The following is a 53876-nucleotide window of genomic DNA, read 5'->3' on the forward strand; positions in this document are numbered from 1 at the left end:
CGAGCCGTCGAAGCGCATGCGACGAAGTCGCGAGTCTCGACGGCTCGGACGCGAGACACCAGGGGGCCGCGAACCCGCCGCGCCGCAGGCGCGGCCAAAGACAGAGCCCACGGCGCGCCGCAGGCGTGCCAAATTCAACACAGGTACCGTACGGCCGTGACTTCTGTGGAACCCCCCGAGCACGTGCGCGCCACGTTCGGACTGCGCGAAGTGACCCCGGTTTCGCTGGGAGACTGGGATGGCGGCTGGCGGCTCGGCGACGTGGTGCTGAGCCCGATCGCCGATCACGCCAGGGCGGCGTGGTCGGCGAAGGTCCGTGAAACCCTGAAGGTGGACGGTCTACGCCTGGCTCGCCCCGTGCGCGCCACCGACGGCCGCTACGTGGTATCCGGTTGGCGCGCGGATACCTATCTGGAGGGTGTGCCCGAGCCACGCTATGACGAGGTCGTCTCGGTATCGCTGCGGCTACACAAGGCCACGGCGCAGTTGGAACGACCACGGTTCTTGGTCCAGCCGCCGGTCGCACCCTGGGTCGATGTCGATGTTTTCGTCGCCGCCGATCGTGCCGCTTGGGAGGCGGTGCCGCTGCGAAGCCTGCGCGCCGGTGGCATCACTCCGGCAACTTCTCCCGACGGCCTGCGCAGCATGGAACTGATCGGCCAACTGGCTACCCTGCGCAAGCCGGTCCAAACCCCTGCGCAATTGGTGCACGGAGACCTGTTCGGCACGGTACTTTTCGCCGGAGTCTTCACCCCCGGCCTCACCGACATCACCCCGTACTGGCGCCCGGCAGCCTGGGCTGCCGGTGTCATTGTCATCGACGCACTCGCCTGGGGCGGCGCCGACGACGGCCTTCTCGACCGCTGGTCCGATTTACCCGAGTGGCCGCAGATGTTGTTGCGCGCGGTCATGTTTCGGCTTGCTGTACATGCGCTGCACCCGCGCTCGACCCCCGAAGCGTTTCCGGGGTTGGCGCGGACTGCGGATATGGTTCGTCTGATGCTCTGAGTTTCGTCTCAACCGCGCGACCGCCCTGTTACTCGATCTGCGTCGTGTGCCGCATCGGCTGCTTTATGCTCGGACGACCGCCATCAGGTGGCGATTGCTTTACCTGCTTTGCGGGCTATCGGATGCTGTGTGGTTGCCCGTGCTCGGACGGCTTTGCGACCGATTCAGGTGATGCCGGAATGGAACCGGATCGGACTCTCGTGGAGCCAGCGTAAGCGTTGTGCCCGTGCTAATTTGACGTTCGTGGACGCGGTGAGGAGCGGCGCGCCTGCGACTTGGGGTGAGGACGGCGGCAGGTGAGAATCCAACCGAGACAACAGATTCTGGATGTGTGGCGCGCCATGCTCGCCGCGTGCTGGGATGGTGAGGAGTGGCGCTGGGGCGGTCGGATGGAGGCCAACTCTATCAGCGATTCCGAACAGTTGCTCTGCCTGCTGTATCCGGCTACCGAGATAGATATCTTCGCACTGGACAATCCGGATCGCATGGAGGACGACGTCAGTTCTGTCCTCGAACCGCTCGGTGGTCCGAAGCAGATCGGCAGCTTCGTTGTGTGGCTGCTCGAGCGTTATATCGAGCAGAACACCCGTGACGACGGGCAGCCGAATTTCTCCGCGGGCAGTTATTTGCGCTCCGCCGATGAGCGCGAACCCAATGCGGCACAGCGCGGCATCGAGGTCGTCGACTCGTATTCGATGTCGCTGACTGTCTGTATGGCGGGCTTGCGCTTCCTGCGCGCCTTCCGCGGTTGGGCGCGACCCGGGGAGCTGACAGAGCGGATCGATTATCTCTCCGGTCAGCTCAGTGCGCGGCTCACCGCGGCGATGACCGGACTGGTCCGCAGCTTCGTCGTCAATACCGTTAAGCCGAAATCGCGTGAGGGACAGGCGATTCTGGGAATGCTGAACCAGACCGGCGAACCCGAGCAGGCCATGGTCGACGGTGTGCGGCGCAGTCTGGAACGGGTGCGGGCGCGGTTGCGCAGCGATGTCACCCTGGGCCAGGAGAAATCGGTCAAGGAGCTCGAGGACGAGAATCTGCTGTTCGAATGCGGGTGGAGTTGGGGGATTGCCAGCGACGCTACCGAGGTCGACTTCGTCGAGGCGCAGATCGCGAGTGAGAAGGGGATCGCCGATCCGCGCCCGTACCTCTATTTCACGGTCGTCGCACTGGACGGCATCAACGACCTGGTCTCCCCGCGCACCGGTGAGCTCGGTCTGCTCGACGAGAAACAGCATCGGCTGGCCCAGGCCTTGCGCACCCGATGGGAGCTGACCCAGCGCTATTGGTCGACGGTCGCGCGCTTCGGCTCCGGCAGTTGGCCACTGGAGGATATTCCGTGGCGTACCTCCGACGACGAGCAGTCGGACTACTTCAGTCTCATCGTCTCTGCGGTACTGATCCAGGATCTGGTCGCGCGCACCGCATCCGATGACGACTTGACAAGGGCCGTGGCCATTTTCGACGAATTGGCCGGCCGGGGCAGGATCATTCGCCGGACCATGCGCGAGGACCCCGCGGTCGCGCTGCACACTCCGGGCGTGCGACTGACCCTGCGGGGCAGTGAGGGCATCGATGACGGACCGACGCTGCAGTGGGAGGTTTCGGACTTCTCGGCGGTGCTGCTCAAGCGAATGCTGCAGGCGGCCAGGCTGTCCAACAATGTCGCGGCCCGTGACAAGCTGATGGAATTGGCCAGATCGGTGATGGAGCATCTGGATCGGCGCATGCTACGGGCCGGAGCGCCCGGACTATGGGACGATCCGGCGGGCGCGTTCGGCGAGAACGGTGATGCCGAGGTCACAAAGCCGTCGTGGTACATGACCGAACGAGTCATCGAATGCCTGGTGGCCGCGGACCGGACCTATCGTGAACCGCCGCCCAACTGGCCGGATCTGCAGGACGTCGCACGGGTCATGCTGAATACCGCCGAGCATCGGTTCGATCAGGAAATGCTCGGTGTGAGCATCGATGACACCTCGGGAAATCGGGCCGCGCTCGATCGCGTGGAGGACCATATCGACCAGGCGAGGCGCTTGGTGCGCGAGGATTCCGCGACCACCTTTGTGCACGCCCTCGACGCCCTGCGGGAACTGGACCGACTGGCCGCCGCCCGCCGCGATGCGACAAGGAACCCCTAGCGCATGATCGTGTTCGCGACCTCCGACAAGGGCGGCACCGGCCGCTCGGTGACCAGCTGCAATCTCGCGTATCGGATGTGTGTGCGGGGTAAGCGGGTCGCCTATCTGGATTTCGATTTCGGTTCCCCGACCGCGGGTGCGCTTTTCGAGATCAGTGGTGCGGAGCGCGGCATCTCCAGCGGCGACGGGCTGCATTCCTATTTGCTCGGTAGGGCAGGTGTCGCGACGCGAATCGATGTGCGCGACAACACCGATCGACGCGAACTACGTAAGATGCGCACGCGCACCGGCAAACTGTTCCTGTTGCCCGGCGATGCCGGTGGCGCGGAATTCACCAAAATCGAGGACCGCACCCTCGACAACTGTGCCAAGCTGCTGCTCGAGCTCGATCAGGACTTCGACGTCTGCATTGTCGATCTCAGCGCGGGGCGCTCGGTGGCGATGGAAATCGCGCTCAAGGCAACGGCCTTGCCGCAGCTGGCTGCGCGAACGGTGCGCTGGTTGGTATTTCATCGTTGGACCCGTCAGCACATCATCGCCGCACACGGTCTGGTACGCGGCCGGTACGGACTGCTCGATTGCGGCGCGGGCGCGGGCCACGATCCCGAGATACTGCTGGACAACATCCGGTACGTGCGCACCGCGGTGCCGCAATTGAACGAGGCGACCGAATCCCCTGGGCCGCAGGCGGCCTGGTTGCATCAACAGGACTCCATGTTGAAACGGCTGGCATCGACGAACAAGGTCGGTGCGAGCGCGATGCTCGGCGAGACCCCGGTCGAGCCGGTATTGCAATGGCGCGAACAGCTGATTCTGGATATCGACGTGCAGAAGGAAATTGCCAACAAGGCAACCGTCGAGGCCTTCGACACGCTCGCCGATCGCGTGCTCGATCCAGCCACCTGGCGCCGAATCTGAATCGACCGAACTCGAGAACACCATCGGAGGAAAGGGATTTCGAGCACATGGAGCATGCCGCAGGCTACAGCGAGGCCACCGAGCACCCGCGCGTCGCCAAGGTGCCGCTTTCCCATGTGTCGATCGAGGTCGGACACTTCTATATGCACGATCTGGCCAATGGTGAGGAGAAGATTCGCGCGCAGTTTCGTCGGATAGTGCCGCTCGTTACGGCATTCACCGAGGCCACGAAAATCGAATTCGGGCCACGTGCCCGGGTGAGCACCTGCTTTCTGGTCGACGACTATTTCCGATCCGATACCAATCCCGGGGAAATCCTCGACAAATTGCTGCGCAATGCCGACGAATGTGGTTTGACCATCGACTATTTGGCGCGCGAGGCGGGCTGCTGGGAGGTGCCGGCCGCCGAATACGGCGCGGTGAGCGCGCCGCGTATCGAACTGGCCGAGTTGGTCCGGGCCCGTATCGTGGCCGAACCGCCCGAGGGTGCGAACGGCCGCAGGCCACCCACCGCGGAATCCGGCTGGCTGTGCAATGGGCGACGCGCATCCGATGATCCCTCGGAGCAGGCCATGCACGACGAACCGTACGAACCGGCCGAGGAGTTCGGGCGGCGCGAGCATTCGATTTTTCTCGATGTCGAAATGTGGAGTAAGCAGTCCCGAAAGGTGAACGGACGCAAGGAAGTCTTCACCAAATGGTCCTGCCCGTATCTGGCCGCCATCTGGCAGTTGCTGCGAATGGGCATGCTGCGTTTCGACGGTATGCCGGTGGTCGAGCCGCAGTTGTGGGAGCCGGATATGCCATGGCCCGGCAGTTGGTGGGAGATGCCCGCGGTGGTCCAGCTGAATCCGCGGGCCAAACCATTTGCCGCATATCGGTCACTTTCGCTGCTGCCGCAGCGATATCTGGGTATCGAGCACGCGGTGCGGGTAATACTCGATCACATCCAACTCGACGACGAAGTGGTCGATCAGATCGTCGCCAGGGGCCATGAGGAGGGAATCGACGTATCGCGCAAGGTGACCGAACGCCTCACCCACTTCCTGCTGGACGGATCCTGACGTGAACGAACCGAACGATGCGGCCGCGCGCCGCATGCGCGCGGCCCGCTCGACGCCGCACCTGCGGCAGCTGCGCCGCGGCCGAGCCGTGCGCCTGCTGGTGCGTGCCGGTGCGGCACAGGCCAGGACTCCCGTCGGCCCGCTCATCGTGTTCGGTGAGGTGGACACCTGCCTGCTGCCCGCGGCGACGCCGCTGTCGCGCGGTGATCTCGAGGAACTGCTCGAATTGGTGCCGGGCCGTCCGATGCTGTGGCGGGAGCGGCCGATGTCGCTCGCGGTTTCGCCCACCACCGCCGAGGGGGTGGATTGCCGGTTGGCGGCGCCGTCGCATACCGATGTGCGGGCGATCGGCACGGTGGCGACGCATGCGGTTGTGGTCGGTGGGCGAGTATTGCAGAGTTCGGCACGGACCAGGGTCGTTCGAGCCGCGGGCGATCAGCGCCGGACGTGGTCGCACTATTTGAGCCAGGTCGGCGTATCCGAGGTGATCACCAAGGTCACTCCGGAAACCGGCGCCCGGCTGGCGGAAGGCTTCCTGGCCGCGGGGCCGCCGCCGGGGGGCACCCTCGATCTCGCGTCGATCGCCAATCGGCTGCTCGGCCGCATCCGGATGGATCATCGCCTGGACCAGAACACGCCGGTGCAATCGGGGGCGACCAGGTTGCGCTGGGCGGCGCGGATCGGCGATCCGGCGCAGCCGGTGGTGTGGTTCCGGTTGCAGAACGATACGGTGCGCACCGCGCTGATCACCGTGCGCACCGAGGCGGAACTGGCCGACGTGCAGCGGTTCTGTGAGGATCTCGCGGTGCACGATTGGCTGCTGTCGGTCACCGCCGCGGCGCTGGAGCAGTCCGATCTGTTCGCACCGGGCAGTCCGGAGTCGGTGGCGGTGCTGGCCCCGGTGCTGCACCACCTGGCACATCTGTGGGTCCCCGGCGTGCATACACCACCGGCGCTGCGTGGACTGTGGACGCAGCTGAACACCGATCCGGATTTCACCGCGGGACGGCGGGCCTTGATCGATCAGCTGCACAATCGGGTGCTGGTGGCGACACTGGATGCGGTGCGCCACACCAGGATCGGCACCGAGGACTACAGCGCGGACTAGCCGCCGCGGCGGCATCAGATCCGGAACCATCGCCGGACCAGCAGCGCGAAGAACAGCGAGTTGAGCACGAGTCCGGCGTAGGCCTCGATGACCAGGAGTGTCCGTCCGGCGCCCCTGATGTCCTCGAGATCGCCGAGACCGAGTGGATTCAGGTAGTTGATCAGGCACATGTGCAGCGCGGTCGGGATGGGCTGGCCGTCGGTGGTCCACAGTACGAAGGTGCCGATGAGTAGCACGGCGGCGATCCAGCCGAGCAGCCGGAACGGCCGAAAGCCATAGCCGCACAGCACTTCCAGGGTCCAATGCGGGATCCGCTTCCAGACCGGGTCGACGGCGCGGCAGCGCGCCTGCGCCAAGGCGTGCCCGCAGCGGTCCTGCGCGTCGAAGTCCTCCTCGACCCGGTGCAGTCCAACCCCGCGTTTGAAGGCCAGTACGGCATGTTGGGGCAGGTCGGCGCCGACCAGCGCGCGGCCGAGATGCTCATAGATCTCGGCGATCCGGATGTTCTGGGTGCGACTCAGCCGTCGTGGTCCGCGGAATTCGACCTCGGCTGCGAGCAGCGCCGTCAGGGCGCGCAGCGCTCCGTCGCCGTCCGCGGCGGGTTCCTGCGCCGCCGCGTAGATATGGGAGAAGACCAGGCTGTCACCGGGCTGAGAGATCTTCACCGGGTCGTAGTCGAGCTCCAATGTCTCGACGTGGGTGTTGAAGGAGTCGAGGAGCCGCTGTTCGGATCCGGCTCCGGCCTGTTGGAAGTATTCGGCGATCTCACCGGCGTACCGGTCGGCGTGTCGATCGATCAGCATGGTCATCGAATTGACCGCAGCTGGTAGTTGGGATAGGCCCGCGTATTCGGTCATCGTGTATTCCCCCGGGAGCAGCCGTCGCCTTCGACGTGATATCCACCATACCAACGTGATTCGACTATCAATCTGGTGCGCGACCCCCCTTGAGCCACCGCTTGTCGTTCGGTCCGGGGAATTGCGAGGTGGTCGGCCAATGATCGATGCGGTGCACCAGCACATCTCGCGGTTCGTTCGCGCCGAAATAGCGCTGTTCATGTCCGGCCCAACGGAATCCGGCGTTCTTGTACAGCTTGACTGTGCGCTGGTCGGTAGGTCGCACCGTGAGGTACACCGAATCCGCCTGTGCGGTGCGGCAACTCGTCACCGCCCGATCCAGCAGAGCGCGGCCGAGGCCGCGGTTGCGGTAGTTCGGTGCGACCGCGAGACCCATTACCCAGCCGCGTCGGCGGGTGCCGACGCCGACGAGTGCGTAGCCGCGCACTCTGCCGCCGATTTCGGCCACCACCCAATCGGGTCCGTGCAGGTCGAACAGTTGCCGCAGCGTCACATATGGGTAGCACAGATCGCCGAAGTGCTCCCGCTCCAGCGCGGCGATATCGTCGAGATCGGCCAATCGCGCGGTCCGGAACACCGGTTCCCCCGCCCCCTCGGATTTGTCCAATGCTCACTCTCCCGGTGTGAGTCTGCTTTCCAGCGTAAAGTGCTGGCGCAGTTGACGGACCGAGACCGCCAAATGCGATCCCTACTCAGTCGCGGGTGGTGATGCGGATGTGTGCCATCTCGCCGGAGCCCCCTCGTGCTGCCTACTGACTTGGCGTGATATCCACCATAGCAATGTGATTCGACACCGACGGCCGAATGCCGCGCTGGGGACCTCTTCCAGCGCGGCATTCGGGTCTTGCGGGTGATGTGGTTATACGTTCGCGTAGGCCAGGGAGGGTACGCGGGTCATGGCGAATGAGGAGCGCAGGTAGAAGAACCAGGTGACCGCGGCCATGACCAGGAAGGCGCCGGCGTAGGCCCAGAAGGCCGGGTTCATGCTGTGGAAGTTGATGTTGGACAGGCGAAGTGCCTGCTGGAGCAGGTAGCCGCCGGACGCGCCGATCGCGCCGATGACACCGATCGCGGCACCGGCCTGACGCTTGGCCGAAGCCGTGGCGTCGGTGAGATCGAGTCCGTGTTCGGAGGCGTACTTCTTGGCCTCGGCGCTGAAGATGGACGGGATCATCCGGTAGGTCGAGCCGTTGCCGATACCGGTCAGCACGAACAGCAGCAGGAAGGCGATCAGGTAGAGCGGGAAGCTCTTGGCCTGCAATCCGGCCATGATCAGCACGCACGCTACCGCCATGCCACCGAAGACATAAATGGTCATCTTGGCGCCGCCGACCTTATCGGATATCCAGCCGCCGAACGGACGGCTGAACGAGCCGACCAGCGCGCCGAGGAAGGCGAGGTTACCGAGAGTGGTGATCCAGCCGATCTTGGCGAGATCCGGGAAGTTGGCCTTGATCAGCGTCGGGAACGCGAAGGAGAAGCCGATGAACGAACCGAAGGTGCCGACGTAGAGGAACGACATCACCCAGGTGTGCTTATTGGTCAGCGCCAGTTTGTAGGATTTGCCGTCGGCCTTGGCGGTGCTGATGGCGTCCATATACCGCAGCGCACCGAACATGGCGATCAGGATGAATGGCACCCAGACCAGCACCGATAGCGTTATACCGAAGCGGTAGCCCGCCGCATCCTTGGCCATGATGTGCGTGCCGAGGGTGATCAGCAGTGGCAGCACCAACTGGGTCTGCGCCACACCGAGATTGCCGCCCGCGGCGTTGATACCGAGGGCCGCCCCCTTCTTCCCTTCCGGGAAGAAGAACGAGATATTTGCCATCGACGAGGAGAAATTGCCGCCGCCGAAGCCGGCCAGCGCGGCCAGGATCATGAACACCCACATGGGGGTGCCGGGGTGGTTGACGAAGTAGGCCAGGCCCAGCGTCGGGATGAGCAGCATGGCCGCACTGAACGCCGTGAATGCGCGTCCGCCGAACTTCGGAATGGCGAAGGTGTACGGAATGCGCAGTGCCGCACCGACAAGCGTCGGGGTCGAGGTCAGCAGCAGGGCATTGCTCACCGCGGTCGGATTGCCCTTGCCGAGCCCGGCCAGGAAGTCGAAGCCCGCCAGACCCATGCTGGTCACCACGGTGCCCCAGATGACCCAGATGCTGAAGCCGAGATTCTCGGCGAAGACGGAGAAGATCAGGTTTTTGCGGGCGGTGAGTTTGCCGCCCGATTCCCAGAATTCGGTGTTGTCCGGCTCCCAGTGATCCAGCCAGCGGCCCCTTTTCTGGTGCGTAAATGCTGGGGTTTCCGACTGCTGGCCGGTGGCAGCTACTGCGGCAGTCATCGGCTTCCTCTCGATCTGGCTCGGTGGGTTCGCCGAGCTGCGGTCGAGACAAAGGTATGAGCTGGTTGTTGCGTGTGAATGGCCCCGAGTGACGTTCCAGGCAAATCCGACTCACATGGTGGCGAGCCGCTCGGTGACCTATTGGTTACCTCGTCGGACGCAAACGTTCTCGGTCGGTTGACCAGAAGTCTAGCGGTCCGGGTATTCGGCGATCAGCGAGGCGAGGAAGCATTGTGCGGCCTGCGCCGCTCGGTCCGGATCGCCATCGATAACGGCCTGCACCAATTCATTGTGCTCGGCGTCGTAGGCATCGTCGGATTTCGCGGACCGTGCCCGGATCACCTGTTCGATAATCGGCAGCAGCGAATCGTAGAACTCGAGATATACCGCGTTGTGGCTGGCGACGACGATCGCGCGGTGCAGTTCCACATCGGCTTCGATGGCCGCGAGATTCTGTTCGTCCCAGTGCTGTTGGCTACGTTCCTCCAGCAGCCGCCGCAGATTCGCGATATCGGTCTCGTCGCGTCGACGCGCGGCCAGTGCTGCGGCATTGGTGTCCAGGGCCATGCGCAGCTCCAGCACATCGCGTTCCTCCGCATCGGCGAAGTACTTCGCGAGGGTGCCGCCGACTTCCGAGGCCGCTATGACATAGGTGCCCGAGCCTTGGCGACGCTCCAGCATCCCGGAGTGGACGAGAGCCTGCACGGCCTCGCGTACCGTATTTCGCCCGGTTCCGGTGAGCTCGGTGAGCTCCGGTTCGGTAGGGATTCGGGAGCCGATAGACCAACGGCCGGAACGGATTTCGGCACGCAGCTGCTCGGTTACCTGGGCAATGAGGCTGGTCCGCCGGACGGGTTGCACGGCATCAGAGTACCGCCCGTCACAAATCCTTGCCTCCTATCATGGGGTCATCCTATGATTTCGCGGTGACTGCAGCTCTCCCGGAAACCACGACTGGCCCGGAATACGTCCGGGTCGAGCGGCGCAAACGCGCACTGACGGAAGGGCGACTGCTCGTCCTCGCCGCCATTGTGATGTCCGCGCTCACCCTCCGGGTCGCCGTCACCGCGTTCTCGCCGCTGGCCGAGCGCATCGGCGCCGATATCGGTTACTCGACGGCCGTCGTCGGTGTCTTCGGCATGATCCCGACGCTGATGTTCGCGGTTTCCGGTCTGCTCACCCCGCTTTTCGTGCGCCGAATCGGGCTGGAGCGCACCGCACTCGTCGCGATGCTGATGGCCGGACTCGGCATGCTGATCCGGGCGGTGGTCGGCGGTACGGCCGAACTGCTGATCTTCTCCGCGCTGGCCCTCGGCGGTATGGGCATCGGAAATGTGGTGATCCCGCCGCTGGTCAAGCGCTATTTCCCGGACCGGCTCGCGGTGGTCAGCTCGCTGTACATCACCATGGTCCAGCTCGGCACCGTGGTGCCCGCGCTGATCGCGGTGCCGGTTGCCGAGGCGCACGGCTGGCGGATCTCGTTGGGGCTGTGGGCGATTCTCGGCTTCGCGGCCGCGCTGCCGTGGCTCGGTGTGCTGCGCGATCGCCGCGGCCACGATCGCGGCGACAGCACCGCGCTGCCGCCGCGGACCAAGGAGCCCAAGGGTGAGGTGTGGCGTTCGCCGGTGGCCTGGGGCATGGCGGGCATGTTCGGCATGACCTCGCTGACCACTTACGCCATGTTCACCTGGCTGCCCAAGATCCTGTCCGAGGCGGGTGCGAGTGCCGCATTCGGCGGGACCATGGTCGGCGTGTTCGCGCTGGTCGGTCTGGTGTCGGCGTTCACCGCTCCGACGGTGGTGGCGCGGTTCCGCAATCCGTTCCCGTTCGTAGTGGGTTGTGCCGTCTTCTTTTTCACCGCGTTCGCCGGTCTGCTGATCGCGCCGATGAGTATGCCGCTGCTGTGGGTCGTGCTGTTGGGCCTCGGCCCGAGCACCTTTCCGATGGCGCTGACACTGATCAATATGCGCACCAGGACCCCGCAGGGTTCGGCCGCGCTGTCGGGCTTCACCCAGGGCGTCGGATATGCGGTGGCCTGCGTCGGTCCGGTGCTGTTCGGCATGTTGCACAGCGCGACCGAGGGCTGGGCCGCGCCCTTCGCGATGCTCGTCGTCGCGGTACTGGTGCTCCTCACCGGCGCATGGCAGGCATGCAAGCCGCGCATGCTCGAAGACACCTGGAATTGAATAGTCCGCCTTCTCACAGCTCGAGTTGCGAGGCTGTGCGGAGGCGGCCATGCTGTGTGCGACAGAGCACACCGTGACGGGTGCGCGTCACCACCTCACCGGCTATTACTTCGAAGATCGGCTGTTTGTGACGTGCGGAAACCGGTGTGTCACCTGCCCGAAACATTTCGTTGAAACTCACCCTGCTTTCCCGGGAATCGTGAGCAACCGTTGATTTGACGGTCATTTGGGGCAGCATTTCGGCAATACCCGTTTCCTACCGTGGGGCTAACCGATTTTGGGAGGCCCCTGTTGAGCACGCTGACGCGTAACCACAACATCGAGCATTGGGATGCCGAGGATGTCGCGGCCTGGGAGGCCGGTGGCAAAGACATTGCCAAGCGCAATCTGATCTGGTCGGTCTTCGCCGAGCATGTCGGGTTCTCGGTGTGGTCCATCTGGTCGGTCATGGTGCTGTTCATGCCCACCGATAAGTTCGGCATCGATCCGGCGGGCAAGTTCTTCCTGGTCGCCATGCCGACGCTGGTCGGTGCGTTTCTGCGCATTCCCTACACCGTGGCCACGGCGCGCTTCGGCGGTCGCAACTGGACCATTTTCAGTGCGACGCTGCTGCTCATTCCGACGCTGCTCACGCTGTACTTCATCAATCAGCCGGGTACCTCGTACACGACCTTCCTGGTGGTGGCTGGATTCGCCGGATTCGGTGGCGGCAACTTCGCCTCCTCGATGACCAATATCAATGCCTTCTACCCGCAGCGGCTGAAGGGTTGGGCGCTCGGCCTGAACGCGGGCGGCGGAAATATCGGCGTGCCCGTCATCCAGCTGGTCGGCCTGCTGGTCATCGCCACCCTCGGCAATGGCTACGCCTCACTGATCTGCGCGATCTACCTCGTGCTCGTTGCGCTGGCCGGTGTCGGCGCCGCGCTGTTCATGGACAACCTGAAGAACCAGAAGGCCGATCTCTCCTACATGATCACGGCGCTCAAGGTGCCGCAGTCCTGGGCGATCGCCTTCCTCTACATCGGCACCTTCGGTTCGTTCATCGGCTACAGTTTCGCCTTCGGCCAGGTGCTGCAGATCAGCTTCAAGGCCGGTGGCGACACCGTCGCGCAGGCCGCACTGCATGCCGCGCAGATCGCCTTCATCGGCCCGCTGCTCGGTTCGCTGGCCCGGCCGTACGGCGGCAAGTTGGCCGACCGGATCGGCGGCAGCCGGGTGACCTTCTACACCTTCGCCGTGATGACCGCGGCCGCCGTGCTGGTCGGTGTGGCGAGTACCGCGGGTGACCGCAGCGGCGGTGTGCCGAGCGGCGCCGCGATGACGGCGCTGGTGGCCGGATTCATCGCGCTGTTCGTGGTGTCCGGTATCGGCAACGGCGCGGTCACCAAGATCATCCCGTCGGTCTTCGACGCCAAATCCAAGAGCCTGGACGCGAGTCCGACCGCCCAGGCCGCCTGGTCGCAGAACACCTCCGGTGCGCTCATCGGTTTCGTCGGCGCGATCGGTGCGCTCGGCGGCGTCGGGATCAACCTCGTCCTGCGCTCCTCCTACGCCTCGACCAAATCGGCGACCACCGCGTTCTGGGTCTTCATGGCCTTCTACGTGGCCTGCGCTGCGGTGACCTATCTGGTGTTCCTGCGCCGCCCACGCGGCGTCGTCGACTCCGAGGTCGTCGCGGAGGCCGAGGCGCTCGTCCTCGAAGCCGAGGCAGGCAGCCCGTCCCAGTCCACCAGCACGTCGGCCCGAGCCTGACGCCGAATCACCAACGGAGGACAGTCATGAACTCGACAGTCGACCCCACCCAGCGCAAGACCGTCGTGGTCGTCGGCCACGGCATGGTCGGGCACCGGTTCGTGGAGGCGCTGCGGTCCCGGGACGAGGCAGGCCAGTGGCAGGTCGTCATCCTCAGCGAAGAGCAGCTGCCCGCCTACGACCGCGTCGGACTCTCGTCGTACGTCGGCAGCTGGGATGCCGCCGCGCTGGCGCTGCCCGGTAACGAATACGCCGGTGACGAGCTGGTCGAGCTGCGCCTGGGCCAGACTGCGCAGTCCATCGACCGCGATGCGCGCAAGGTCACCACCTCGGCGGGCGACACCATCGCCTACGACGCACTTGTGCTGGCGACCGGTTCGTACCCGTTCGTGCCGCCGGTCCCGGGTCACGAGCTGCCGGAGTGCTTCGTCTACCGCACCATCGATGACCTCGACGGCATCCGCGCAGCCGCCGCGGCGGCCGGACCCGGTGCGGCCGGTGTCGTCGTCGGTGGTGGCCTGCTGGGTCTGGAAGCGGCCAACGCGCTGCGCCTGCTCGGCATGACGCCGCATGTGGTGGAGTTCAATCCCCGCCTGATGCCCGCCCAGGTCGACGAGGGTGGTGGCGCCATCCTGGAGAAGCTGGTCACCGATCTCGGACTGCAGGTGCACACCGGTGTCGGCACCTCGTCGATCGAAACCGTGGCGGATGCGGAATCGGCTGAGCGCCTGAAGGTTACGCTCTCCGACGACACGGTGATCGACGCCGGACTTGTGGTCTTCTCCGCTGGTGTCCGACCGCGCGACCAGATCGCCCGCGACAGCGGCATCGAGGTCGGCCCGCGCGGTGGCATCATCACCGACCTCGGTCTGCAGACCTCCGATCCGAATATCTACGCGATCGGCGAATGTGCCGCGGTAGAAGGTGTTTGCTACGGCCTGGTCGCCCCCGGCTACACCACCGCCGAGATCGTCGCGGACCGATTGCTCGGCGGCGCAGGCGAATTCCCCGGCGCCGACATGTCGACCAAGCTCAAGCTGCTCGGTGTCGATGTGGCCAGCTTCGGTGATGCGCACGCCACCACCGAGGGCGCGCTATCGGTCGTACTGCACGACGCCGCCAAGGGTACCTACGCCAAACTCGTCGTCTCCGATGACGCGCAGATCCTGTTGGGCGGCATCCTGGTCGGCGATGCGACCGCGTACTCGGCACTGCGTCCGCTGGTCGGGCGCCCGCTGCCCGCAGAACCGGCCGCGCTGATTTCGCCGGCCGGCGCCGAACTCGGTGCCGACTCGCTGCCCGATGATGCCCAGATCTGCTCCTGCAACAATGTTTCCAAGGGGGCGATCTGCGGGGCCATCGACGAGGGCGCCTGCGATATCGCGGGTATCAAGAAGTGCACGACCGCCGGAACCTCTTGCGGCGGTTGCGTTCCGATGCTCAAGAAGCTGCTCGAGCAGTCCGGTGTCGAGATGTCCAAGGCGCTCTGCGAGCACTTTTCGCAGTCGCGGGCCGAGCTGTTCCAGATCGTCCAGGTCACCGGTATCCGCACCTTCTCCGCCCTGATCGCCAAGTACGGCACCGGCTCCGGCTGCGATATCTGCAAGCCGACGGTCGCCTCCATCCTGGCCTCCACCTCCAGCGAGCACATCCTCGACGGTGAACAGGCCGCGCTACAGGACACCAACGACCACTTCCTGGCGAATCTGCAGAAGAACGGCACCTACTCGGTGGTGCCGCGGATGCCCGGCGGTGAGGTCACCCCGGATCAGCTGATCACCATCGGTCAGATCGCCAAGGAATTCGACCTTTACGTCAAGGTCACCGGCGGTCAGCGCATCGACCTGTTCGGCGCCCGCGTCGAACAGCTGCCGCAGATCTGGCAGCGCCTCGTCGATGTCGGCATGGAATCCGGGCACGCGTACGGCAAGTCGCTGCGTACCGTGAAGAGCTGCGTCGGCTCCACCTGGTGCCGCTACGGTCAGCAGGATTCGGTCGGCATGGCCGTCTTACTGGAGAAGCGCTACCGGGGCCTGCGTTCGCCGCACAAGCTGAAGCTGGCCGTCTCCGGGTGCGCCCGGGAATGCGCCGAGGCGCGCGGTAAGGATGTCGGTGTGATCGCCACCGAGCAGGGCTGGAACCTGTACGTCGGCGGCAACGGCGGTCTGACCCCGAAGCATGCGGTGCTGCTCGCCGGTGAACTCGACGACGAGACGCTGATCAAGTACATCGATCGGTATCTGATGTTCTACATCCGCACCGCCGACCGGCTGCAGCGCACCGCGCCGTGGCAGGAGGCGCTGGAGGGTGGCATCGATTACCTCAAGCAGGTCGTGTGCGAGGACAGCCTCGGCATCGCCGAGGATCTGGAGGCCGCCATGGCCCAGCATGTCGCCGGTTACCGCGACGAATGGGCCGCGGTGCTCGAGGACGAGGAGAAACTTTCGCGTTTCGTGTCCTTCGTCAACGCCCCGGAAGAGGCCGATCCGACCATTTCGTTCGATGAGACCGGGGAGCGGAAGGTCCCTGTGTTGCTCGGCATGCCGGAAATCCCGGTTGCCACACGCGGGCAATAGCCGCTTAACCCCGAAGAAACAGGGCGCCTGTACCAATGAGTAAGGCGTTTGGAGGATGACACCGATGACCGTGATGGATACCCCCGGCATTGCCGCAACTACCACTGTGTTCACTCACCCCGTCGGCTCCGCCGACTTGCCATCCCCTTCGGGTTGGACGCAGGCGTGCCGACTCGACTACCTGATTCCCGGCCGCGGCGTCGCGGTGTTGCTGAAGGGGGGCCGCCAGGCCGCCCTGTTCCTGATGACCGACGGCACGCTCGCCGCCGTCGGCAATATCGATCCGATCGGCCGCGCGGCAGTGATGTCGCGCGGGATCGTCGGTGACCGCGGCGGTATTCCGGTCGTGGCCTCACCGCTGCTGAAGCAGGCGTTCTCGCTGCTGGACGGGCACTGCCTGGACGACAATTCGGCGACGCTGCCGGTATACGCGGTGCGTGTCGAGGACGGCATCGTTTCGGTTTCCAATGAGCCGGTCGATGCCGCTCTCGTCGCCGCGGACGGTGGATAAGCATGACGACAATCGATACGGGCGCCTGTCTGGCCGGTTTCACAGTCGGCGTCACGGCCGCCAGGCGGGCCGATGAGTTCGCCACGCTGCTCACCCGACGGGGCGCCGGTATCGTCGCCGCTCCCGCCATCCGGATCATTCCGCTGGCCGATGACACCGAACTGGAGCGGGTGACCCGCGAACTCGTGGCCGATCCGCCGCAGATCGTGGTGGCCACCACCGGCATCGGATTTCGCGGCTGGATGGAAGCGGCCGAGGGCTGGGGCATTGCCGAGGACCTGCGGATGACGCTGGCATCCACCAGGATGCTGGCGCGTGGGCCGAAGGCCAAGGGCGCTATCCGCGCCGCCGAACTGCGCGAGGAATGGTCGCCCGCGTCGGAGTCCTCCGCCGAGGTGCTCGACCACCTGCTCGCCGAAGGCGTGGAGGGTGTGCGTATCGCGGTCCAATTGCACGGCGCGACAACCGAATGGGAACCCGTACCCGACTTCTGCGAGGTATTGCGTTGTGCCGGTGCGGATGTCGTTCCGGTACCGGTGTACCGCTGGGTGCCGCCGGATGATCAGGGTCCGATGGACAATCTGATCGAGGCCATCATCACCTCCAGCCTGGACTGTGTCACCTTCACCAGCGCGCCCGCCGTGGCCTCGATGTTGATGCGCGCCAAGGAAACCGGGCTGCTGGAGGGTGTGCTGCACGCGCTGCGCGGACGGGTGCTGCCCGCCTGTGTCGGACCGATCACCGCGGCTCCGCTGGAGGAGCTGGGTGTGGCGACCTCGATGCCCGGACGGGCGCGCCTCGGTGCGCTGGCCCGGCACGTCGCCGAGGAATTGCCGCGGCGAGCCAATCGAATTCAGGCCGCCGGACACACCATCAGTGTGCGCGGGGCGTGCGTGGTGGTAGACGGTTCGGTGCGCCAGCTCGCTCCCGCGCCGATGGCCCTGATGCGATCGCTGGCGCGGCAGCCCGGCCGGGTGGTGTCCCGGGAGGATCTGCTCGCGGCGCTGCCCGGCGGCGGTGACGACACCCATGCCGTGGAGACCGCGATCGCGCGGCTGCGCGCCGGGCTCGGCACGCCGAAAGCCATTCAGACCGTGGTCAAACGGGGTTACCGGCTGGCGCTGGACGCCGCGGATTGCGCCGATGACTTTCCGCGCACCGTCGCTACCGGCCGTGCGCCGGTAGCGGGAATCGGTACCCCGGCCCGCGCGCCGAGGTACGCACAGCCTGCGGGGAGCTGGTGACGGCTCCGGCCCTGGTCCTGGTCGCACACGGCACCAGAAGTACCAGGGGTGTGCAGATGATCGCCGCGCTCGCGGAGGCGGTAGTGCAGGAGTTCACGGGGATCGCAGCCAGCGGGGCGGGTGAAATCGGCGCCGCGGTTTCGGGGCGCGACGCCGATACTTCCGCAGCTCCGGTCTGTGAACACCGCACCGTTATTCGCGGGCCGGAGACCGCCGAGAAGCCCTGGGTGCGTACCGCTTTCGTGGACGTGCTGGGTCCATCGCCGTCCGAGGTATTGCGCGATCTGACCGATGCCGAGGGGGAATCGGTTCCCGCCGTTGTGGTTCCGGCCTTCCTCGCCTCCGGATACCACGTGTATCAGGATGTGCCCCGCGAGGTCGCCGAGAGCGGCCATCCCGAGGTCGCGGTGACACCCGCGATGGGACCGGATCCGGCATTAGCCCGGATCATGGCCATGCGACTGCGCGCCGCGGGCTGGCGTCCCGGTGACGCGGTGGTCTTCGCGGCAGCCGGATCATCGGATGCCCGTGCGCGCCAGGATGTTCGACGTGCGGCAGGCATGCTGGCCGAGCATCTCGGTGTCCCGGTTCGCATCGGCTACGTCGCGACCGGAGCCCCGCGCGTCCCGGAAGTCGTTGCCGAACTTCGTGAGTCGGGTGCGCAGCGTGTCTTCGTCGCCTCGTACCTGCTGGCCCACGGTCTGTTCCAGCAGCGCCTGCACGAGGCGGGAGCGGACGGTGTCGCCGAGCCGATCGGCGTCCACCCGGCGGTCGTCCGTCTGATCGCCGACCGCTACCGCGCCGCCGCACGCGAGCTGCTCCGTGCGCGTGCCATTTGACTCGGACTTTTGCTCTCGCGCACCGATTCGCACGCCGCGCACGTTTTCGCCCTGCGAATTCGTGCGTGGCGTGCGAAAAGCTGCGCAGCAGCCAGCGTCGGGCCTAGCAGACATCGGCGAAACGCGTCCTAATCGGATCGATCTGGTTAGGGCGCGTTTTGTCGTTACTGGGACCTGTGCTGCTCCGCTGGTTCAGGAGAATAATTGGCTACTGCGTGGCCGGTTGGCCACCATTTTGAGATTCCTGCCCTCTGCTGGCCCGGTTGATGAATGATCTTCGCCAGCTGCGTCGGGGCAGGGGATACGGGTTGATCAGTGCGAATCGTCCAGGCGAACACGCACCGTGACTCGCCCGCGCTCGTCACGATGTGCGAGCGCGTGACCGTGACGGTCGCCGCCCTCGAGGTGTAGCGTGATCGGGGCGCCTTCATCGGTGAAGTTGCGCCACCACTTCTTTCGATCCGGGAGTGCAACTCCGATGACGATCGAATCGCCGGAACGGCGGTAGTTCACGGGCGTGCTGAAGGTTTTGCCGGAACGGCGGCCCACATAACTGATCTCGACGAAGCTCTTGCGCATGAGCGAGCCCACCAGGGGTGCATTCGTCAAGGTCAGCGTCACCGAGTTGAAGCCGTTCACGAAAGATTTCGCATTCACCGAATGCCTCCTGGTACAGCCTGGATAGCGGTCGAGCTCACTTTACCGACCATCCATGACACCGGCACTCGGCGGCGGTTGGTATATCGAGGCGGGGCCCCATCGACCGGATTCGGCTGAGCCCCAGCGCGGTTCAGCGGCATTCGCCGACGCGGGCCTGATTCGCTGATCTGGCATTCGCCGATGCCGGATGGCGGGTTCATCTCGCCGATGATGGGGTGCGGGTGAAGGAGGCGCGGTAGGCGCTCGGGGGTAGGCCTACATGGCGGATCATGTGTTGGCGCAGGGATTCCGCGGAGCCGATGCCGCTGTGGCGGGCCACCTGGTCCATGGGCAGTGTGGTGGATTCGAGGAGTTCGCGGGCGCGTTGAATGCGTTGGTGCAGTAGCCATTTCTGGGGGCTGAGGCCGGTTTCCTCGTGGAAGCGACGGGTGAGGGTGCGCACGCTGGTGCGGGCGTGGGTGGCCAGATCGTCCAGGGATAGGGGAGTGTCGAGGCGTTCCAAGGCCCAGGTGCGGGTGGCTGAGAGCGTCAGTCCGTTCTCGGGCGGCAGTGGCGAGTCGACGAATTGGGCTTGGCCGCCTGGGCGTACCGGGGTTACGACGGCGGCGCGGGCCGCGGCATTGGCGACCGTCGCACCGTAGTCGGTGCGAATCAGGTGCAGGCACAGGTCGATGCCGGCGGCGGCACCGGCGGCTGTGGTCACCGGTCCGTCCTCGATGAACAATGCGTCGGTGCGCACGGTCACCTGCGGGTACATCTCGGCGAGTTCGTCGGCCAACGCCCAGTGCGTGGTCGCGGTGCGTCCGGATAACAGCCCGGCCTGGGCCAATACGAATGCACCGCTACAGATCGACGTGACGCGCTTGCCTTGATCGACGGCCCTGCGCAGTGCGGCGATGGTGGCCGCGTCGGCGGTGCCACGACTGCCGGTGCTCGGCACGATGACAGTATCCGCCTCGTCGAGCGCATCCAGTCCGCGCGGCACCACGACATCGAAACCGCCCAGCGCACCGGGAACAACGCCCGGTTCGGCGGTGCATACCACCATCCGGTAACCAGGCTCACCATCGACCGTCACCCCGCCGAGCATGGTTCCGGGCATGGCGAGTTCGAAGGGCTTCACCGGCGCGACGGCGACAACGGCCACGGTCTTCATGGCTGGATCCTTGGGATAGATGGCTGATCGGCCACTAGTCTAGCGCTCCCGCAGCGGGCAATGTTGACGGCACGCGATCGGCGACCCGCCGTTGATGCGTGAAACCTCTTGTCTCAGAAGGGAATAGCATGCCTTCGCATGTCATCATCGGTCGTGGCGCCACCGCCGCGGCAACCGCGATCCGGTTGGCCGAATCCGGCGACCAGGTGCGGATGATCAGCCGCAGCGGCACCGGCCCGCGGCATCCCGATATCGAGCTGATCGCCACCGATGCTGTGGACGCGGCCGCGCTCACTGATCTCGTCAAGGGCGCGGACACCGTATTCAATACCGCGATGCCCGCCTATCACACCTGGCCGGAGGCGGTACCGCCGCTGTTCGGGGCCATACTGTCGGCGGCGGAGCAGTCCGGTGCGAACTACGTGATGCTCGGCAATCTGTACGGCTACGGCCCGGTGGACGGTGTGGTCACCGACGACACACCGCTGGCCGCCACCGGGCCCAAGGGGCGGGTGCGCGCGCAGATGTGGCTCGATGCCAAGGCCGCGCACGATGCGGGCCGGGTGCGGGTCACCGAGGTCAGGGCGGGCCAATTCCTCGGCCGCGGTGCGGTATCGCTGTTCTCGCTGCTGGTGCAGCCGAAAGTGGTTGCGGACCAACTCGCTCTGGTACCGCAGGACCTGGACCTGCCGCACTCCTACACCGCGATCGGTGACGCGGCCGACGCACTCGTAGCGGTCGCGCGTAGCGAAAACGCTTGGGGACGTGCCTGGCTCGCCCCGACGATCACCAGCACCCTGCGTGCCGCGGCCGAGCGCTTCGCCGCCGCAGCGGATGCCCCCCATCCGCGACTCGAGGTGATGAGCGACCGCGAATTGACTCTGCTCGGCCACACCGACCCGTTCTGGGCCGAATTGTTCGAGACCTACCACATGTCGCATCGCGAGTTCACCGTCGACGACACCACCACCCGGGAGATCTTCGGACTCACCGCGAGCAACCTCGACGCTGTGTTCGCGGAGGTGGTTTCGGCATCCTGATCGGGCCTTACGACGGCGGTCGGCGGCGACATTCCGGAGTGCGTCGAATGCGGCGGGCTTCGAAGCCTTGTTGTTCAGCCATCAGTCTTCGTAGTGTGAACCGACTCGTACCACAACGATTTCGGTGTCTGTCACGTAGTAGATCAACCGATGCTCTTGGGTAATTCGCCGTGACCAATGCCCAGCAAGGTGGTGGCGTAGCGGCTCGGGTTTGCCGATCCCCTCGAACGGGTCGCGGAGTGTGGCGTCGACGATTTTGTTCGCGCCGTTCAGCATGGCCCGGTTGGTGGTCAGCCAGTCCGTGTAGGACTTACAGCCTCGAGCGGTGAACGTGAGTTTCCGGTCGGCCATAGGCTCAGTCCTGGTCGGGGTCGATGAGTTCGTGTGCCTCGGTGCGTCCCGCGCGGGCATCCTCGGCGGACTGGAATAGCTTCACGCCGCCATGGGTGCGCAGAACGTATAGCGTTTCCATCAGCGAGTCGTAGTCGCTTTCGGCTATGAGTACGGCGTTCTCGCCGCTCTCGAGTGCGCAGGCGCGGCACACCCCATCCCCTTGTCTTAGCCGGGCACCCCGTATGTTGGGTGCCCGGCTGTCAGACGGGGTGCCCGGTCTCAGGCGTTGTCGTACGCGTCCTGCAGAACCTTGATATCGAGCTTGGACATGGACTGCAGCGCCGCGGCGGCGGCGCCGGTCTTGGTGGGGTTCGCACCGTCCATGAGGGTGAGCAGGGTTGCGGGGACGACCTGCCAGGACAGGCCGTAGCGGTCGGTGAGCCAGCCGCACGGCCCTGGCGCGCCGCCATCGATCAGGGCGTCCCACAGGCGATCGACCTCGGCCTGGGTATCCACGATCACCTGGATCGATGCGGCATCCGTGAATGGATGTCCGGGACCGCCGTTCATCAGGGTGTACGGGTGACCGTCGAGTTCGATCGAGACAATGAACGCCGAGCCATCGGGGTGGCGATTGACATCCACGATGCGAGAGTTGGGGATCAGCGCGGTGTAGCGGGTGGCGGCTTCCTCGGCGTCGCTGTCGAACCAGAAGAAAGTGTTGACCGACATGATGGGCTCCTTGGCTTGGTGATGACCTGCTGTCATCCTTCGGTCGGAGCTGCCTCGACGTCTTCGACATATCTTCGCGAAATTTTCTGAAGAAATTTCTCGCGCGGGTCAGACGCTCGCGACGGCGATGAACCGATCGGGCGTGATCGTGATCAGCACCCGCGCGCGTTCCACCTCACCCAGCACCGGCCCACTGCCGTACTTCTCCCAGATGCGCTGGGTCCACACACCATCCGCGTCGATGGTGAGCTCGGCATCCCCGATCACCCGTACCTGGCGATTCGGCCGCTGCCCACCATCGCGCGATCCCACAACCTCCCGATCGATCACCAAACCGACCCTCGGATTCGCCCGGATCCGCCGCAAATGCGGCCGTTCCGCCCAACTGGTCAGCCGAAAGGCCCGCTGATCCCACAGGAACCACATCGGCGTGACATGCGGATATCCGGCCGCATCGATGGTGGCCAGGTGCGCGACGATATCGCTGGCCAGCAACCCGGCAATCTCGGCTCGACGTAACGACCGCATCCGGCTTCCCCTCGATTCGAACTTATGTTCGATTCTACCTCGCGGCTCCAGGTGCGGGCGACTCGGTCGTTTCAGTACTCTCGGTAGAAATCGGCCAGGGTGTGGAACGCGGCCTTCGGTTCCCATGGCAGGTCCGGATAGATAGCGCCGCCACGGGTCGCCATCGTGGCAATCGTGTTGTTGCGCAACGGATTCGTGCTGCGCGGGGTTCCCGCCGCACCCGATGATGTGCTCATCGAAATCGTCGACGAGGTGTACCTGCCGCTAGTGCGGCAGCGGTGGCCGAGCTGATCAGGTCTTGTCTCGAAGTGACGGGACATGCATCGAGCCGAGTCGAATGGCGGTACCGCACGCTGTCCGGAACCGCCTTCCGGCTCGGCTCGGCTCGGCTCGACGCCGGATGGTGGCCTCGGAGAGTGACTTCGAGACAGGCCTTAGGCGCAGTCGGGGGCGTCGGCGTCTTCGAAGAGCGGCTTGCCGGTGGGCGGGGCGTAAACGACGTCGAGGACGAGCGGGTCGGGGCCGAGGTTGCGGCCGATGTGCACGTTCCAGGCGCCCTCGGGTTCGTAGATGAAATCGCCGGTGTGGAAGACCGGAGCCACGCAGTCGGGGCCTGGGTGGGTGAGGGTGCCTGAGCGGACGAAGCCGAAGACCGGACCGTAGTGATAGTGCCAGCCGGTGGAACCGCCTGGGGCGATGGTGATTTCGCGGACAACGAGGTCGGTGCCCGCGACGAACGGCAGCAGGCCCGCTGGGATCTGTGCCTGGGCGAGGGTGACCGCGGTGATATCGGTACCGGGCGTCGCATGTGCGGTCGCGGCACCGAATACGGAACCGCCCAAGACGACCGCGGCGACCGCGGCGACCGCCGCACGCGTAATTGGCGTCATCGCCGCAGCGTAGCCCCCGAAGGCGCGGTTCGGAAAGGGTGAGATTGCCTCTGTCGCTGGGGTATTCGTTCGTTTTGTGCGAATTGTGCGGCTGTCGTGTCGACCAGCGCTGCGCGCCGACACATCCGGGCGCCCGTTGTCGTAGCCAGGCGCCGCTGTGTCGGGCGCCCGGCCATCAGACGCGGTCTCGGGCGTTGCCGTACTCCAGACCAGAGTTCATGAACTGTTCGTAGGTGGGAAGCGGTGTCGGGTTGCGTGATATGCCGGGGCCGTAGAGCATCGGTGCCGTGCCGTCGAATCCGATGAACCCCGCTGGCGATCTGCCGGATACCGGAATTCCCGCTGCCAAGGCCGCCCATATGACCATGGACGAGCAGCACGAGTGGCATCGGGACTATCTACGGCGACACACGGTTTCCCGGCGCAATGTGCTGCGTGGTACTGCAGCGGCCGCTGCGGTCGCGGCTGTGGGTACCTCACCGTTCGGTAGGCGCGCCTACGCCGAGGACGTGCAACTCGCGGTCGGCGGTCGACGCGTGGGATACGGGCCGGATGCGACGAGTCAGCTCCGCTTCGCCGGTCAGCTCTCCCGGCCACCGGCCGGTACCAAGGTCTTCCTGGACCACGGCCCGACGCCCGCGCTCGGCGGCACCGTCGAGGCCGAGGTGCGCAATCTGCTCACCCAGGTCCCTTCCGCCGACGGCGGTGTCCTCGCGGCCGAACAGTTCTACGTGCACGCCCCGGTCGACGGCCTACCCGGACGCGTGCCGCATTTCTATCGCTGGCGCACCTCCGACGGGTTCACCGGCGACATCCGTGCCGCCGCGCCCGCGATGCCGAGTGCGCGCAGTGCGATCCTGCCGTTCCGTTTCACCATGATGGGCGATCAGGGCACCGACGAGACTCCGGCGCTGCCGCAGGGCACCGTGCCCGGCGATTACGACGACAAGTACTACAAGTCCGATAACGATCCGAACGCACCACACGCGAGCAATGTGCTGCGCCAAATCGCTGCCGCCAAACCGGATTTCCACATTCTCGCCGGTGATATCGCCTATGCCGACCCGTCCGGCGGCGGCAGGCCGAACGAATTCGTGGCCAACGGTGCGAAGCTCGAAACCGGTTTCGACAAGTACAACCCCTACGTCTGGGATGTCTACTTCGGGGCCATCGAACGCAGTGCCGCCGAGACACCGTGGATGTTCGCCACCGGCAACCACGATATGGAAGCGACCTACGGCCAGCACGGCTACGGCGGACATCTGGCGCGGCTGGACTTTCCGGGCAACGGTCCGGCGGGCTGCCCGTCGGCGTACTCGTTCACCTACGGCAATGTCGCGGTGCTCTCGCTCGACGCCAATGACGTCAGCTATGAGATCAAGGCCAATACCGGGTATTCCGGTGGGGCGCAGACGAGTTGGGTGGAGCGCACTCTCGCCGCCTACCGCGCGGACCCGAATATCGACTTCCTGGTCTGCTTCTTCCACCACTGCGCGTACTCGACCACCGACTCCCATGCCAGCGACGGCGGCGTGCGCGACGCATGGGCCGGGCTGTTCGACCGGTATCAGGTGGATCTGGTGCTGCAGGGCCACAATCATGTCTACGAACGCACCGATCCGATCCGCGGTGGCGCCGCGACCAGGATCGCCGCGGACAATTCGATCGTCTATCCCGACACCGACGGCACGGTCTACTACACCGTCGGCGGTGGCGGTCGCCCACGCTACGACTTCCAACCGGGTTCGCAGGAAACCTTCCGCGGCCACGAATTACCGGACACCACGGTCCCGAACAGCTATGTCTGGACCACATCGGGCGGCAAACAGGACGAGGCGGCCCCCTGGTCGCGGGTGCGGTTCCGCAACTACTCGTTCCTGCGCGTGGACGTCCGCCCCGGCATCTTCGCCAGCGAAATGGATGTGGTCGCGGTGGATGAATACGGTCGGGAATTCGACAAACTCACCTTCCGCCGCCTGGTCCACTGACCGCTATTTCTCCTTCGGCGGAAGCGAACGCGCGTAGCTGACGCCGCGGTCGACCCATTCATCGAGCGCTTCGTCGTCGGCGACGGCCGCGCCGTCGACCCGCAGCCAGTTGTTCATTTCGCGACCGCCCATCACCATCGCGCCGACGTATTCGCGGGCGAGCAGGGTGGTGCTCTCCTGCGGGTCGACGCGGACGAGCAGACCGCCCTGCCTGCTCGCCGCGACCGCCATATTGCCGTTGATCAGGAAGGCGAGGCCGCCGAACATCTTCTTCTCGCTCACCTCCGGCGTCGGGTCGATCAGCTCCCGTATCCGGTCGGCGAGCACCTTGTCATATGCCATACCGCATTGTCGACCAGGGTACCGACAAGTTCGTGACGAAACGTTTGTTACGCGCCCAAGGCGGCGGCGAACAGCGGCCAGGACTGGTGGACGTCGTCCTGCCAGTACGCCCAAGCGTGTGTAGCCGCCGGACGCAGATTCAGGGTGGCGGGAACACCTGCCGCGGCCAGCCGGTCTACGAAGGGGCGAGTGCAGCCGTCGATGACGGTCTCCATGACACCGCCGACCAGCATGCGATCGAGCAGGCGGATCGGATTACCGTCGATGCCGACATCGCCGAGGATTTCGTGCGGTCCGGGTGCGCCACTGCCCGACGAGACGTAGAGCGCCAAACCGCGCAGCCGATCGACGTGCAGCATGGGATCGTTCTCGGTCCAGGCCGGATTGTCCGGGGCACCCCACATGTTGTCCGCATTCGCGCCGAAGATCGCGAGTTCGGCGTGCACATAGGCATTGGCGGCGGGGTCACTGGTGCGCGGGCAGCCGCTGTAGGCGCCCACCGCCTGATACAGGCCGGGTGCGTTGATGGCCAGATTCAGTGCCGAGGTCGCCGACATCGACACGCCCGCAATGGCATTGCGTCCGGTCATCCCGAATCGCGAACCCAGCAGCGGCGGCAATTCCTGGGTCAGGAAGGTCGTCCATTTATTGCGGCCAAGGACCGGATCGTCGTTGAGCCAATCGGTGTAGTAGCTCGCGCGCCCACTCATCGGCACGATCACATTGACGTTCTTGTCCGCGAAGAAGTCGGCGACATCCGTGCGGGTCGTCCACGGGCCGCCGTCCTCGCCGCCGTCGGCCGCATTGAGCAGGTACAGCGCGGGCGCACCCGGACCGGGATGCGACATCCACAGCGTGATAGGCCGATTCATCGCCGCCGAATGGACTACGACCTCGAGCTGTCGGCCGCCCAGCGGCCGGACATCGAGAATCTGGGAGTCGGAATCGGCTCCGGCGGTTACGGGGATGGTCGCGGCGCAGACCGCTAGCAGGAAAACCAAGCATCGCGTAAGGGAGCGAAGCGAGCGAACCATCGGCACAGCGGAGCGAAGCGAGCGAACCATCGGCACAGCGGAGCGAAGCGAGCGAACCATCGGCACAGGGCGGTACATGGGTCGAATTCCTATCACGGCTGGTGGCGCGTCCTTGGTATTCGCCGGGTGTGTTTGCTGGCAAATAACACAGCCCCGCTCGCCCGATGAGGGCGGACGGGGCTGTGGGGCATCGGGTGAGAGGACCCGAACTCGTGGGTCAGCGCCAGGTTTCGGGCGTGACGGGGGCGTCCCAGGCGCGCGCGTAGCGACGCTTGTCCGGTGCGTTGGATTCCTTGGCGCGGTACACAATGTACGGCCGGGTCAGGTAGCCGACGGGCGCACTGAACATATGGACCAAGCGGGTGTAGGGCCAGATGGCGATGAGTGTCAACACGACGAGACCGTGCAGCTGGAAGGTCCACGGAGTGCCGACCATCAGCTCGGGCTGCGGATGAACCGTGAAAAGGCTACGGAACCACGGGGATACGGTCTCCCGATAATTGTAGGTGCCCCACAGCAGATTGCTGCCCCAGGTATTGAGCAGACCGGTGACCAGGGCGGCCGCCAGCAGCGCATACATGAGCTGGTCATTGCGTGTGGTGGCCTTGCGCACGGCGGGGACAGTGATCCGGCGGTAGAGCAGGATGCCGACGCCGAGGATGACCGCGAGTCCGGCGACCGAACCCGCCGCGACCGCGACCACGTGGTAGGTGTGCTCGGAGATGCCGACGGCATCGGTCCAGGATTCCGGAATCAGCACACCGAGTACATGTCCGCCGATGACGCCGAGCATGCCGAAGTGGAACAGCGGGCTGCCCAAGCGCAGCAGTCGGCTCTCGTAGATCTGGGACGACCGTGTGGTCCAACCAAATTGGTCGTTGCGGTAGCGCCACAGGTGGCCCAGCACGAACGAGGTGAAGGCCACATAGGGCAGCGTCATCCAGAAGGCAGTGGTCATCGGCGGGCTTCCGATCCGTCGAACAGCGATGGGTCCATGGCGAAGGGGTCGAGACCAACCTCTTCCTCGGGCGGTCCCTGGGCGGCGAGTTCGGCTATGCGACGCCGATCGGCAGTGGTCAGCGGCGGCAGGGTGGCAACGACCGCCGCCAGCACCGCGGCGTACGGGGATTGGTTGTCCAGCAGGGAAAGTCGCAGGAGTTCGATCACCGGAACGTGTTCGCCGAGTAGGCGTTCACCGCCGATCGGGTCGACGGTCGCGGCGAATTCCAGCAGCACCGGCAGGTGGTCGGGCAATTCCTCGTCACCGAGTTCGACACCGGCGTGCCGGTAGGCGTGCTTGAACCGCAACAGCGCCATACCGCGTTTGCGGGTGTCACCGTAGGCGTAGAACGTCAGGTGCATGCTGGAACGGCGGCGCATATCGAAGGTTTCGACGTACTGTTGGGCCAGCGTGAGCGGTGGGGTGGCGCGCAGATGGTGGATGAACTCCAGCAGCGGCGCACCTACCGCATCCGGCAATTGCGTTGCGGCATCATCGATCTGGTCGACGGTCGCCAACATCTGCTCACTCGGATAGTCGAGCAGCAGCGCGGCGATCCGCCACACCAGACGGCAATCGCGCTCGGATAGCTGAGCGACGGGTTCGGGCCTGCGGCGCACCTTCAGTAGTGCCATCGTGCGCCTCCGGGTGTCAGCGGATTCATTTGGTCGCTCCGGTCGGCGTCTGCGTGACCGAACCGTTGGCCGAACCATTTGTGGCCGCACCGTTTTTCGCCGAACCATTGGTGCCGTGCCCGTTGGCCCCGTTGCCGTTGCGCGTGGTGGGCAGCAGGCCGTCGGTGCTGCGCCCATCCCAGTTCAACAGGTTGATCCGATTCGACTTCTCCTCCGGCGTAGCGCCATTGGTATCGGTCAGATGGAACTTCTCCACCATCGTGTCGAATGCCGTCATACCCGGCCCGCCATCGGTATCCAGGCTGCATCCGGTCGCCAGCGAATCCAGTTCGTGTGCCTGCGAAGTCGCGCCGTGCGGAATCACATACCGGTGTTCGTATTTCGCGATGGCCAGCAGCCGGTACATCGCCTCGATTTCCTCCGGCTCCAACCGCACCGACGGTGCGATCGACGGATCCGGCTCCACACCGAGATTCACCGACCGCATGAACGACCGCATGGCCGCGAGCCGCTGCAGTGCGGCCCGCACCGGCCCGATCTCACCGGCGGTGAACAATTCGGCCAGGTATTCGACCGGAATGCGCAGCGCGTCGATGGCGCCGAACAGATTCGACGCGTCCTCGGCATCGTGGCCGGTCTCGGACAGCACATCCACCACCGGCGACAGTGGCGGCACATACCAAACCATCGGCATGGTCCGGTATTCCGGATGCAGCGGCAACGCGATCTGGTAATCGACGATCAATTTATAGACCGGCGAATTCTGCGCGGCGTCGATCCATTCCGGCGAGATCCCGGCCCGCTCGGCCTCCGCGATAACCCGCGGATCATGCGGATTGAGGAACACTCCGAGCTGCGAGGGATACAGATCCTTGGTTTCGGTGACCGAGGCCGCCGCCTCCACGGCATCCGCGTCGTACAGCATGACGCCGATGTAGCGCAGCCGACCGACGCAGGTCTCCGAACAGACCGTCGGAATACCGACTTCCACGCGCGGGTAGCAGAACGTGCACTTCTCCGCCTTGCCCGTCTTGTGGTTGAAGTAGATCTTCTTGTACGGGCAGCCGCTGACGCACTGTCGCCAGCCGCGGCATTTGTCCTGGTCGACGAGCACAATGCCGTCCTCGGACCGTTTGTAGATCGCACCCGACGGGCACGAGGCCACACATGACGGATTGAGGCAGTGCTCGCAGATCCGCGGCAGGTAGAACATGAAGGTCTGTTCGAACTCCAGCTTCACCTGGTCCGACAGCTTGGCCAGCAGCGGGTCCTTACCGACCTGCTCCGGTCCGGAGCCCAGGTCGTCATCCCAGTTGGCGCCCCAGGTGATCTTCGTATCTTGGCCGGTGATCAGCGATTTCGGCCGCGCGACCGGACTGGTGTCCATCGCGGGCGCGGACAGCAGGTTGTCGTAGTCGTAGCTCCACGGCTCGTAATAGTCCGAAACCGTGGGCAGATCCGGATTGGCGAAGATATTGAGCAGGCGCTTCAGGCGGGAACCGGACTTGAGGGTCAGCTTGCCGCGCTTGTTGAGCGTCCAGCCGCCCTTCCACTTCTCCTGGTCCTGGTACTGCCGTGGATAACCCTGTCCGGGACGGGTTTCCACATTGTTGAACCACATGTACTCGGTGCCACCGCGGTTGGTCCACGCCTGCTTGCAGGTGACGCTGCAGGTGTGACAACCGATGCACTTGTCCAGGTTCATCACCATGGCCATCTGTGCCATGACACGCATGTCAGTACTCCACTTCTTGGTTGCGCCCATCGAGCGGAGCGTCGTGACCTCGTCGGATCATGTCAGTACTCCACTTCTTGGTTGCGCCCATCGAGCGGAGCGTCGTGACCTCGTCGGATCATGTCAGTACTCCACCTCTTGGTTGCGCCGTCGAATGGTCGTAACCTCGTCGCGCTGATTTCCGGTGGGCCCGTGGTAGTTCAGCGCGAAGGACTGCTGCGCATAACCGCCGATGAGATGCGATGGCTTGATCATGATGCGAGTCAGCGCGTTGTGAATGCCGCCGCGCTTACCCTTGCCCGGCTGCTTATCCGGTGCGCCCCAATCGAATCCGCCCGGCGCACCCTCGATGCGCGGCACATCCACCGCCCGGTCCTGGGCGTGGTACATGAACACCGTGCCCTCGGGCATCCGGTGGCTGACAATGGCTCGCGCGACAACCACGCCATTGCGGTTGACCGCCTCGATCCAATCATTGTCCGACACACCGATTTTCGCGGCATCCCTATCGGACATCCAGATCGACTGCCCACCGCGCGAGAGCGTCAGCATGTGCAGGTTGTCCTGGTATGCCGAGTGGATGGACCACTTGGAATGCGGGGTCAGGTACCGAACGGTGACGCCGTTGTCACCGACGGACCCCACCCCTGGCTCGCTGAACAGCGCGCTCATATCGAGCGGTGGCCGGAATACCGGCAGTTGCTCGCCGAGTTCGGCCATCCAGTCGTGATCGAGGTAGAAGTGCTGGCGCCCGGTCAGGGTGTGCCACGGCTTGAGTCGTTCGGTATTGATGGTGAACGGCGAATACCGCCGTCCGCCGGTCTCGCTGCCCGACCACTCGGGCGAGGTGATTACCGGTACCGGCCGAGATTGGGTGTCCGCGAAGGTGATTCGCTTACCCTCGTGCTCAGCGGCGAGATCGGCCAACTCGGTTCCGGTGCGCCGCTCCAGCGCTTGGAAGCCTTCGACCGCAAGCCGGCCGTTGGTGGTGCCCGACAGCGAGAGAATCGCCTCGGCCGCGTGGGTGTCCTTGGCCAGCGACGGACGCCCCTGGGCCACACCGGAAACCACGGTGCCGTTCACCCCGGCGAGGTAGGCCACCTCTTCGTTCGGGTGCGTGGTGACGCCCTTGGTGGTGACACCGAGCGTATCGATCAGCGGTCCGAGCGCGGCCATCTTCTCCGCGACTTTCGGATAGTCCCGCTCGACCACGACCAGCTTCGGCATGGTCTTACCCGGAATCGGCTCGCACTCACCGGCTTTCCAGTCCAGTACGCGGCCACCGGCCTGCGCCAGCGCATCCGGCGAATCGTGCTGCAGCGGTACCGCGACGATATCTTTGCGCTTGCCCAGATGCTTCTCGGCCATCCAGGAGAATCCGCGCGCGATCCGGTGGAACGCCTCGAAGTCCGTCTTGGCCTCCCACGGCGGGGAGATCGCGGGGGAGAAGGCGTGCACGAACGGGTGCATATCGGTGGAGGACAGATCGTGCTTCTCGTACCAGGTTGCCGCGGGCAGCACGATATCGGAGAACAGCGTGGTGCTGGTCATCCGGAAGTCCAGCGACAAAAGCAGATCCAGCTTTCCGCTCGGTGCCTCCTCGCGCCAGACCAGCTCCTGCGGCCGCACACCGGCGGCATCGGTGGTCTGCAGATTGGAGTCCGCGCCGAGCAGGTGCTTGTGGAAGTACTCGTTGCCCTTACCGGAGGAGCCGAGCAGATTCGCCCGCCACACGGTCAGGCAGCGCGGAAAGTTCTCCGGCGCATCGGGGTCCTCACAGGCGAAGCGCAGGTCACCGGATTTCAGCCCGTCCACCACATGTTCGGGTGCGGTCTTGCCGGCGGCCTCGGCCTCGTCCACCAGATCCAGCGGATTGCGGTCGAAGGTCGGATAACTCGGCATCCAACCGAGGCGGCTGGCCAGCGCGATATTGTCCGCAGCGGTGCGGCCCGCGAATTTCCCGGTGCCCAGCGGTGAGGCGAAGGACTGCGCGGTGAACGGGTCGTAGCGCCACTGGTCATTGCTGAGGTACCAGAACACCGTGCCCTGCATCTGACGCGGCGATCGCTGCCAGTCCAGCCCGAAAGCAAGGGTGGACCAACCGGTTACCGGACGACACTTCTCCTGGCCGACATAATGCGCCCAACCGCCGCCGTTGACGCCCTGACAGCCGGTGAGCAGGGTCAGCGTGAAGAAGGAGCGGTAGATCTGGTCGGAGTGGAACCAGTGATTGGTGCCCGCACCCATCAGGATCATCGAGCGGCCGCCGGATTTATCGGCGTTATCGGCGAATTCGCGGGCGATCCGTTGCGCCTGTGCGGCCGGTACGCCGGTAATTACTTCCTGCCAGGCCGGGGTGTAGGGCTCCGCGGCATCGTCGTAGCCGGTCGGCCAGGTGCCGGGCAGCCCGTCGCGTCCCACGCCGTACTGCGCGAGCAACAGATCGAACACCGTGGTGACCCGCCTACCCGCGACGGTGATCGTCGGCACGCCGCGCACCAGCACGCCCGCGGTATCGGTATCGAAGCGCGGCAGCTGCACCGCGACCGGGCGCTGGTCGGCGCGGTCGTGCAGGGTCAGCAGCGGATCGACGCCCTCGAGGTCCAGATTCCACTTGCCCGCATCACCCTCGGTGAAGCGATGTCCGAGTGAACCATTGGGTACCACCGGATTGCCCTGCGCATCGAGCAACACCATTTTGTGCTCGGCGGTCTCGTCGGTGTGGCCGAGGTCTGCGGCGGTGAGGAATTTGCCTGGCAGCGCACCGTCGTGGTGGTAGTTGCCATTGGCGTCCCAGCCCTCCGGATCGTCGAGGCATACCAGGAACGGCAGGTCGGTGTAGCGCTTGACGTAGTCGAGGAACCGGGGCGTGCTGCGCTCGACGAAGAATTCCTTGAGGATCACATGACCCATCGACATGGCAAGGGCCGCATCGGTTCCCGGTCGCGCGGGCACCCATTCATCGGCGAACTTGGTGTTGTCCGCATAGTCGGGCGAGACCACCACGACCTTCTGACCGCGGTAGCGCGCCTCGGTCATGTAGTGCGCGTCCGGGGTCCGGGTCACCGGCACATTCGAACCCCACATGATGAGGTAGCCCGCGTCGAACCAGTCGGCCGATTCCGGCACATCGGTCTGATCGCCGAAGACCTGCGGGGAGGCCACCGGCAGGTCGGCGTACCAGTCGTAGAACGACAGCATCGAGCCGCCGAGCATCGAAATGAATCGTGCGCCGACGGCATGGCTGACCATCGACATGGCCGGAATGGGGGAGAATCCGGCCACCCGGTCGGGCCCGTATTTCTTGATCGTGTGCACGTGTGCGGCGGCCGCGATTTCGGCGGCCTCCCACCATTCCGCGCGCACGAATCCGCCCTTGCCGCGAGCGGACTTGTAGCGCTTGGCCTTTTCCGGATCCTCGACAACCGCTTCCCAGGCCAGTACCGGATCCTTGAGCCGCTCCTTCGCCTCGCGGTACAGCTCGAGCAGCACGCCGCGCACATACGGATAGCGCACCCGCGCGGGGGAGTAGGTGTACCAGGAGAAGGACGCGCCACGCGGGCAGCCGCGCGGTTCGTATTCGGGCTTGTCCGCACCGACCGAGGGATAGTCCGTCTGCTGCGACTCCCAGGTGATCACGCCGTCCTTGACGTAGATCTTCCAGGAGCAGGACCCGGTGCAGTTGACCCCGTGCGTGGAGCGCACCACCTTGTCGTGCGACCAGCGGTCCCGATAGAACTCGTCGGCACTGCGCCCGCCCACCTGGTGCAGGCTGCGCTGATCCGCCGAGACCTCGCCCCGGTGGAAATATTTGCCGAGACGCAGCAATGCGTCACTCGCGTCGGTAGATTGCCGATCGGCCGAATCGGAGGACGCGGAAGCCTGAGTGCGCGAATTAACCACGACGCCCCCTTCGAGCTGTGAAATCGGGCTGTTGCACCGACTGTAAGGAGGTCGCGACGCACGTCCAAACGAATCTCTCACAGCCCGCACCGATCGATCGTGAGGTGTGAGGTCGACGCAACGTGGCGGTCACCGCGCGATTGCCGCGAAATGCCGAAGACATCGATGTGACCAGGGCTGATCCGCCCTGACCGGCCGAAATGCGGCTTGCGGATGGTGTTTCGGGGACTAGCCGGTGATGCTTTGGAAACCACTGGTTCTCAGGCGGTTTACATTTGTTAACACATCCGGCGGGGGCTCGAGAGGTCGATTCCGCACCCGCGCGCTGTGCTCGAACCGCCTCGCGCAAAGTCATTCTGCGGGCTGCGGATCCATTCGCTGTCGGTTTGCCAATGGTTTCGACGATGGGGATCTCGCCCGATTATTCTTCGGCGCATGGAGCGCTTCGAGGGGCCATCGAGTACCGCAGCGGCGGCTGTGCGTAGGTCGCGGTGCCCGCCGCGGCGCTCGGGGTGGCCGTCGCATCCCGCTTCACACGGTCCGGCCTTAGTGCGGCGTCCCGCCCGGTGTGCCGCATCGAGAAGTGGGCGAGCTAGCGCCTTGTCCAGATAGCCTGCTCCGTCACCCGCTTCGGCCGCTCGCCGAGCGTAGTCGTGCGGCGGTCGATGCGGCGCGGGCGACCACCATTCGGCTGCGTCCGGAACCCTCCGAACCAGGGCTCGATACGGCGGAAGTTATCTGGAGGCGGCACCAGCTTCGCGGCTGTGGCGTGAATGTTATTGGTGCTCTACGACATTCGTGCTGGGTGTGGCGGTCGGCAAACGGACACGGGGTCGGAAATTAGAGCAAACACGTCGTTTAATATTGGATCGGCTCGCCTTCTGTGCAGACTGCCAACTTTGTTGATACATCTACAGTTTCATGGGAGTGTATTGCTGTGCCAAGCAGGTCGACCGATGGCGCCGACGGGGCTCGAGTGCGCCCGCCCACGTTCGGGGGCGAGTTGCGCAGACTGCGCGACGATCGACGCATTTCTCGGGAAAAGCTGGCATTCGCCGCGGGCGTGAGCACTAGCTATATCACCCACCTGGAGGCCGGCGACCGCGAACATCCCACCAGGACGGTGGTGAATGCGCTGGTCGGATATCTGGATCGGATCGCGCCGCTCACCGATGCCGAACGCAGACTGTTTTTCGATCTGGCCGGATTGGGCGTGGACCGATTTCCCTCCGTACTCGAACTGCGCAATGAGATCGGCGCGGATATGCGCGATGGACTGCGCCTGCACGAGCCGAATGCGGCGGGCTATGTCGATACCCGGTGGAATGTGCTGTCCTGTAATGACTCCTACGCGGCAGCATTTCCCGGTCTGATCGACGATGTGAATGTGCTGCGCTGGTTCTTCGGCAACGAGCTGTCCAAACAGGTCATGGTCGAATGGGAGCGCGAGGCCGCGCTCACCGTCGACTGGCTGCGCGGACTGATCGGTCAGTCCGGCGATACCGCCTGGTCCATCGAATTCCTCGACGAACTCGGCGCGTATCCGGACTTCCGCAGAATGTGGGCCGCGGGCGGCACCACCTACGGTCGGGATCGGCCCATGCATCTGCGGGATCTGGGGTCCGGGGAGTGCCATCGCCTCGATGTCCAACTGTTCCGGGTGGATTCGGGTAATCATCCCGGCAGGATCCAATTCTTCCTCGGCATCCCGAGTCGGTGTGTCGATCACTGACCAGCACGGCGGCCTAGCGTGGTCCTCCCGTTGATCGGCGTGCAGACTCTCAGAATAGAGTCAGTTCCGCGAACGATGAGATCCAATGATGCGGCGGGCGTGCGGGATTCGGCTCGCCGGGCCGGTGGACACCGGTCACCGACCAGCCCGCGGTGACGGCGGCATCGAGTTCGTCGGGATGGTCGGACAGGAACAGGATGCGATCGGCGGGCGAGCCGATGGCGCCGGCGATCTTTTCATAGGAGGCGGGTTCGCGTTTCGGGCCCGCGCTGGACAGGTCGAAATAGCCGCTGATCAGTGCGGCCAGCTCGCCGCCGCGGGCGAAGGTGAACCAATCCTTTTGGTTGCGTACCGATCCCGAGGAGTAGACGTAAAGCCGAACACCAGCGGTGTGCCAGGCGGCGAGGGCGGGCGCGACGTCCGGGAAGAACTCCCCGTGCAGCGCGCCGTTGCGGAAACCCTCGGCACAGATGATGCCCTGCGCGGCCTTGAGCGGTTCGGCCTTCATATCGGAGCCGAGCCAGTCGCGCAGGATCGCGGCGATCTCGTCGGTGTCGGCATCGGGGCGGCCGGCGAGTTCGCGGGTGGCCGCGATAATGGGCTCGGCCGCAGCCGTGCGGTTTTCGGCCAGCCATACGGGCAGGCGGGCGCGGGTGTAGCCGTAGAGGTCCTCGCGCACCGAACTGGTCGGGCTGGTGGTGCCCTCGATATCGACGACGATGGTGGTGATCACGAGGCCGTCAGCAGCTGATCGAGGGTCGGGAAACCGGAGCTGATGGGGTCACCGGTGAAATCGCCGACCCAGCCGTCTTCCTCCTCGAAGAAGCGGATGGCGATGAAATCGGGCCGAGTGCCCATATCGAACCAGTGCAGCGTGCCCGCTGGGACCGAAAGCAGGTCCCCGCCTTCGCATACCGTCGCCACCACCTCGTCACCGAGATGCAGATAGAAGCACCCGCGTCCGGCCGCGAAGAACCGCACCTCGTCCTCGGCATGCCGATGCTCGTTGAGGAACTTCTCCCGCGCGCCCTCGGCGATCTGCGGCCACTCCGGATTCGCGTCGTCCGGATGGATGCGGGCGATATCGATATGCTTGTAGCGGCCGGAGGCATTCAATTCGGCCACGCGCTCGTCGTATTCGGCGAGTAATTTGTCCGACGCGGTCTCGGTGGCCTTGTCCAGCACCGGCCAGCGGTCGAAAGTAATACCGCGGACAGCCAATTCGGCTCCGATCACCGCATCGTCGATGGTGCGCAGCAGTACCCTGTCGGCATCGTCGGCGGCCATAACCTGCAACAACGTCATGATGTCAGTCCAATCTCGCGGATCTCGTTCGGATTGCACGCTGATCGTTTCGAGCGACCTGCAAGCAATCGCTGGCGGTGAAGGCCTGCTGATGGCCGGTGCGGGTCACCAGCTCGCACAGGGCCTCGAGGCATTCGGCGCGGTCGCGTGCCTGGGAAAGATTGTCTCCCCATGTGGTGACCCCATGACCGGCGATAGCCAATACTGGTGCCGCAGCGGGGTTTGCGAGTAAATATGCCTCGATATCCGCGCCGATACGCGCGACGTCGGACCAATTCGGGAAGACGGGCAGGTCGAGGACGGTCGGATAGGTGCCATCCGGCTCCTTGGCCACCAGCCCTTTGATGAGTTCGTAGTCGGTGATTCGCAGGGTGGTCAGTGCGTCGGGGGAGCCGGAGCGCGTCGCGGCGGTTGTCGCGTAGGGCGGATGAATGTGGACAACGGCGCCAGCATCGGTGGTTCGGTATACCGCCGTGTGAATTGTGGTCTCAGCCGAGGGCTTCCGCTGCTGATTCGGCGTCGGCGCGGAATCGGCAATGTGGACGGTCACCATATCCGCGCTGGTCAATTCGCCCTTGGACAAACCGCTGCCGGTGATCACCGCGGTATCGCCGGTCCGCACCGAGATATTGCCCGCCGTGCCCGGCATCCAGCCCCGCCCGTACAACTCGCGGGCTACCTCGGCGATGGCCGCACCTTCGGTGTTCGCGCCATACACGACACCCATCTCGGTGACAACCGCCGTCACCAACTCCGCAGGCGTCACATCGAAGGCCGGATTGAACACCTCGGTACCGACGGGAGCCGTTGTGACACCACCGAATCCGGTCACCTCGGCCGCGGCCCGCTGTTCGACGACGATATCGGCACCGGTCGCCATCTTCGGATCACGCGTCGACTCGGGTGCGACCACAATGAACGGAATGCCATGGTGATGGGCCGCGATCGCGAGCCCGTAGGTGCCGACCTTGTTCGCGACATCGCCATTGGCGCTCACCCGGTCCGCGCCGACCAGCACACAGTCGACCTGACCGGTCGCCATCGCCCAGGCAGCGGCCGAATCGATGGTGAGCCGATGCGGTATACCAGCCTCGGCCAGCTCCCAGGCCGTCAGCCGGGCACCCTGCAATAGCGGTCGGGTCTCGTCGACCAGGACGTTCTCGATCGCACCGCGCTCCGACAGCACCCGCATCGCCCCGATTGCGGTGCCGAAGGCGCTGGTCGCCAGCCGCCCCGTGTTGCAGTGCGTGAGCACCCGCAGCGGCCGGTCCGGGCACAGCCGCTGCACGAGATCGGCGGCATGGGTGGCGGCGGCCTGGTTGACCCTGCCGTCTTCGGCCAGCATGGCCAGGGTTTCAGCGAGTACCGCATCCGCACCCAACGGCACCTTGGTCAGTACCCGCCGCACACCCCAGGCCAGATTGACCGCGGTGGGCCGGGCGTCCGCGATCCGCGCGGCATCCGCCTCGGCGCGCGCCACATCTACGACACCATCGGTGGTATGCGCGGCGGTGGCGATGACCACGCCGAACGCACCGGCGATGCCGATCGCGGGGGCACCGCGGATGGCCAGTGTCTTGATCGCGTCGATGACCTGGTCGACCGTGCTGAGCCGCAGCTCGCGCACCTCGTGCGGCAGTTCGCGCTGGTCGATGGTGACCAGCGCACCGTCGTCCCAGATCAGGGAACTGTCGTCCATCAGGTGCGTCCTTCGGTCGTGCGGAGTGGGGTGTTGTCCCTGGTCAACGGTATCGGACGGGCGGTGCCGCCGGAAATCCGAGTCGTCGGAGCAGCTGGCTCATTCCGCGATGAACTCCGCCTCGCGCTCGACCGCGTCGATGGTCTGCCGGCGCACCTGGATCGGGCCGGGGGTGTAGGTGATCGCGCGCAGGTCGCCGGTGAAGCGGAAGGCGCCGCGGCGTTCGCGCAGCTCCCAGGAGACCGGGCCGCGGGCATCGACGCCGACGGAGATACCGGTCCACGGTGACATGCCGACGAGTTGCACCTGATCGCGCAATTCCGGACCGGGTACGCCATCGATCTCGATGACGAAATCCGAGCGCAACCGGGGACGCACGATGGCGCGCACTGTGATCCGCTGGACACCCGCCGCGAGCGGCTCGCTCGTCACGGCGTTGTAGACGCCATAGCTGTTGAGCCCGAATATGACTCGGCCGTTCTCGAGGTAGAGCACATAGCCGCCGAGCGGATCACCGTGCGCGACGAGCACACCCTCGTCACCGGGGTGGTACCCGCCGATTTCGGCTTCGATCGTGAAGTCGCGGTAGGCGATCAGTCGCTGCGAGCGATAGCGCTCCAGAGTCGGTGTGCCCGGCAGCAGTCGTACCGGCGCGGAGAAGCGCCGCTCTTTCGGTCGGCGCTGTGCGAGATCCTGACGGGTGACAAGCGGAAAAACCGTATTCGCCCAGGCGGATTCGTCCCAAGCGGCGGCGAGTTCGGCGACTTTATCCGGGAACTGCTCCGAAAGATCGTGCAGTTCGGTCGGATCCGTGCGAACGTCGAACAGCTGCCACTGCGGCGCATCGATATCGGTGCCGGGCTCATAGAGCGAGAGCAGTTTCCAGCCGTCGCGGTAGAAACCCCGATTGCCGACCATTTCCGAGTACTGCTCGGTGTGCTTGGAAATCGCCTGCGGATCGCGCAGCGTCTCGACCGCGGAAATGCCATCGAAATCCTTGGCGGGCAAGCCGTTACGCACACTCGGTCGCCGCAGCCCGGCCAGCTCCAGCAGGGTGGGCGCGAGATCGGTGACGTAGGTGTACTCGTGCCGGATGCCGTCATCGGCCGCGGTGCGCGGCAGTCCTCTCGGCCAGGACAGCAGGAATGGCACCCGTACCCCGCCCGCGAAGGTCTGGCCCTTGTAGAAGCGGAATGGCGTATTGGAGGCCTGGCCCCAGCCGCGCGGATAGTGCACACCCAGTTTCGCGGTGCCGATCAACTCCTCGTCATGCGGTACGTCACCGACCCAGTCCGGATCGGTGATATGGGCGAATTCGGCGAAATAGGTGCGGGTGCCCTCCGGTCCGCCCTCCGCGGTGCCGCCGTTATCCGAGGTGAACACAACGATGGTGTTGTCGAGTTCGCCCAATTGCTCGAGGGTGTCGAGGATGCGGCCCAGGCTCTGGTCGATGCTGTCGACCATGCCCGCGTAAACCTCCATATACCTGGCAAAGCGCCGTTGCTCCTCGGGCGTGAGCGAATCCCATTCCGCGGCTTCGTATCCCGGTTCGGTATTGCGCGGCTTCTGCTTTGTCCCTTCCGGGAAAAGGCCTGCGGCAAGCTGATCGGCGAAGCGGGTCTGTCGCAGTTTGTCCCAGCCCTCGCGGTAGCGGCCGCGGTACTTGGCCAGATCCTCCGGCTTGGCCTGCAACGGTCCGTGCATGGCGACATGGGCAAAATACAGGAAGAACGGTTTGGCTGCATCGTGTGCGCGCAGATCCTTGATATAGCTGATCGCCTTATCGGTCAGATCGTCGGTGAGGTAGTACCCCTCGGGATATTCCTCGATATCGACCACCGAGGAGTCCGAAACCAGCTGATTCGGATAGTAGAAGGAGTTCAGTCCTTCCAGCGAACCGTAGTAGCGGTCGAAGCCGCGCTGGGTCGGCCACGAATCCCGATGTGCCGCAGGGTTCATCGTGGCATCGCGGACCAGATGCCATTTGCCGACCGCATAGGTGGCATAGCCGTTGGCGCGCAGTATTTCCGGCAGGGTCAGCACATCGTCGGCGAGTTCCAGACGCAGACCGGGATATCCGGGATCGGCATTCGCGACGAAGCCGAAACCGGCACGGTGCGCATTGATTCCGGTCAGCAGCGAGGCGCGCGAGGGCGAGCACAGCGGGGTGGTGTGGTAATTGGTGAGCCGAAGACCATTGGCGGCCAGCCGATCCAGAGTCGGGGTCTCGATCTCGGAGCCGAACGGGCCGATATCGCTGTATCCCATGTCATCGATGAGCACCACGATGATGTTGGGCGCACCCTCGGGGGCGGTGGGCGGATAGGTCCATTCGGGTGTGGAGTCAGCGGTGGTGCGCCCGATGGCGCCGGTGAAACCTTCATAACCGCGAGCATGGGATCCGACAGGCATCATGGCAGTCAAAGCCGCCACCCGCCGAGGTCACCAGCCTTTGGCGCACCGTGCGCCTAAACGCTGACCGCATGGTGGGGCGGCTGTTAATTTCGCCAGCGTGTTCGCCGACCTACGCACCGATCACGGCGTCGCCTGCCTGTTCATCAGCCGCGACCGCGCGGTGGTCCACCAGGTCGCCGACCGCGTCGGGGTCCTACGCGAGGGCCTGTCGTCGAAACCGGCCCCGTCGCAGACGTATTCGCCGCTCCCCGCGCCGACTACACACGCCACCTCCTGAAGGCAGTCCGCAGCCCCGATTCCGCCGTCACCCGGCGCTACTGCGCCTGACCCCTCCACCCGAGTTCGCCGAACGTAGTCATGCGATGAGTGCGCACAATTCATGTGGCAAAAAGTAACTTTCCGGGGTGGGCGTCCTTGAGTGCAATTCGAGCCGCGTATGGGCGTTCGATGGGCACTTCGAATTTTATTGGTTGGTCGGCCGAAATGTATGACGCAAATAATGTGCCGGACGATACGGAACTCGGTCCTGGACCGGCCTGAATCGTTCGCAGTCGATCCCGGACGGGAAGCCGAAGTGGAACGAAGCGGGCCACGCACAGCCGGGCCGCCGGCCCACATGGAGGAACCGGCGGCCCGTTTCAGATCAGTGCTGTCCGGTTCGGCGCTGGTCAGCGCCTCGCCGCTCTGAACCCTGGCCTCGCTGATCGCTGTCGCGATCGCTGATCGGGCCGGATCGGTTCATGCCCTGGTCCTGGCGCTGCTGTTGCTGCTGCCGTTCCATCTGCTTGGGCATTTTCTTAGGCGTTTTCTTCGACTTTTCAGCCATCTCCACTCGGTCCTTTCCGAAGTGATGTTGTATTCGCCTAACCATCACACAATAGCGAGCGGACATCTTCAGTGGAAGAAGAAATCGATTCTTTACACCCGGAGCGGGAGGAATTCGACGAGGTCGTCGTCGGTGGCCTCGGCGGGCACGACGACCAGGCCGTCACGGTCGACGAGGCCGCCCAGATGGGTGGTGCGGATCTGCGGATCGCCCAGCCAACCGCCGTAGGGGGCCAGACGCGCCGGGACGATGCGGGGGACGGGTCCGGAGATCGCGCTCGCATTGCGCAGTGGCCCGATCAGTGGTCGCAGCCGATGGCTGCCGGTTCGGCCCTCGACGAGTGCGGGCGACAGCGCCATAAGTACGGCAACCGCCGCGAAGGGATTTCCTGGCAGGCCGAGAACAGTGGTACCGCTGGACAATTCGGCGACAATAGTGGAACCGCCCGGACGTAATTTCAAGCGGTGCACCAGGATTCGAGCCTCGGCGCGGGCGATCGCCGCGCGCAGCTGGTCTGCCGCGCCACCGCCGGTCGCACCGACGATTACCAGCAGATCGCAATCGTCCGCCGCACCGAGCACTTCGTCGAAGCCGCGCGGAGTATCGCGCAGGTGCACCTGATCGACCGCACGAATTCCGTACCCGGACAGCACATCCGGCAGAATCGGCCCGATCGAGTCGCGGGTCTGACCGGTCTGCAGCGGGCCGGTGCTGCGGATCTCGTCACCGGTCATGATGATGCGGGCCCGCACCGGGCCGCGCACCACCGCCTCGGTCACCTCCACACTGGCGGCGGCGGAAATCAGCCCGGCCGTGACCGGTGTGCCCTCGGGAGCGACGAGGTCGCCAGGGGCCCGGTCCTCGCCGCGGCGGCGGATATCGTCGCGCGCCGGGGAATCCTCATGCTGGTACAGCATTTCGTCATCCTCGATCCGCGCGAATTCGTCACGGAGCACCCGCGTGGTGCCGTCGGGCACATGTGCCCCGGTGGCGATCCGCACCGCCTCACCGGGCAGCAGCCCGACCGGCCGCCGACCGCCCGCGAAGCCGACATCACGCCGCAGACGCCACGGTCCGTCACCGGCTACCGCGTATCCGTCCATCGCGGAGACGTCGAAGCGTGGCAGCGATCCGACCGCCGTCAGCGGCGCGGCGAGCGCGGCGCCGCGCACCGAACCCAATTCGGCTCGGTACTCGGTGAGCCGAGAGATATTGGTGCGCAGGATATCCCGTGCCTCGTCCAGCGGCAGCGGCGTTGCGGAAACCGCAGCCGCAGATGCGGGACGATACTCACCGACGGCACCGGCGTCCCAAGCCATCCGGGCCGTTCGCACCTGCTCCTCGGTATCGCAATCGGCGATACCGGCCATGGTGACGGTGACCGTATCGGCCGGGATCAGCGCCTTCATCGGTTGATTGATCAGCGAATCCAGCCGCTGCAATGCAGCCGCCAGCGCCGTCCGTCGCCACACGCCGATCAGATACTGCGGCCGACCGGATTCGTCGGCCGCGAAGACCGCATCCGCACCGGATTCGGAGCCGTGCCGGATCAACTCCGTCACCGTCACCTGCGACAGGAACGGCAGATCCGCCGCGAGCACCACCACCAGCGGGGCGGCGGTCGGGCCGAGCGCGCGGAACCCGGCCCCCACCGCGGCGACCGGACCCGAACCCGGCGGCACCTCCCGCACCTGCACGATCCGCGCGTCCAATTCGGGCCGACGCGGTCCGACCACCACGGTCCGCGCACACCGCGCAACCGCGGCCAGGGCCGCATCGAGCATGGATCGACCGCCGATCACGATGGCGGGCTTATCAACGCCCCCCATGCGGCTGGCGCGTCCGCCCGCGAGCACGATCGCGTCGGCGGTGGTCACCGGTCAGCGCCTGGCGCGAGAGAGGGCATGGCCGACATGCTAATTCGTCGGGTGTATAGATCCGGGGAGGGCGGTCTGGTTCCAGCGGTCGCAGGTCTAAATCGTCGAATAGTCCGGGGCCGGTCGGCGCAGGCAGAACTCGTTCGTCTCCGGATCGGCGAGCACCACCCCGGGCGCGCCGTCCGCATCGACCGGGGTCGCGCCGGCCGCACGTAGTCGGGCCACCTCGGCGGCCGGATCGTCGGTGGGGAAGGACGCCAGGTCCAGGCGCACTCGATTGCGGCCGCTCTTCACATTCGGCGTATGGACGAACTCCAGCCACGAACCGAGCCCCGTCGCCGAGCGCAGGCCGACCACCGGCGCGCCGCCGGAGGCGAGCGGCCAGCCGGAGGCAGTGGACCAGAACTCGGCCAGCCGCGCCGGATCGTGGGTATCGATCACGATGGCGGCGACCGCGCCGGTATCCACATACTCCTCGCGCGGCTCCAGCACGCAGAACTCGTTGCCCTCCGGATCGGCGAGCACCACCCACGGCACCGCGCCCTGGCCGATATCGACGTGACGAGCGCCGAGCGCCAGTGCGCGGTCGACTTGCACCCGCTGATGATCGAGCGAGCGACTGGCCAGATCCAGATGCATCCGGTTCTTGCTGTCCTTGGCGCGCGCGGTGGGCAAGAAGGTCAGGGCCAGATCGAGGCCCTCCGGATCCGGGGCCGCCACATCGACCTCGTCGGGGCGGTCGACCGTCACCGACCAACCCAGCAACTCGGCCCAGAAATTCGCGACGAACCGGGGCCGGTCTGCGTCGAAGACGACACACGCCAGGCGGGTGGACATGATTCAACGTTAACCGCCGATCGAGGGTGGCGGGGGCGTTTACGGGAGCGGAAAACGCGCGGCGCGCAGGTCCACTCGGCCCTCGCGGATCGGCACACCCTCGGCGGCCAGCAGGTGCAACTGCCGATCGGCCAGATGCGCGGCGGGCTTACCGCCCGCGCCTATCACCCGATGCCACGGCAGATCGGCGGAGTCGGTGCGCATGATCCAGCCGACCGTGCGCGGGGTGGACAATCCGGCCGCCGCGGCGATATCGCCGTAGGTGACCACTCGGCCCGGCGGCACGGCCGCGACCAGCGCGCGCACCCGTTCGACCTCGGCATCGGTGGTGGGCATTACAGGACCGATCGGATCAGCGCCGCGGTCTCGGCCGGGCGGGCCTGGGCGACCATGTGATCGCAGTCCCATTCGAGCACGGTCAGATTCGCGCCCATGTGCGCCGTGAGTGCGCCGCGGAACTCCGGAGTGACGAAGGGCGGCACCACCTTCATGGCCTGCACCAGGATCGTCGGCAGATCGACCGGCGGTAGCACATAATGCCTGGCCAGCTGACCCCAGTAGGAGTTGATGGCGGGCAGACTGATCCGCCAACCGACCCGGCCGTCGGCGGTTGGCATCAGATGTTCGGTGAGTTCGGCCTCGAGCAGGCGCGGCTGCACCTCGCCCCAGCCGGTCGCGATCTTGTCCTGGCGGGCGTGCTCGACCGTGTCGTAGTCCGGTGAGGCCAGGCTGGACAATGCGATATCCATCAGGCGCTCCGCCGCCAGCGCGATCGCCGAATCGAGCAGGATCAGCTTGCGCACCAGGTGCGGATGGTGGTGGGCGAGGTGCAGCGCGCAGGCGCCGCCGAAGGAGTGCGCGACGACGACCACCGGTTCGTCGGTCTCCGCGGTGAGCAGTTCGACCAGATCCTCGACGATGGTCTCGAAGTTCCACGGTGGCAATGCGGTCGAGCGCCCATGTCCGCGCAGGTCGGGGGCGATGAGGCGGACCTCGGGCAGATGTCGGGTGGCAAGCTCCTCCCAGCGTTTGCCGTGGCCGGTGACACCGTGCAGGGCCAAGACCTTCGGCCCGTCGTCAGGTCCGAACCGGTACACATTGAGAGGCGACACAGGTCTCATATTGGCGCATCTGGAAATCCGTCGCAGATCCAGGCGTTGTGTCCGACCTCACCGATCGGTGAATCGCCCGCGTGGCGTGTCGGAGGTGTCTGTTGCAATAGCCCGCGTGGTGCGATCGGATAGCGCGGTGCGACTTGTTCGCCGGAATGTGGCGGCACCCCCGGCTCGGACCTGGGGTGCCGATGTTCGCGCGCTGTTCGACGCCGTGGCGGCGGTCGGCCCGATTCGACCGGACTGGCGGCCGTGGCAGGTGCTCGGTGGACCGGGAACCGGCAAGACCGCACTGCTGATCGATCTGGCCGCCGAGCGCATCGCGGCGGGCGCGGATCCGGAATCGGTGCTGGTACTGACCCATTCGAAGCAGGCGGCGAGCACGGTGCGCGACGCCATTACCGCGCGGTTGACCGATCCGAACTCCGCCGAGGGCGGGGTGCCCGGCGCAACCAGGGAACCCCTGGTGCGCACATTGCATTCCTACGCTTTCTCGGTGCTACGCAGACATGCGAGCGCACACGGCAATCCGCCGCCGCGTTTGCTGACCGGTGCCGAGCAGGATGCCGAACTGCGCGAAATGCTGCGCGGCGACCTGATCGATATCGCGGCCGGGGCGAGCGGACTGTGGCCGCAACGACTGCAACCAGCACTGGGCCTCGGCGGATTCGCCGAACAGTTGCGCGATCTCATGCTGCGGGCCACCGAACGCGGACTCGGACCCGAGGATCTGGTGCGGCTCGGCCGCGAGCACGGTCGGCCGGAATGGGTGGCGGCGGGCAAATTCGCGGTCCGGTACGAGCAGTCGATGCTGCTGCGCTGGTCGGTCGGGGTGGAAGCACCCGAGGCGACCGCGCCCGCGCTGGATGCGGCCGAGCTCGTCGGAGCCGCACTGGATGCGCTGGCCGGTGATGCCGAACTTCTTGCCGCGGAACGCAATCGGATCCGATACCTGCTGGTCGACGATGCCCAACATCTGGATCCGCAGGCCGCACTGCTGGTGCGGGTGATGGGCACGGCCGCGCATACGGCGGTCGTGGCGGGCGATCCGGACCAGGGGGTATTCGCCTTCCGCGGCGCGGATTCGCGCTTCGTCGCGGACCTGGCCGCACCCGATGGACAGCGAATCATCCTGCGGGACAACCACCGATCCGGCGGCGCGGTGGAACTGGCCGTCGCGCGGATCGCGGCCAAGTTGCCCGGAAGTGCGCCACAACGCTTTTCGGCACCCGATCACACGGTGGCGCCGAAGGACGACGACACCGAGGTGCGCGTGCGGGTGCTGGCCACTCCCGCGAAGGAAGCAGCCCTGATCGCCGACCATTTGCGCCGCGCCCATCTCACCGATGGTGTGCCGTGGTCGCGCATGGCGGTGATCGTCCGCTCGGTGCCATTGTCACTGGCTCCGCTGCGCCGCGCCCTATTGGCGGCCGGAGTGCCCGTACAACAGCCCGCACTGGACGCGCCATTGGCCCGGCGTCGCGGCGCGGCCTGGATGCTGCTCGCATTGCGCGCGGTACTCGCGGAGGATGCGCAGCGTCGTGGGCGTCGGCGTGCGGCCGAGGCGATGTTCTCGGCCGAAGACGCATTGGATCTGCTGGCAGGGCCGCTCGGCGGTGCCGATCAAATAACTCTGCGTCGGTTGCGTCGTGGTATTCGGCGCAGTGTGCTGGAGTCCGCACGCAGCGAAGCCAAGGCCGCACAGGCGCGTGCGAGTTCCGTGACGGGCGATGAACCCGATTGGACCGCAGAGGGTTTCCCACCGGAGGAGGAAGCGTTTCCGCTGGAGCAGGAAGGCTTCGAGTCAAGAGCGGACAGCTCTGAACGGAACGTGACGACGTCCGAACGGAATATCAGCCGAGTCGAGCGGATTACCGACGATGCCGATTGGTACGGCATCGAGCCGGAATTCAGTAGCCGAGATTTGGAATGGCAGAGTGACCAGTCCGGATCGGACATCGACGATTCCGCTCCGGATAGTGATGACCCTGGACACGGGGGAGCGGTACATCGACGTGCAGATGTCTCCGAACGGGGCCGGGGCGAGTCCGAGTTGGCCGCAGAGGGCGCTGGGCGTGGCGTGGATGCCGCCGCCGAGCGAGGCGCTGATGACGCTGAACCGAGCACGAACCAGGCTGAACTGGGCGCACATGCCTCGGAGCGGGACATCGACCAGACCCGGCGGAGCATGGATGGCGCCGAGTGGGACGTCGACGATGCGGGGCGAAGTACGGATGGCGCTGAGCTGGGTGCGGGCGAGGCCGAACGGAACTCACTGCGAACCGATCGGGGAGACACAGTCGCTTCCGCACGGAGCAGCGGCGACCAGGAAGGGGACTCTTCGGCACCTGAACCGGACGACAGCGATTCGGAATGGCGCGGGTATGTCGATAAATCCTCGGCGGAGGTGTTGCGTGACCTGCTGGTCGGCCGCGCAGATCGCCGAATCGTGGAGCGGCTCACCGATGTCGAGGCGGCACCGCTGAAGCGGGTGTTCGACGCGCTCGATCGGGCAGTCAAGACTCGGCGGCGTGGTGCCGGTCTCGAGGATGTGCTGTGGGCGCTGTGGACCGGGTCGCGGTTGGAGCGCCGGTGGGTGGCGCAGTCCGAACGCGGTGGGGCGGCGGGTATGCAGGCCGATCGCGATCTGGATGCCGCCGTCGGATTATTCGATGCCGCAGCCGCTTATGTGGATCGACTGCCGCGCGCGAGCGTTGAGGGTTTTGTCGAATTCCTTGTGCAGCAGGAGATTCCGCATGACACTCGATCGCTGACTGCGCCACGGGAGGCGGTCGCACTGCTCAGCGCGCACGCATCCGCGGGCCGGGAGTGGGATGTGGTCGCGGTTGCCGCTGTGCAGGAAGGTATTTGGCCGAATCCGCGCCCGCGCGGCACCCTGCTGCAGACCGAGGATCTGGTCGACCTCACTGCGGGCATTGTCGACGCGGGTGCGGTGGTGAGCCGGGCGGCCCCGATCATGGCCGAGGAGCGCAGACTGCTGCTGGTCGCGTGCAGCCGGGCTCGGCGCTCGCTACTGGTCACCGCCGTGGAGTCGGTGTCAGGCGAACGCGATCTTGTGCCGTCCCGATTCCTCGCTGAACTTCTCGGCCACGACGATGACAGCGAACCCGGCGCGCTTCCGGTCGCCGATCCGGGCCGCGCCCTGGTCATGCATGCGCTGGTGGCCGAATTGCGCGGTGTGGTCTGCGATTCCGAGGCCGAACTGGAACGCAGACGTCGCGCCGCCCACCAACTGGCCCGGCTGGCTCACGCCGGTGTGCCGGGTACGCATCCCGACGAATGGTATGGCACAGCCGATCTCAGTTCGTCGCGTTCGCTCTGGGATGACGACGACACCGCCGTCGCCCTGTCCCCGTCCACCGTCGAACTGCTGCGCACCTGCCCGCTGCGCTGGGCGCTGGAACGTCACGGCGGCACCGACGGCGATAACCCGCACGCCGTCAAGGGCAATCTGGTCCACACCCTCGTCCAGGCGCTGGCGGGCAAGGTGCCCGAATCGCAGGTCCGCGCCGCACTGGACAAGGCGTGGCAGGCCATCGATCCCGGCACCGGCTGGCATTCCCGCCAGGAACTGCGCCGTACCGAGGCCATGCTGGAGACCTTCATGGCCTGGGTGCGCAATACCCGGGGTGAATTGACCCAGGCCGGTGTGGAGGTCCCGGTCGACTGCGTACTGCCACCGCGCACGGAAGACGAACCTGCCGTGCGGATCCGCGGCCGAGTCGACCGACTGGAGCGCGATGCCTTCGGCCGGTTCGTCATCGTCGATGTGAAGACCGGGAAGTCGCCGGTCACCAAACAGGCCGCCGCCGACCACGCCCAGCTCGCCACCTATCAGGTGGCCGCCGCCGCGGGCGCACTCGACATCACCATTGGCGAGTCCACCTCCGAATCCGGCCGCGCGCAGGATGAATCTGCCGCAGGCGAATCGGGCCCGTACATCAGCGAGACCGGCTCTGGCGAACCGCTCGGCACCACAAGCGAACCCGGCGGTGCGCGGCTGGTCTACGTCGCCAAGCCCAGCAGCAGGGAGGGCGCCACGCAGCGCATGCAACCTCCGCTGGATGCCGAGGCGCTCGACAAATGGCGTGGCACGATTCATGATGCCGCTGCCGCAACCCAGGGCCCGAGCTACCTCGCCATGCGCAACGATGGCTGCAGGCACTGTTCGGTCGCGGGTAGCTGCCCCGTCCAGGACACCGGAAGGCAGGTGACCGACGAGTGAGCGTATCGCCGAACCGGCTCGCGGAGGCGCTCGGCCTGCCACCACCTACCGGGGAGCAGGCCGCGGTGATCGCGGCCCCACCGGGACCGACCCTGGTCGTCGCCGGTGCGGGTGCGGGCAAAACCGAGACCATGGCCGCCCGCGTGGTGTGGATGGTCGCCAACCGCTTGGTGCTGCCCGACGAGGTACTCGGCCTGACCTTCACCCGAAAAGCCGCCCAGCAGTTGACCTCCCGCATCCGCACCCGGCTGGCCCGGCTGGCCGGTTCACCGCTGCTGCGCGACATCGACACCGGTGGTGAGCTGCGCGCCCAACTTTCCGGCGCGGAACCCGAGATCAGCACCTACCACTCGTACGCGGGCCGCCTGCTCACCCAGCACGGCCTGCTGCTGCCGGTGGAACCCGCCGCGACGCTGCTGACCGAAACCCAGCTGTGGCAGCTCGCCCACCAGGTGGTCCGCAACTGGGACGGCGACCTCGACACCGACCGCACCCCGGTCTCGGTGACCGAGGCCGTTCTCGCGCTGTCCGGCCAACTCGCCGAACATCTGGTGGAACCCGAACAACTCGCCGAGGCCCACACCGAACTCGAAAAACTGGTCCACACCCTGCCCGCGGGGCCACGCCAACGCGGCGGACCGAGCCAGGCCCTGCAGAACATCGTCCAGGTGCAGCGCGAACGTGTCGCCCTGCTGCCCCTGGTCAAACAGCTCGCCGAGGCCTTACGCCGCCGCGGCGCACTGGATTTCGGTGCGCAGATGTCGCTGGCCGCCCGTCTCGCAGCCGAACATCCCGAAGTCGCCGACGCCGAACGCGCCCGCTTCCGCCTGGTCCTACTCGACGAATACCAGGACACCGGCCACGCCCAACGCATCCTGCTCGCCTCGCTTTTCGGCGGATTTTCTGCGCAACCGCAGGCCAGGCGCTCACCCAAGGCCACCGGCCCATCGAAGTCCACCGCTGACACCGGGGTCGACCGGCCCCCGTCGTCCCATACGCCGATCGACCCCGACGTTCGCCGGGAACCTCGCTCCGACGACGGTGAGTTCGATGCCGGTGGGGGCGAGTTCGGCTCCGAACGCGGTGCGTTCAATCCTGGCGGAAGCGACCCCGGCCCTTATCGGAGTGTGCCCGACGGTGGCGCAAGCGGCTCCGGCTCCCATCGGGCCGACTCCGAGGATCGCCGCAGTGACGGCGATGCGACGCGCGGGCGTCGGTCGGATGCCGAGCAAAGGGCAACCAGTCGTGGCGAACAGCGACTGGCGGTAACCGCGGTCGGCGATCCGATGCAGTCCATTTACGGCTGGCGCGGTGCGTCGGCAGCCAACTTGCCCAGGTTCGCCACCGATTTCCCGAGCGCTCCAGGCATTCCCGCGCCGATCCTGCCGCTACTGACCAGCTGGCGGAACCCGCCGGAGGCATTGGCTTTGGCGAATCTGGTCGCCGAGCCATTGCGTCGCAATGCCATCGATAGCGGCGGCGTAACCGTTGACGCACTGCGCGCGAAACCCGATGCCGAACCGGGCATTGTCGCACTGGCACTCACCGAAACCGTTGCCGACGAACGGAATTGGGTGGCCGTCCGGATCGCGGCGGAATGGTCGGCCAAACGCGAAGCAGGGGAGCCGTCGCCGACCTCGGCCGTACTGGTGCGTCGCAATGCCGATGCCGCCCCCCTTGCCGAAGCGCTACGCGAACAAGGCCTTCCGGTGGAAATCGTCGGCCTCGGCGGTCTGCTCGCCACCCCTGAGGTCGCCGATATCGTCGCGACGCTGCGGCTGATCGCCGAACCCGGTGCGGGCAGCGCCGCCATGCGCATACTCACCGGTGCCCGCTGGCGCGTCGGCGTCGCCGATCTCGCCGCACTCGCTCGCCGCGCCAGAGATCTGTCGATCGGCCGTCTGCACGGCAATGAAGTCAACGAGATCACCGATTCGACCGCACTGGCCGAGGCGCTGCGCGAGGTGGCTCCCGAACCGGCCGAACAGGCGGGCCTGGCCGATGCGATCGCCGATCCCGGTCCGCCGGAACAGTATTCGTTGTCCGGATTCAAACGCATCGTCGCATTGGGCCGAGAACTCGCCGCATTGCGCGAGCGCAGCGGTCAGCCGCTCGCCGAACTGGTCTCGGATGTGGAGCGCACCATCGGCGTCGGCGTGGAAACCCAGGCCCGCCGCGCCATGCTCGGCGCCGGTGCCGGACGCGAACATCTGGACGCCTTCGCCGAGGTAGTCGCCGGTTACGCCAGCGATTCAGGCGCCTCGCTCGGCGGCCTGCTCGCCTTCCTCGCCGCCGCCGAATCCGTCGAAAACGGCCTCGAACCGGGCGAAGTCGAGGTCGCACGGGATCGCGTCCAGGTGCTGACCGTACACGCGGCCAAGGGGCTGGAATGGGAGATCGTCGCAGTACCGCATGTGACCCGCGGCGTCTTCCCTTCCGGTGCGGCCTCGGGCACCTGGCTCGGCGCGCTCGCCGAACTCCCAACCTCCCTGCGCGGTGACCGCAGACAGGACGATGCCGCCGAGGGCGTCCCCGTACTCGATCTCGCCGACCTCTACGACCGCGCCGATCTGGAACGAGCGATCAAGTCCCACAAGGAATCCCTGGACCGCCGCCGCATCGACGAAGACCGCCGCCTGTTCTACGTCGCTCTCACCAGAACCGAACGCGTCCTGTTCGTCTCCGCCCACCACTGGGCCGAAACCGGCACGACCTCGAAGGGGCCGTCGGATTTCCTCCTGGAACTCAAACTCGCCAGCGAAACCCCCGACAGCCCGGCCCATGGCGCGGTCACCATCGACCGCTGGGACGATGCCCCCGACGTCGACGCCGTCAACCCCTTCACCGATAACCCCGCAACCGCCGAATGGCCCCGCGACCCTCTCGGCAACCGCCGCGACCCCGTCGAACAGGGTGCGGCCCTTGTCCGCGCCGCCCTCGCCGAACTCGCGGCACAGCCCGCGGCGACGAATCGTGCGGGCCCACCGGCAACCCGCGACAAGGCAAATGCCGCAGCCGATTTCGTGGACCGCGCGCCCCATGATCTCGACATGACACCGACTGTAGACCCTGCCACCGACAACTTGGCCGACCCGAGAACAACGGTCGACCATCCTGCCGCGGTCGCGCTGTCGGCCGATCCGTATGCCGACGTTCCCCCGCCCGACTACCCCGACGCACCCGCACCGTTCGACGACTACGAACCACCCGCGAGCGCCCCCGGTGCGCCGAATCCGTATGGCCAGCCCGAATTCCCGTCGCCCACACCCGACTTCGAGCCACCCCTCGACGACTTCGAGCCGC

General features: G+C 65.8%; 43 protein-coding genes. 18 read left to right on the forward strand and 25 right to left on the reverse strand.

What is annotated here, in order from left to right:
- Window positions 1-156: 156 nt before the first annotated feature.
- From ACIBJI_RS33325 to ACIBJI_RS33345, 5 genes are all read left to right on the forward strand, one after another.
- A complete protein-coding gene (locus ACIBJI_RS33325; protein ID WP_364356906.1) occupies window positions 157-1008 on the forward strand; it encodes a TIGR02569 family protein in 852 nt (283 codons plus the stop codon).
- Window positions 1009-1304: 296 nt separating this feature from the next.
- Window positions 1305-3149, forward strand: a complete 1845-nt coding sequence (locus ACIBJI_RS33330) for an SCO2524 family protein (protein WP_364356903.1) — start codon at window positions 1305-1307, stop codon at window positions 3147-3149.
- Between the two features lie 3 nt (window positions 3150-3152).
- Window positions 3153-4067: an SCO2523 family variant P-loop protein gene (locus tag ACIBJI_RS33335; protein WP_364356900.1), complete on the forward strand. Its 915-nt coding sequence runs from the start codon at window positions 3153-3155 to the stop codon at window positions 4065-4067.
- 47 nt (window positions 4068-4114) lie between these two features.
- Window positions 4115-5131: an SCO2522 family protein gene (locus ACIBJI_RS33340; RefSeq protein ID WP_364356897.1), complete on the forward strand. Its 1017-nt coding sequence runs from the start codon at window positions 4115-4117 to the stop codon at window positions 5129-5131.
- Between the two features lies 1 nt (window position 5132).
- Window positions 5133-6239, forward strand: a complete 1107-nt coding sequence (locus tag ACIBJI_RS33345; protein ID WP_364356894.1) for an SCO2521 family protein — start codon at window positions 5133-5135, stop codon at window positions 6237-6239.
- A gap of 14 nt (window positions 6240-6253) precedes the next feature.
- Here the strand turns inward: ACIBJI_RS33345 and ACIBJI_RS33350 are convergent, their stop codons facing one another.
- The 4 genes from ACIBJI_RS33350 to ACIBJI_RS33365 all read right to left on the reverse strand — a co-directional run bounded on the left by ACIBJI_RS33350 (window position 6254) and on the right by ACIBJI_RS33365 (window position 10301).
- A complete protein-coding gene (locus ACIBJI_RS33350; RefSeq protein WP_364356891.1) occupies window positions 6254-7096 on the reverse strand; it encodes a hypothetical protein in 843 nt (280 codons plus the stop codon).
- A 67-nt stretch (window positions 7097-7163) separates the two neighbouring features.
- A complete protein-coding gene (locus ACIBJI_RS33355) occupies window positions 7164-7703 on the reverse strand; it encodes a GNAT family N-acetyltransferase (protein ID WP_364356888.1) in 540 nt (179 codons plus the stop codon).
- A 252-nt stretch (window positions 7704-7955) separates the two neighbouring features.
- Window positions 7956-9440 carry a nitrate/nitrite transporter gene (locus ACIBJI_RS33360; RefSeq protein ID WP_364356885.1) on the reverse strand — a complete coding sequence of 495 codons (1485 nt, stop codon included), beginning with the start codon at window positions 9438-9440 and terminating at the stop codon, window positions 7956-7958.
- 189 nt (window positions 9441-9629) lie between these two features.
- The gene (locus ACIBJI_RS33365; protein WP_364356882.1) at window positions 9630-10301 is read right to left on the reverse strand and encodes an FCD domain-containing protein; all 672 of its coding nucleotides are present in this window, start codon (window positions 10299-10301) and stop codon (window positions 9630-9632) included.
- Window positions 10302-10366: 65 nt separating this feature from the next.
- Between ACIBJI_RS33365 and ACIBJI_RS33370 the strand changes: the two genes are divergently transcribed.
- The 6 genes from ACIBJI_RS33370 to ACIBJI_RS33395 all read left to right on the forward strand — a co-directional run bounded on the left by ACIBJI_RS33370 (window position 10367) and on the right by ACIBJI_RS33395 (window position 18548).
- Complete coding sequence (locus ACIBJI_RS33370) at window positions 10367-11626, forward strand: MFS transporter (RefSeq protein ID WP_364356879.1); 1260 nt, start codon at window positions 10367-10369, stop codon at window positions 11624-11626.
- Between the two features lie 288 nt (window positions 11627-11914).
- Window positions 11915-13378 (forward strand): nitrate/nitrite transporter, encoded by a 1464-nt coding sequence (locus ACIBJI_RS33375; protein ID WP_364356918.1) that lies wholly within the window; start codon window positions 11915-11917, stop codon window positions 13376-13378.
- Between the two features lie 26 nt (window positions 13379-13404).
- On the forward strand, window positions 13405-15954 hold the full coding sequence (gene nirB, locus ACIBJI_RS33380) for a nitrite reductase large subunit NirB (protein ID WP_364356876.1): 2550 nt from the start codon (window positions 13405-13407) through the stop codon (window positions 15952-15954).
- A gap of 64 nt (window positions 15955-16018) precedes the next feature.
- On the forward strand, window positions 16019-16465 hold the full coding sequence (gene nirD / locus ACIBJI_RS33385) for a nitrite reductase small subunit NirD (RefSeq protein ID WP_364356873.1): 447 nt from the start codon (window positions 16019-16021) through the stop codon (window positions 16463-16465).
- A 2-nt stretch (window positions 16466-16467) separates the two neighbouring features.
- On the forward strand, window positions 16468-17709 hold the full coding sequence (locus tag ACIBJI_RS33390; protein ID WP_364356870.1) for a uroporphyrinogen-III synthase: 1242 nt from the start codon (window positions 16468-16470) through the stop codon (window positions 17707-17709).
- The gene (locus ACIBJI_RS33395) at window positions 17706-18548 is read left to right on the forward strand and encodes a sirohydrochlorin chelatase (protein ID WP_397087245.1); all 843 of its coding nucleotides are present in this window, start codon (window positions 17706-17708) and stop codon (window positions 18546-18548) included. The genes ACIBJI_RS33390 and ACIBJI_RS33395 overlap by 4 nt, the downstream gene beginning before the upstream one ends.
- Window positions 18549-18860: 312 nt before the next feature.
- Here ACIBJI_RS33395 and ACIBJI_RS33400 read toward each other — a convergent pair whose 3' ends face one another.
- Both ACIBJI_RS33400 and ACIBJI_RS33405 read right to left on the reverse strand, forming a co-directional pair.
- A complete protein-coding gene (locus ACIBJI_RS33400) occupies window positions 18861-19205 on the reverse strand; it encodes a hypothetical protein (protein WP_364356864.1) in 345 nt (114 codons plus the stop codon).
- A gap of 199 nt (window positions 19206-19404) precedes the next feature.
- Entirely contained in the window at window positions 19405-20364 is a 960-nt protein-coding gene (locus ACIBJI_RS33405) for a helix-turn-helix domain-containing protein (protein WP_364356861.1), read from the reverse strand.
- A gap of 128 nt (window positions 20365-20492) precedes the next feature.
- On the opposite strand from ACIBJI_RS33405, the gene ACIBJI_RS33410 reads away from it, so the two are divergent.
- Window positions 20493-21404, forward strand: coding sequence for an NAD-dependent epimerase (locus ACIBJI_RS33410; RefSeq protein WP_397087247.1), 912 nt, complete (start codon window positions 20493-20495; stop codon window positions 21402-21404).
- A gap of 81 nt (window positions 21405-21485) precedes the next feature.
- Here ACIBJI_RS33410 and ACIBJI_RS33415 read toward each other — a convergent pair whose 3' ends face one another.
- The 3 genes from ACIBJI_RS33415 to ACIBJI_RS33425 all read right to left on the reverse strand — a co-directional run bounded on the left by ACIBJI_RS33415 (window position 21486) and on the right by ACIBJI_RS33425 (window position 22997).
- Window positions 21486-21755 carry a Txe/YoeB family addiction module toxin gene (locus ACIBJI_RS33415; RefSeq protein WP_397087249.1) on the reverse strand — a complete coding sequence of 90 codons (270 nt, stop codon included), beginning with the start codon at window positions 21753-21755 and terminating at the stop codon, window positions 21486-21488.
- 261 nt (window positions 21756-22016) lie between these two features.
- On the reverse strand, window positions 22017-22469 hold the full coding sequence (locus ACIBJI_RS33420) for a VOC family protein (protein WP_364356852.1): 453 nt from the start codon (window positions 22467-22469) through the stop codon (window positions 22017-22019).
- A gap of 108 nt (window positions 22470-22577) precedes the next feature.
- The gene (locus tag ACIBJI_RS33425; protein WP_396958749.1) at window positions 22578-22997 is read right to left on the reverse strand and encodes a pyridoxamine 5'-phosphate oxidase family protein; all 420 of its coding nucleotides are present in this window, start codon (window positions 22995-22997) and stop codon (window positions 22578-22580) included.
- 165 nt (window positions 22998-23162) lie between these two features.
- Between ACIBJI_RS33425 and ACIBJI_RS33430 the strand changes: the two genes are divergently transcribed.
- Window positions 23163-23288 (forward strand): hypothetical protein, encoded by a 126-nt coding sequence (locus ACIBJI_RS33430; RefSeq protein WP_396958748.1) that lies wholly within the window; start codon window positions 23163-23165, stop codon window positions 23286-23288.
- A gap of 143 nt (window positions 23289-23431) precedes the next feature.
- Here ACIBJI_RS33430 and ACIBJI_RS33435 read toward each other — a convergent pair whose 3' ends face one another.
- Window positions 23432-23887, reverse strand: coding sequence for a cupin domain-containing protein (locus ACIBJI_RS33435; RefSeq protein ID WP_397087252.1), 456 nt, complete (start codon window positions 23885-23887; stop codon window positions 23432-23434).
- Window positions 23888-24174: 287 nt separating this feature from the next.
- On the opposite strand from ACIBJI_RS33435, the gene ACIBJI_RS33440 reads away from it, so the two are divergent.
- Entirely contained in the window at window positions 24175-25875 is a 1701-nt protein-coding gene (locus ACIBJI_RS33440; RefSeq protein WP_396958746.1) for a metallophosphoesterase, read from the forward strand.
- A 3-nt stretch (window positions 25876-25878) separates the two neighbouring features.
- Here ACIBJI_RS33440 and ACIBJI_RS33445 read toward each other — a convergent pair whose 3' ends face one another.
- The 6 genes from ACIBJI_RS33445 to ACIBJI_RS33470 all read right to left on the reverse strand — a co-directional run bounded on the left by ACIBJI_RS33445 (window position 25879) and on the right by ACIBJI_RS33470 (window position 34524).
- Window positions 25879-26217 (reverse strand): TfoX/Sxy family protein, encoded by a 339-nt coding sequence (locus ACIBJI_RS33445; RefSeq protein WP_396958745.1) that lies wholly within the window; start codon window positions 26215-26217, stop codon window positions 25879-25881.
- A 47-nt stretch (window positions 26218-26264) separates the two neighbouring features.
- On the reverse strand, window positions 26265-27251 hold the full coding sequence (locus ACIBJI_RS33450; protein WP_397087254.1) for an alpha/beta hydrolase: 987 nt from the start codon (window positions 27249-27251) through the stop codon (window positions 26265-26267).
- A 217-nt stretch (window positions 27252-27468) separates the two neighbouring features.
- A complete protein-coding gene (narI, locus tag ACIBJI_RS33455; RefSeq protein WP_364356834.1) occupies window positions 27469-28209 on the reverse strand; it encodes a respiratory nitrate reductase subunit gamma in 741 nt (246 codons plus the stop codon).
- Window positions 28206-28886 (reverse strand): nitrate reductase molybdenum cofactor assembly chaperone, encoded by a 681-nt coding sequence (narJ, locus tag ACIBJI_RS33460; protein ID WP_397087257.1) that lies wholly within the window; start codon window positions 28884-28886, stop codon window positions 28206-28208. The genes narI and narJ overlap by 4 nt, the downstream gene beginning before the upstream one ends.
- 25 nt (window positions 28887-28911) lie before the next feature.
- A complete protein-coding gene (gene narH, locus ACIBJI_RS33465) occupies window positions 28912-30621 on the reverse strand; it encodes a nitrate reductase subunit beta (protein WP_397087259.1) in 1710 nt (569 codons plus the stop codon).
- Window positions 30622-30744: 123 nt separating this feature from the next.
- A complete protein-coding gene (locus ACIBJI_RS33470; protein WP_397087261.1) occupies window positions 30745-34524 on the reverse strand; it encodes a nitrate reductase subunit alpha in 3780 nt (1259 codons plus the stop codon).
- Window positions 34525-35461: 937 nt separating this feature from the next.
- Here ACIBJI_RS33470 and ACIBJI_RS33475 point away from each other — a divergent pair.
- Window positions 35462-36256 (forward strand): helix-turn-helix domain-containing protein, encoded by a 795-nt coding sequence (locus ACIBJI_RS33475; protein ID WP_396958740.1) that lies wholly within the window; start codon window positions 35462-35464, stop codon window positions 36254-36256.
- 49 nt (window positions 36257-36305) lie between these two features.
- Here ACIBJI_RS33475 and mtnC read toward each other — a convergent pair whose 3' ends face one another.
- From mtnC to ACIBJI_RS33495, 4 genes are all read right to left on the reverse strand, one after another.
- Window positions 36306-36989, reverse strand: coding sequence for an acireductone synthase (mtnC, locus tag ACIBJI_RS33480; RefSeq protein ID WP_364356819.1), 684 nt, complete (start codon window positions 36987-36989; stop codon window positions 36306-36308).
- Window positions 36986-37561, reverse strand: a complete 576-nt coding sequence (locus ACIBJI_RS33485) for a cupin (RefSeq protein ID WP_364356816.1) — start codon at window positions 37559-37561, stop codon at window positions 36986-36988. Before ACIBJI_RS33485 ends, mtnC begins: the two co-directional genes overlap by 4 nt.
- A gap of 4 nt (window positions 37562-37565) precedes the next feature.
- Window positions 37566-39260: an S-methyl-5-thioribose-1-phosphate isomerase gene (gene mtnA / locus ACIBJI_RS33490; RefSeq protein WP_397087264.1), complete on the reverse strand. Its 1695-nt coding sequence runs from the start codon at window positions 39258-39260 to the stop codon at window positions 37566-37568.
- A gap of 99 nt (window positions 39261-39359) precedes the next feature.
- Entirely contained in the window at window positions 39360-41672 is a 2313-nt protein-coding gene (locus ACIBJI_RS33495; RefSeq protein WP_397087266.1) for an arylsulfatase, read from the reverse strand.
- Between the two features lie 100 nt (window positions 41673-41772).
- Here ACIBJI_RS33495 and ACIBJI_RS33500 point away from each other — a divergent pair, with 100 nt between their 5' ends.
- Complete coding sequence (locus tag ACIBJI_RS33500; RefSeq protein ID WP_397087268.1) at window positions 41773-41952, forward strand: hypothetical protein; 180 nt, start codon at window positions 41773-41775, stop codon at window positions 41950-41952.
- 366 nt (window positions 41953-42318) lie between these two features.
- On the opposite strand, the gene ACIBJI_RS33505 is transcribed toward ACIBJI_RS33500, so the two are convergent.
- The 5 genes from ACIBJI_RS33505 to ACIBJI_RS33525 form a co-directional block, all read right to left on the reverse strand.
- Complete coding sequence (locus ACIBJI_RS33505; RefSeq protein ID WP_364356804.1) at window positions 42319-42501, reverse strand: hypothetical protein; 183 nt, start codon at window positions 42499-42501, stop codon at window positions 42319-42321.
- Between the two features lie 92 nt (window positions 42502-42593).
- A complete protein-coding gene (locus tag ACIBJI_RS33510; RefSeq protein WP_397087270.1) occupies window positions 42594-44378 on the reverse strand; it encodes an NTP transferase domain-containing protein in 1785 nt (594 codons plus the stop codon).
- 96 nt (window positions 44379-44474) lie between these two features.
- Window positions 44475-45215 (reverse strand): VOC family protein, encoded by a 741-nt coding sequence (locus ACIBJI_RS33515; RefSeq protein ID WP_364356798.1) that lies wholly within the window; start codon window positions 45213-45215, stop codon window positions 44475-44477.
- Window positions 45216-45254: 39 nt separating this feature from the next.
- Window positions 45255-45551, reverse strand: coding sequence for an MGMT family protein (locus tag ACIBJI_RS33520; RefSeq protein ID WP_364356795.1), 297 nt, complete (start codon window positions 45549-45551; stop codon window positions 45255-45257).
- On the reverse strand, window positions 45551-46336 hold the full coding sequence (locus ACIBJI_RS33525) for an alpha/beta hydrolase (protein WP_364356792.1): 786 nt from the start codon (window positions 46334-46336) through the stop codon (window positions 45551-45553). The genes ACIBJI_RS33520 and ACIBJI_RS33525 overlap by 1 nt, the downstream gene beginning before the upstream one ends.
- Before the next feature lie 85 nt (window positions 46337-46421).
- Here ACIBJI_RS33525 and ACIBJI_RS33530 point away from each other — a divergent pair, with 85 nt between their 5' ends.
- Both ACIBJI_RS33530 and ACIBJI_RS33535 read left to right on the forward strand, forming a co-directional pair.
- Window positions 46422-50573, forward strand: a complete 4152-nt coding sequence (locus ACIBJI_RS33530) for a PD-(D/E)XK nuclease family protein (RefSeq protein ID WP_397087272.1) — start codon at window positions 46422-46424, stop codon at window positions 50571-50573.
- A partial coding sequence (locus ACIBJI_RS33535) for an ATP-dependent helicase (protein ID WP_397087274.1) occupies window positions 50570-53876 on the forward strand: 3307 nt, incomplete at its 3' end. The genes ACIBJI_RS33530 and ACIBJI_RS33535, both read left to right, overlap by 4 nt.

Origin of the sequence: Nocardia sp. NPDC050408 (assembly GCF_044458905.1) — a bacterium.
Lineage (GTDB): Bacteria > Actinomycetota > Actinomycetes > Mycobacteriales > Mycobacteriaceae > Nocardia.

Excerpts from the sequence above, each read along its gene's own strand:
- ACIBJI_RS33335 (WP_364356900.1), top strand. The coding sequence starts at position 3,153 with ATGATCGTGTTCGCGACCTCCGACAAGGGCGGCACCGGCCGCTCGGTG.
- ACIBJI_RS33340 (WP_364356897.1), top strand. The coding sequence starts at position 4,115 with ATGGAGCATGCCGCAGGCTACAGCGAGGCCACCGAGCACCCGCGCGTC.
- ACIBJI_RS33350 (WP_364356891.1), bottom strand. The coding sequence starts at position 7,096 with ATGACCGAATACGCGGGCCTATCCCAACTACCAGCTGCGGTCAATTCG.
- ACIBJI_RS33360 (WP_364356885.1), bottom strand. The coding sequence starts at position 9,440 with ATGACTGCCGCAGTAGCTGCCACCGGCCAGCAGTCGGAAACCCCAGCA.
- nirB (WP_364356876.1), top strand. The coding sequence starts at position 13,405 with ATGAACTCGACAGTCGACCCCACCCAGCGCAAGACCGTCGTGGTCGTC.
- nirD (WP_364356873.1), top strand. The coding sequence starts at position 16,019 with ATGACCGTGATGGATACCCCCGGCATTGCCGCAACTACCACTGTGTTC.
- ACIBJI_RS33390 (WP_364356870.1), top strand. The coding sequence starts at position 16,468 with ATGACGACAATCGATACGGGCGCCTGTCTGGCCGGTTTCACAGTCGGC.
- ACIBJI_RS33405 (WP_364356861.1), bottom strand. The coding sequence starts at position 20,364 with ATGAAGACCGTGGCCGTTGTCGCCGTCGCGCCGGTGAAGCCCTTCGAA.
- ACIBJI_RS33410 (WP_397087247.1), top strand. The coding sequence starts at position 20,493 with ATGCCTTCGCATGTCATCATCGGTCGTGGCGCCACCGCCGCGGCAACC.
- ACIBJI_RS33415 (WP_397087249.1), bottom strand. The coding sequence starts at position 21,755 with ATGGCCGACCGGAAACTCACGTTCACCGCTCGAGGCTGTAAGTCCTAC.
- ACIBJI_RS33420 (WP_364356852.1), bottom strand. The coding sequence starts at position 22,469 with ATGTCGGTCAACACTTTCTTCTGGTTCGACAGCGACGCCGAGGAAGCC.
- ACIBJI_RS33425 (WP_396958749.1), bottom strand. The coding sequence starts at position 22,997 with ATGCGGTCGTTACGTCGAGCCGAGATTGCCGGGTTGCTGGCCAGCGAT.
- ACIBJI_RS33435 (WP_397087252.1), bottom strand. The coding sequence starts at position 23,887 with ATGACGCCAATTACGCGTGCGGCGGTCGCCGCGGTCGCCGCGGTCGTC.
- ACIBJI_RS33445 (WP_396958745.1), bottom strand. The coding sequence starts at position 26,217 with ATGGCATATGACAAGGTGCTCGCCGACCGGATACGGGAGCTGATCGAC.
- ACIBJI_RS33450 (WP_397087254.1), bottom strand. The coding sequence starts at position 27,251 with ATGGTTCGCTCGCTTCGCTCCCTTACGCGATGCTTGGTTTTCCTGCTA.
- narI (WP_364356834.1), bottom strand. The coding sequence starts at position 28,209 with ATGACCACTGCCTTCTGGATGACGCTGCCCTATGTGGCCTTCACCTCG.
- narJ (WP_397087257.1), bottom strand. The coding sequence starts at position 28,886 with ATGGCACTACTGAAGGTGCGCCGCAGGCCCGAACCCGTCGCTCAGCTA.
- narH (WP_397087259.1), bottom strand. The coding sequence starts at position 30,621 with ATGCGTGTCATGGCACAGATGGCCATGGTGATGAACCTGGACAAGTGC.
- ACIBJI_RS33485 (WP_364356816.1), bottom strand. The coding sequence starts at position 37,561 with ATGACGTTGTTGCAGGTTATGGCCGCCGACGATGCCGACAGGGTACTG.
- mtnA (WP_397087264.1), bottom strand. The coding sequence starts at position 39,260 with ATGGACGACAGTTCCCTGATCTGGGACGACGGTGCGCTGGTCACCATC.
- ACIBJI_RS33495 (WP_397087266.1), bottom strand. The coding sequence starts at position 41,672 with ATGCCTGTCGGATCCCATGCTCGCGGTTATGAAGGTTTCACCGGCGCC.
- ACIBJI_RS33505 (WP_364356804.1), bottom strand. The coding sequence starts at position 42,501 with ATGGCTGAAAAGTCGAAGAAAACGCCTAAGAAAATGCCCAAGCAGATG.
- ACIBJI_RS33515 (WP_364356798.1), bottom strand. The coding sequence starts at position 45,215 with ATGTCCACCCGCCTGGCGTGTGTCGTCTTCGACGCAGACCGGCCCCGG.
- ACIBJI_RS33520 (WP_364356795.1), bottom strand. The coding sequence starts at position 45,551 with ATGCCCACCACCGATGCCGAGGTCGAACGGGTGCGCGCGCTGGTCGCG.
- ACIBJI_RS33525 (WP_364356792.1), bottom strand. The coding sequence starts at position 46,336 with ATGAGACCTGTGTCGCCTCTCAATGTGTACCGGTTCGGACCTGACGAC.